General features: G+C 57.0%; 59 protein-coding genes (2 of these 59 only partly in view). 34 read left to right on the plus strand and 25 right to left on the minus strand.

The window, feature by feature from the left end; genetic code table 11:
• From trpS to AC2FIC_RS11390, 13 genes are all read left to right on the plus strand, one after another.
• Positions 1-1,000 carry the 3' portion of a tryptophan--tRNA ligase gene (gene trpS / locus AC2FIC_RS11330; RefSeq protein WP_142635552.1) on the plus strand. The gene continues 29 nt to the left of window position 1, outside the view, so 1,000 of the gene's 1,029 nt are visible here — the last part of the coding sequence; the start codon falls outside the window, past its left edge; its stop codon occupies positions 998-1,000.
• A 60-nt stretch (positions 1,001-1,060) separates the two neighbouring features.
• Positions 1,061-1,924 (plus strand): branched-chain amino acid aminotransferase, encoded by an 864-nt coding sequence (locus AC2FIC_RS11335; RefSeq protein ID WP_496691776.1) that lies wholly within the window; start codon positions 1,061-1,063, stop codon positions 1,922-1,924.
• 60 nt (positions 1,925-1,984) lie between these two features.
• Positions 1,985-2,440 (plus strand): universal stress protein, encoded by a 456-nt coding sequence (locus AC2FIC_RS11340; RefSeq protein ID WP_142635548.1) that lies wholly within the window; start codon positions 1,985-1,987, stop codon positions 2,438-2,440.
• Between the two features lie 10 nt (positions 2,441-2,450).
• Positions 2,451-3,038 carry a 2-hydroxychromene-2-carboxylate isomerase gene (locus tag AC2FIC_RS11345; protein WP_496691777.1) on the plus strand — a complete coding sequence of 196 codons (588 nt, stop codon included), beginning with the start codon at positions 2,451-2,453 and terminating at the stop codon, positions 3,036-3,038.
• A 75-nt stretch (positions 3,039-3,113) separates the two neighbouring features.
• Positions 3,114-3,677: a NifU family protein gene (locus AC2FIC_RS11350; protein WP_271948391.1), complete on the plus strand. Its 564-nt coding sequence runs from the start codon at positions 3,114-3,116 to the stop codon at positions 3,675-3,677.
• Positions 3,667-4,254, plus strand: a complete 588-nt coding sequence (tsaB, locus tag AC2FIC_RS11355; protein WP_282021629.1) for a tRNA (adenosine(37)-N6)-threonylcarbamoyltransferase complex dimerization subunit type 1 TsaB — start codon at positions 3,667-3,669, stop codon at positions 4,252-4,254. Before AC2FIC_RS11350 ends, tsaB begins: the two co-directional genes overlap by 11 nt.
• Positions 4,251-4,664: a GNAT family N-acetyltransferase gene (locus tag AC2FIC_RS11360; protein WP_496691778.1), complete on the plus strand. Its 414-nt coding sequence runs from the start codon at positions 4,251-4,253 to the stop codon at positions 4,662-4,664. The genes tsaB and AC2FIC_RS11360 overlap by 4 nt, the downstream gene beginning before the upstream one ends.
• Before the next feature lie 160 nt (positions 4,665-4,824).
• Positions 4,825-5,823: a BMP family lipoprotein gene (locus AC2FIC_RS11365; protein ID WP_142635539.1), complete on the plus strand. Its 999-nt coding sequence runs from the start codon at positions 4,825-4,827 to the stop codon at positions 5,821-5,823.
• Between the two features lie 92 nt (positions 5,824-5,915).
• The gene (locus AC2FIC_RS11370; protein ID WP_282021631.1) at positions 5,916-7,445 is read left to right on the plus strand and encodes an ABC transporter ATP-binding protein; all 1,530 of its coding nucleotides are present in this window, start codon (positions 5,916-5,918) and stop codon (positions 7,443-7,445) included.
• Between the two features lies 1 nt (position 7,446).
• Positions 7,447-8,538 (plus strand): ABC transporter permease, encoded by a 1,092-nt coding sequence (locus AC2FIC_RS11375; protein WP_142635535.1) that lies wholly within the window; start codon positions 7,447-7,449, stop codon positions 8,536-8,538.
• 3 nt (positions 8,539-8,541) lie between these two features.
• Positions 8,542-9,510, plus strand: a complete 969-nt coding sequence (locus AC2FIC_RS11380) for an ABC transporter permease (RefSeq protein ID WP_142635533.1) — start codon at positions 8,542-8,544, stop codon at positions 9,508-9,510.
• Positions 9,511-9,866: 356 nt separating this feature from the next.
• Entirely contained in the window at positions 9,867-10,787 is a 921-nt protein-coding gene (locus AC2FIC_RS11385) for a sulfite exporter TauE/SafE family protein (RefSeq protein ID WP_142635531.1), read from the plus strand.
• 2 nt (positions 10,788-10,789) lie between these two features.
• A complete protein-coding gene (locus tag AC2FIC_RS11390) occupies positions 10,790-11,557 on the plus strand; it encodes a TIGR02186 family protein (RefSeq protein ID WP_142635529.1) in 768 nt (255 codons plus the stop codon).
• Positions 11,558-11,561: 4 nt separating this feature from the next.
• Here the strand turns inward: AC2FIC_RS11390 and AC2FIC_RS11395 are convergent, their stop codons facing one another.
• The 6 genes from AC2FIC_RS11395 to AC2FIC_RS11420 form a co-directional block, all read right to left on the minus strand.
• Positions 11,562-12,290, minus strand: a complete 729-nt coding sequence (locus AC2FIC_RS11395; protein ID WP_282021633.1) for an SDR family oxidoreductase — start codon at positions 12,288-12,290, stop codon at positions 11,562-11,564.
• Positions 12,287-13,819 carry an ATP-dependent DNA helicase gene (locus AC2FIC_RS11400; protein ID WP_496691779.1) on the minus strand — a complete coding sequence of 511 codons (1,533 nt, stop codon included), beginning with the start codon at positions 13,817-13,819 and terminating at the stop codon, positions 12,287-12,289. The genes AC2FIC_RS11395 and AC2FIC_RS11400 overlap by 4 nt, the downstream gene beginning before the upstream one ends.
• Before the next feature lie 61 nt (positions 13,820-13,880).
• On the minus strand, positions 13,881-14,519 hold the full coding sequence (locus AC2FIC_RS11405) for an acyl-homoserine-lactone synthase (RefSeq protein ID WP_496691780.1): 639 nt from the start codon (positions 14,517-14,519) through the stop codon (positions 13,881-13,883).
• Between the two features lie 79 nt (positions 14,520-14,598).
• Positions 14,599-15,318 carry a helix-turn-helix transcriptional regulator gene (locus AC2FIC_RS11410; protein ID WP_496691781.1) on the minus strand — a complete coding sequence of 240 codons (720 nt, stop codon included), beginning with the start codon at positions 15,316-15,318 and terminating at the stop codon, positions 14,599-14,601.
• A 365-nt stretch (positions 15,319-15,683) separates the two neighbouring features.
• Positions 15,684-16,970, minus strand: coding sequence for a crotonyl-CoA carboxylase/reductase (gene ccrA, locus AC2FIC_RS11415; protein WP_142635517.1), 1,287 nt, complete (start codon positions 16,968-16,970; stop codon positions 15,684-15,686).
• 115 nt (positions 16,971-17,085) lie between these two features.
• On the minus strand, positions 17,086-18,471 hold the full coding sequence (locus tag AC2FIC_RS11420; protein WP_496691782.1) for a 1-acyl-sn-glycerol-3-phosphate acyltransferase: 1,386 nt from the start codon (positions 18,469-18,471) through the stop codon (positions 17,086-17,088).
• 129 nt (positions 18,472-18,600) lie between these two features.
• On the opposite strand from AC2FIC_RS11420, the gene AC2FIC_RS11425 reads away from it, so the two are divergent.
• The 3 genes from AC2FIC_RS11425 (at position 18,601) to deoD (ending at position 21,754) form a co-directional block, all read left to right on the plus strand.
• Positions 18,601-20,583 (plus strand): protein meaA, encoded by a 1,983-nt coding sequence (locus tag AC2FIC_RS11425; protein WP_496691892.1) that lies wholly within the window; start codon positions 18,601-18,603, stop codon positions 20,581-20,583.
• Positions 20,584-20,708: 125 nt separating this feature from the next.
• Positions 20,709-21,026: an H-NS histone family protein gene (locus AC2FIC_RS11430; RefSeq protein WP_281995213.1), complete on the plus strand. Its 318-nt coding sequence runs from the start codon at positions 20,709-20,711 to the stop codon at positions 21,024-21,026.
• 17 nt (positions 21,027-21,043) lie between these two features.
• A complete protein-coding gene (gene deoD, locus AC2FIC_RS11435; RefSeq protein ID WP_496691783.1) occupies positions 21,044-21,754 on the plus strand; it encodes a purine-nucleoside phosphorylase in 711 nt (236 codons plus the stop codon).
• 287 nt (positions 21,755-22,041) lie between these two features.
• Here the strand turns inward: deoD and AC2FIC_RS11440 are convergent, their stop codons facing one another.
• Both AC2FIC_RS11440 and AC2FIC_RS11445 read right to left on the minus strand, forming a co-directional pair.
• Positions 22,042-22,182, minus strand: coding sequence for a hypothetical protein (locus tag AC2FIC_RS11440; RefSeq protein WP_496691784.1), 141 nt, complete (start codon positions 22,180-22,182; stop codon positions 22,042-22,044).
• A gap of 136 nt (positions 22,183-22,318) precedes the next feature.
• Positions 22,319-23,098 carry a succinate dehydrogenase iron-sulfur subunit gene (locus tag AC2FIC_RS11445; RefSeq protein ID WP_496691785.1) on the minus strand — a complete coding sequence of 260 codons (780 nt, stop codon included), beginning with the start codon at positions 23,096-23,098 and terminating at the stop codon, positions 22,319-22,321.
• Positions 23,099-23,352: 254 nt separating this feature from the next.
• Between AC2FIC_RS11445 and AC2FIC_RS11450 the strand changes: the two genes are divergently transcribed.
• On the plus strand, positions 23,353-24,324 hold the full coding sequence (locus AC2FIC_RS11450) for a glycosyltransferase family 4 protein (protein ID WP_496691786.1): 972 nt from the start codon (positions 23,353-23,355) through the stop codon (positions 24,322-24,324).
• Positions 24,317-25,183: an FkbM family methyltransferase gene (locus AC2FIC_RS11455; RefSeq protein WP_496691787.1), complete on the plus strand. Its 867-nt coding sequence runs from the start codon at positions 24,317-24,319 to the stop codon at positions 25,181-25,183. The genes AC2FIC_RS11450 and AC2FIC_RS11455 overlap by 8 nt, the downstream gene beginning before the upstream one ends.
• Positions 25,184-25,261: 78 nt before the next feature.
• Here AC2FIC_RS11455 and sdhA read toward each other — a convergent pair whose 3' ends face one another.
• The 8 genes from sdhA to AC2FIC_RS11495 all read right to left on the minus strand — a co-directional run bounded on the left by sdhA (position 25,262) and on the right by AC2FIC_RS11495 (position 31,440).
• Positions 25,262-27,070: a succinate dehydrogenase flavoprotein subunit gene (gene sdhA / locus AC2FIC_RS11460; RefSeq protein WP_496691788.1), complete on the minus strand. Its 1,809-nt coding sequence runs from the start codon at positions 27,068-27,070 to the stop codon at positions 25,262-25,264.
• Between the two features lie 25 nt (positions 27,071-27,095).
• A complete protein-coding gene (locus AC2FIC_RS11465; protein ID WP_496691789.1) occupies positions 27,096-27,467 on the minus strand; it encodes a succinate dehydrogenase, hydrophobic membrane anchor protein in 372 nt (123 codons plus the stop codon).
• 11 nt (positions 27,468-27,478) lie between these two features.
• Complete coding sequence (sdhC, locus tag AC2FIC_RS11470) at positions 27,479-27,862, minus strand: succinate dehydrogenase, cytochrome b556 subunit (RefSeq protein ID WP_496691790.1); 384 nt, start codon at positions 27,860-27,862, stop codon at positions 27,479-27,481.
• Positions 27,863-28,061: 199 nt separating this feature from the next.
• Positions 28,062-28,724, minus strand: a complete 663-nt coding sequence (locus tag AC2FIC_RS11475; RefSeq protein WP_496691791.1) for a DUF1194 domain-containing protein — start codon at positions 28,722-28,724, stop codon at positions 28,062-28,064.
• 50 nt (positions 28,725-28,774) lie between these two features.
• Complete coding sequence (locus AC2FIC_RS11480) at positions 28,775-29,803, minus strand: MaoC family dehydratase (protein WP_496691792.1); 1,029 nt, start codon at positions 29,801-29,803, stop codon at positions 28,775-28,777.
• Positions 29,803-30,009, minus strand: a complete 207-nt coding sequence (locus AC2FIC_RS11485; protein WP_142635490.1) for a DUF1737 domain-containing protein — start codon at positions 30,007-30,009, stop codon at positions 29,803-29,805. The genes AC2FIC_RS11480 and AC2FIC_RS11485 overlap by 1 nt, the downstream gene beginning before the upstream one ends.
• Before the next feature lie 12 nt (positions 30,010-30,021).
• Complete coding sequence (locus AC2FIC_RS11490; RefSeq protein ID WP_496688977.1) at positions 30,022-30,576, minus strand: NnrU family protein; 555 nt, start codon at positions 30,574-30,576, stop codon at positions 30,022-30,024.
• 6 nt (positions 30,577-30,582) lie between these two features.
• The gene (locus AC2FIC_RS11495; RefSeq protein WP_496691793.1) at positions 30,583-31,440 is read right to left on the minus strand and encodes an HpcH/HpaI aldolase/citrate lyase family protein; all 858 of its coding nucleotides are present in this window, start codon (positions 31,438-31,440) and stop codon (positions 30,583-30,585) included.
• Between the two features lie 171 nt (positions 31,441-31,611).
• Between AC2FIC_RS11495 and AC2FIC_RS11500 the strand changes: the two genes are divergently transcribed.
• On the plus strand, positions 31,612-31,911 hold the full coding sequence (locus tag AC2FIC_RS11500) for a hypothetical protein (protein ID WP_496691794.1): 300 nt from the start codon (positions 31,612-31,614) through the stop codon (positions 31,909-31,911).
• On the opposite strand, the gene AC2FIC_RS11505 is transcribed toward AC2FIC_RS11500, so the two are convergent.
• Positions 31,908-32,663: a sulfite exporter TauE/SafE family protein gene (locus AC2FIC_RS11505; RefSeq protein ID WP_496691795.1), complete on the minus strand. Its 756-nt coding sequence runs from the start codon at positions 32,661-32,663 to the stop codon at positions 31,908-31,910. The genes AC2FIC_RS11500 and AC2FIC_RS11505 overlap by 4 nt on opposite strands.
• Positions 32,664-32,824: 161 nt before the next feature.
• Between AC2FIC_RS11505 and mdh the strand changes: the two genes are divergently transcribed.
• The 13 genes from mdh (at position 32,825) to lpdA (ending at position 46,054) form a co-directional block, all read left to right on the plus strand.
• Entirely contained in the window at positions 32,825-33,787 is a 963-nt protein-coding gene (gene mdh / locus AC2FIC_RS11510) for a malate dehydrogenase (protein ID WP_142635480.1), read from the plus strand.
• Positions 33,788-33,856: 69 nt separating this feature from the next.
• The gene (locus AC2FIC_RS11515; protein ID WP_496691796.1) at positions 33,857-34,705 is read left to right on the plus strand and encodes a putative nucleotide-diphospho-sugar transferase; all 849 of its coding nucleotides are present in this window, start codon (positions 33,857-33,859) and stop codon (positions 34,703-34,705) included.
• A 216-nt stretch (positions 34,706-34,921) separates the two neighbouring features.
• Positions 34,922-36,115 carry an ADP-forming succinate--CoA ligase subunit beta gene (gene sucC / locus AC2FIC_RS11520; RefSeq protein WP_496691797.1) on the plus strand — a complete coding sequence of 398 codons (1,194 nt, stop codon included), beginning with the start codon at positions 34,922-34,924 and terminating at the stop codon, positions 36,113-36,115.
• A gap of 81 nt (positions 36,116-36,196) precedes the next feature.
• A complete protein-coding gene (locus tag AC2FIC_RS11525) occupies positions 36,197-36,730 on the plus strand; it encodes a hypothetical protein (protein WP_496691798.1) in 534 nt (177 codons plus the stop codon).
• Between the two features lie 20 nt (positions 36,731-36,750).
• Positions 36,751-37,632: a succinate--CoA ligase subunit alpha gene (gene sucD, locus AC2FIC_RS11530; RefSeq protein WP_496691799.1), complete on the plus strand. Its 882-nt coding sequence runs from the start codon at positions 36,751-36,753 to the stop codon at positions 37,630-37,632.
• Positions 37,633-37,680: 48 nt separating this feature from the next.
• Positions 37,681-38,073 carry a hypothetical protein gene (locus tag AC2FIC_RS11535; RefSeq protein ID WP_282021640.1) on the plus strand — a complete coding sequence of 131 codons (393 nt, stop codon included), beginning with the start codon at positions 37,681-37,683 and terminating at the stop codon, positions 38,071-38,073.
• Between the two features lie 10 nt (positions 38,074-38,083).
• On the plus strand, positions 38,084-38,626 hold the full coding sequence (locus AC2FIC_RS11540; RefSeq protein ID WP_282021641.1) for a DUF805 domain-containing protein: 543 nt from the start codon (positions 38,084-38,086) through the stop codon (positions 38,624-38,626).
• Between the two features lie 57 nt (positions 38,627-38,683).
• A complete protein-coding gene (locus tag AC2FIC_RS11545) occupies positions 38,684-39,382 on the plus strand; it encodes a sulfotransferase family 2 domain-containing protein (protein WP_496691800.1) in 699 nt (232 codons plus the stop codon).
• 37 nt (positions 39,383-39,419) lie between these two features.
• On the plus strand, positions 39,420-42,377 hold the full coding sequence (locus AC2FIC_RS11550; protein WP_496691801.1) for a 2-oxoglutarate dehydrogenase E1 component: 2,958 nt from the start codon (positions 39,420-39,422) through the stop codon (positions 42,375-42,377).
• A 2-nt stretch (positions 42,378-42,379) separates the two neighbouring features.
• A complete protein-coding gene (gene odhB / locus AC2FIC_RS11555) occupies positions 42,380-43,876 on the plus strand; it encodes a 2-oxoglutarate dehydrogenase complex dihydrolipoyllysine-residue succinyltransferase (protein WP_496870170.1) in 1,497 nt (498 codons plus the stop codon).
• Positions 43,877-43,878: 2 nt separating this feature from the next.
• Complete coding sequence (locus AC2FIC_RS11560; protein ID WP_142635953.1) at positions 43,879-44,148, plus strand: hypothetical protein; 270 nt, start codon at positions 43,879-43,881, stop codon at positions 44,146-44,148.
• Positions 44,149-44,191: 43 nt separating this feature from the next.
• Positions 44,192-44,581, plus strand: a complete 390-nt coding sequence (locus AC2FIC_RS11565; protein WP_496691803.1) for an MAPEG family protein — start codon at positions 44,192-44,194, stop codon at positions 44,579-44,581.
• Between the two features lie 84 nt (positions 44,582-44,665).
• On the plus strand, positions 44,666-46,054 hold the full coding sequence (gene lpdA, locus AC2FIC_RS11570) for a dihydrolipoyl dehydrogenase (protein ID WP_496691804.1): 1,389 nt from the start codon (positions 44,666-44,668) through the stop codon (positions 46,052-46,054).
• 17 nt (positions 46,055-46,071) lie between these two features.
• Here lpdA and AC2FIC_RS11575 read toward each other — a convergent pair whose 3' ends face one another.
• Entirely contained in the window at positions 46,072-46,650 is a 579-nt protein-coding gene (locus AC2FIC_RS11575; RefSeq protein ID WP_142635458.1) for a TetR/AcrR family transcriptional regulator, read from the minus strand.
• 99 nt (positions 46,651-46,749) lie between these two features.
• Here AC2FIC_RS11575 and AC2FIC_RS11580 point away from each other — a divergent pair, with 99 nt between their 5' ends.
• Positions 46,750-47,343, plus strand: coding sequence for an NAD(P)H-dependent oxidoreductase (locus AC2FIC_RS11580; protein WP_142635456.1), 594 nt, complete (start codon positions 46,750-46,752; stop codon positions 47,341-47,343).
• 102 nt (positions 47,344-47,445) lie between these two features.
• Here the strand turns inward: AC2FIC_RS11580 and AC2FIC_RS11585 are convergent, their stop codons facing one another.
• From AC2FIC_RS11585 to AC2FIC_RS11605, 5 genes are all read right to left on the minus strand, one after another.
• Positions 47,446-48,498: a sterol desaturase family protein gene (locus AC2FIC_RS11585; protein ID WP_496691805.1), complete on the minus strand. Its 1,053-nt coding sequence runs from the start codon at positions 48,496-48,498 to the stop codon at positions 47,446-47,448.
• 91 nt (positions 48,499-48,589) lie between these two features.
• Positions 48,590-49,195 carry a pyridoxamine 5'-phosphate oxidase family protein gene (locus AC2FIC_RS11590; protein ID WP_496691806.1) on the minus strand — a complete coding sequence of 202 codons (606 nt, stop codon included), beginning with the start codon at positions 49,193-49,195 and terminating at the stop codon, positions 48,590-48,592.
• On the minus strand, positions 49,182-49,922 hold the full coding sequence (locus AC2FIC_RS11595) for a lysophospholipid acyltransferase family protein (protein WP_142635450.1): 741 nt from the start codon (positions 49,920-49,922) through the stop codon (positions 49,182-49,184). The genes AC2FIC_RS11590 and AC2FIC_RS11595 overlap by 14 nt, the downstream gene beginning before the upstream one ends.
• Positions 49,922-50,824 carry a cell division protein FtsX gene (locus AC2FIC_RS11600; protein ID WP_496691807.1) on the minus strand — a complete coding sequence of 301 codons (903 nt, stop codon included), beginning with the start codon at positions 50,822-50,824 and terminating at the stop codon, positions 49,922-49,924. Before AC2FIC_RS11600 ends, AC2FIC_RS11595 begins: the two co-directional genes overlap by 1 nt.
• Positions 50,821-51,498 carry a cell division ATP-binding protein FtsE gene (locus tag AC2FIC_RS11605; protein WP_142635446.1) on the minus strand — a complete coding sequence of 226 codons (678 nt, stop codon included), beginning with the start codon at positions 51,496-51,498 and terminating at the stop codon, positions 50,821-50,823. Before AC2FIC_RS11605 ends, AC2FIC_RS11600 begins: the two co-directional genes overlap by 4 nt.
• A gap of 182 nt (positions 51,499-51,680) precedes the next feature.
• Between AC2FIC_RS11605 and AC2FIC_RS11610 the strand changes: the two genes are divergently transcribed.
• A complete protein-coding gene (locus AC2FIC_RS11610) occupies positions 51,681-52,415 on the plus strand; it encodes a zinc-ribbon domain-containing protein (protein ID WP_496691808.1) in 735 nt (244 codons plus the stop codon).
• On the opposite strand, the gene AC2FIC_RS11615 is transcribed toward AC2FIC_RS11610, so the two are convergent.
• On the minus strand, positions 52,416-54,953 hold the full coding sequence (locus tag AC2FIC_RS11615) for a TIGR02302 family protein (protein WP_496691809.1): 2,538 nt from the start codon (positions 54,951-54,953) through the stop codon (positions 52,416-52,418).
• A 37-nt stretch (positions 54,954-54,990) separates the two neighbouring features.
• On the minus strand, positions 54,991-55,775 hold the 3' portion of the coding sequence (gene lysA / locus AC2FIC_RS11620; protein ID WP_496691810.1) for a diaminopimelate decarboxylase. It continues 481 nt past the right edge of the window; the window shows 785 of its 1,266 coding nt (coding positions 482-1,266); its start codon lies off the right edge, out of view; its stop codon occupies positions 54,991-54,993.

The following is a 55,775-nucleotide window of genomic DNA, read 5'->3' on the forward strand; positions in this document are numbered from 1 at the left end:
GTTTTCCGGTGCACAGCCATCCGGTAACCTGCACCTTGGCAACTATTTGGGCGCATTGCGGAACTGGGTCCGGATGCAAGGGTCCGACTATCAGACAATCTACTGTATGGTCGATTTGCACGCGATCACCGTTTGGCAGGACCCCAAAGAGTTGCAGCACGCAACGCGTGAGCTGTGCGCGGGGTATATCGCATCAGGATTAGATCCCGAAAAATCGATCCTGTTTAACCAAAGCCAGGTTCCAGAGCACGCGCAACTAGCATGGATTTTTAACTGCGTTGCCCGGCTTGGCTGGATGCAGCGCATGACACAGTTCAAAGATAAGGCTGGCAAGAACGCGCAGAATGCATCGTTGGGCCTATTCGCCTATCCGGCGCTCATGGCCGCAGATATCCTTGTATATCACGCGACACATGTTCCCGTCGGAGATGATCAAAAGCAACACCTGGAACTAACCCGAGACATCGCAACTAAGTTCAATCATGACTATGGCGTCGATTTTTTTCCGTTGACAGAACCCGTCATCAAAGGTGCGGCAACTCGGGTCATGAGCTTGCGTGATGGGTCAAAAAAGATGTCCAAATCCGACCCCTCTGACATGACCCGGATCAACATGACCGATGATGCCGACACGATCGCCAAGAAAATCCGAAAGGCCAAGACCGACCCGGACGCTCTGCCTTCGGAAGTCGATGGCTTGGACAACCGCCCCGAGGCCCGCAATCTGGTGAATATCTACGCTGCCCTCAGCGATCAGACGGCGGATCAGGTTCTGGCCGACGTTGGCGGCAAGCAATTTGGCGAGTTCAAACCGATGCTGGCCGATCTGGCGGTTGCCAAACTGTCTCCGATCTCGACCGAAATGGCCCGCCTGATGGGTGAAGAGGCCGAGATTGATCGCATTCTGGCCAATGGCGCAGAAAAGGCGCGGGCGATTGCAGCCCCGATCCTGCAGCAGACCTATGACATTGTCGGCATGGTTGGTGCGAAACGGGGCTGATTGGCTCTGGACGTTGCCTTAACGCCTTCCTAGGTTTGCCTCAAAGCTTGGGAGGGCGTCATGGCAGTCGGCAAGAACATCCGCACCTATTTCAACGGGCAATGGCATGATGGGGATGCACCGATCATGCGCGCTGCGGATCATGGCGCGTGGCTGGGATCATCCGTCTTTGACGGCGCGCGGTTCTTCAACGGGCTGACCCCGGATCTGGAGGCCCATTGCGCCCGCGTGAACCGCTCTGCCGAGGCGCTGATGCTGACCCCGACCGTCACCAAAGACCAGATGGTCGAGATCGTGCTGGAAGGGCTTGAAGCCTATGCGCCCGACGCGGCCGTGTATATCCGCCCGATGTATTGGGGCATCGACGGAGATGCGACAGCGATCGTACCGCAAGAAAACAGCACCGGGTTTGCTGTCTGCCTGGAAGAGATTCCGATGGCCCCTGAGACCGCCTCGGACACGCTGGGACTGACCCGATTCCGCCGTCCGGTACTGGAATCAGCAGTGGTGAATGCCAAGGCGGGGTGTCTGTATCCCAACAATGCACGGATGCTGAACGAGGTACGTGCAAACGGGTTTTCGAATGCTTTGGTGGCTGACGCATTGGGCAACGTAGCAGAAACCGCAACCGCCAATATCTTTATGGTCCGCGACGGCGAGGTCTTTACCCCCGTCCCCAACGGCACCTTCCTTGCCGGCATCACCCGTGCACGACATATCAAAAACCTGCGGGCCGACGGCGTGGCTGTGCATGAGGCGGTTCTGAGTTTCGAGGATTTCTACGGGGCCGACGAGGTATTCATGACTGGCAACATGAGCAAGATCACCCCGGTGACTGCGCTGGAGGACATCCGGTTTCAGGTCGGTCCCATCGCCCGGCGTGCACGCGACCTGTATTGGGACTGGGCCGCCAGTGGGCGTTAGGCTCTGGTTGCCAGCACGCACCTAGTCGGGCATGATCCCCGGAAATGAATGAGGACACCCATGCGCAAGTTCCTAGTGGTTCTGGATGACAGTCGCGAATGCCTGAATGCGATGCGATTCGCGGCTATGCGCGCGGCCCATACCGGCGGCGGCGTAACAATCCTGTCGGTAATCCCACCGGACGAATTCAACCATTGGATCGGCGTTGCCACCGTCATGCGTGAAGAAGCGCGCGAGCGTATCCATGCGCATTTTGAAGTTTTCGCAAAATGGATGCGCGACAAGCAAGACGTTGATCCTGAACTGGCCATCCGCGAAGGCGAGCCCGTTGCCCAGATCATCGAGCATGTGCAATCCGATCCTGATATCGGCGTTCTGGTTCTGGGTGCAGGCACCGACAAAAAGGGACCTGGCCCATTGGTGACTCAACTGACCAAAAACTCAGGCAGCCTGCCCATCCCAATCACTATTGTTCCCGGTGATCTAAGCAAAGAAAAACTCGAAGCGATTACCTGAGGTCACACCGATGCAACGCAGCATTCAATTCTGGTTCGAATTCGCCTCGACCTATTCTTATCTTAGCGCGATGCGTATCGAAGAGGTCGCCGCCCGCCATGGTGTATCGGTCGAATGGCAGCCCTTTTTGTTGGGCCCGATCTTTGCCGCCCAAGGGTGGGATAATTCTCCGTTCAATCTGTATCCGGCGAAAGGCCGGTACATGTGGCGCGATATGGAACGCCTAACCGCCCAGCGCGGCCTGCCCTTGATCCGGCCCAATCCTTTTCCGCAGAACGGCCTGAAAGCGGCAAGGTTAACGCTGGCGATTGACGACCGAGTGCAAAAAGCCGCCTTTGTGCGCGCCGTCTATTCCGCCGAATTTGCCCAGGTGCAGAATATCGCGGATGAGGCTGTTCTGGCCGGATGCCTGAACTCAGCCGGGCTTGCCCCAGATTTGCTGTCCCAGACCCAGAATCCGGCGATCAAAGCAGCGCTTATCGCGCAGACAGAAACCGCTCAGGCCAAAGGGCTTTTTGGCGCGCCCAGCTTTCTGGTCGGGGATGAGCTGTTCTGGGGCGATGATCGGTTGGACGACGCTATAAGCTTGGCTGCCTAAATTTAGAATCGTTCCAATTCTTGACTTCCAGCTCGCGGACCCGCATATCAGAGACAACAGATACGGAGCCGCGCCATGTTCATCCAGACCGAATCCACACCGAACCCTGCAACCCTGAAATTCCTGCCCGGCCAGACCGTGCTGGAAGCGGGCACTGCAGATTTCCCATCGGCTGAGGCTGCGGAAAAGTCGCCGCTGGCCAACCGCATTTTCGCTGTGAGTGGCGTGACCGGGGTATTTTTCGGCAATGACTTCGTGACCGTGACCAAAGCGGACGACGTCCAGTGGGATCACATCAAACCCGCCATTCTGGGCGCGGTGATGGAGCATTACCAGTCCGGCCAGCCGATCATGGGTGCGGATGCCAATGCGGGCTCGGGCCATGCTGAACACAGCGGCGAGGACGCCGAAGTGGTCAATCAGATTAAAGACCTGCTGGACAGCCGGGTGCGCCCTGCTGTTGCACAGGACGGCGGCGACATCACGTTCCACGGCTTTGACCGCGGCGTTGTCTACCTGCACATGCAAGGGGCCTGCGCAGGCTGCCCATCCTCGACCCTGACGTTGAAGATGGGGATCGAAAACCTGCTGCGTCACTACATTCCCGAAGTGACCGAGGTGCGCCCTGTTGCCGTCTGAACCACTCATTCTGGCGTTTGACACATCGGCCGCGCATTGCGCGGCCGCTTTGTTGCGCGGTGACCGGATTGTGGCGTCTTGTGTCGAGCCCATGTCGCGGGGACAAGCCGAACGTCTGATGCCGCTGCTCGAAGAGGTGCTGTCATCAGAACAATGCTCATGGCGCGACCTGTCAGCGATCGGCGTTGGAATAGGCCCCGGTAATTTCACCGGAATACGCATCTCGGTCTCGGCCGCGCGGGGTCTGGCCTTAGGTCTGGGGATACCGGCCATTGGCGTATCGGGCTTTGACGCGCTTGCTGTCCTGGACAGCGATGCGTTGCCAGCGATCCGAGCGCCCAGAGATCAGGTCTATGTTTCGCGGCCTGATATGGAACCGGCACTGATCCAGCTTGATCAGGCAAAATCGCTGGGCACACTGATGTTCAACGACAACCCCAGCGCTCAGGTCTGCGCTATTGCCCGAGTGGCTGCAAAAAGAAGGCTGACCAAGGCCGAGGCTCCCGCCCCTCTTTACATACGCCCCGCTGATGCGGCGCCCTCCAAGGACCAACCGCCGATGTTGCTGGACGGATGACACCCGAAGAACTGGCAAATACTCACGCCGCAGCATTCACACAATCGCGCCCCTGGACCGCCACAGAGTTTGCAGAGCTGCTGCAGAATCGCTTTACCCATATCGTGGGTGACACCCAGTCCTTTGCCCTTTTCCAGGCAATCGCAGACGAAGCCGAACTGCTGACGATTGCCACCCATCCCACAGTTCAGCGGCAGGGACTGGCTAGGGAACGTATGGTCGAATGGCACGCGGCTGCCAAAAAACTGGGCGCTATCCGGGCGATTCTGGATGTTTCCATCGCCAACCAGCCCGCGATTACACTTTACAAGCATTGCGGGTATCGTGTGTGCGGCACGCGCAAGAATTACTATACGGTTGAAAATAATCAGAAAATTGATGCCATCGTCATGGAATGCAATTTAACCTGAGACAGGCCGCGAATTTTCTTGGACCAAATGGTCAAAAATCTGTTGACCGCGGCGGTTGCAAACGGCCTTAATTCCCGCCATCACAACGGTTATGCTCGCTAACAGTGGGTAAACGGGGCTATCTTGGCTCCGACCGAAAAAAAACAAACGGGAGTAACAAATGACCCTGATGAAATCCTTGATGGGCGCCGCAGCGGCGGTTGCACTGACAGCGGGTGCCGCACTGGCCGAACCGGCACTGATCTTTGATCTGGGCGGCAAGTTCGACAAATCGTTCAACGAAGCCGCGCACAACGGCGCCTCACGCTGGGCGGAAGAAACGGGCGGAACCTACCGCGAGATCGAAATGCAGTCCGAAGCGCAGCGCGAACAGGCCCTGCGCCGCTTTGCCGAAGCAGGCTCGAACCCGATCATCACCATGGGTTTCGGTATGGCTGACCCGCTCAGCGCGGTTGTTGCCGACTATCCGGACACGAAATTCGTTGTTGTCGACGTAACCTGGCTGGACGCGCCCAACCTGCGTCAGGTTGGTTTCGCTGAACACGAAGGCTCGTATCTGGTTGGTATGATGGCTGCGATGGCGTCCGAATCCGGAACCGTTGGCTTCATCGGCGGCATGGATGTTCCGCTGATCCGTCACTTTGGCTGCGGCTATGCTCAGGGTGCCAAGGCGGTGAACCCCGATATCAACGTGGTTGCCAACATGACCGGCACAACGCCTGCGGCATGGAACGACCCGGTTAAGGGCTCGGAACTGACAAAGGCACAAATCAGCCAGGGTGCCGACGTGGTCTATGCCGCAGCTGGCGGCACCGGTGTTGGTGTTCTGCAAACCGCTGCTGACGAAGGCATCCTGTCAATCGGTGTCGACAGCAACCAGAACCACCTGCACCCGGGCAAAGTTCTGACCTCGATGCTAAAGCGCGTGGACGTCGCTGTTTATGAGGCGATGAGCGCAGGCGAGAACGTTGAGACCGGCGTATATATCATGGGTCTGGCCGAAGACGGCGTTGGCTATGCGATCGACGACAACAACGCTCCGCTGGTTTCGGATGATATGAAAGCAGCAGTCGACAAAGCCCGTCAGGACATCATCGACGGCAATGTTTCAGTTGTCAGCTATTACGAGAACGACAGCTGCCCAGCACTGCAGTTCTGATATCGCGCGGGTCGGGGGTGATGCTCCCGGCCCGATTCCACTTTGCTGCACCGGGATGACCGGGCAGTCCTTTCGGCAACTGAGGACAAGACATGACCGTCCCCGCCATTGAGCTCAAAGGGATATCCAAATCCTTTGGGCCGGTTCAGGCCAACAAAGACATTTCCATCAGCGTCGCCCCCGGTACGATCCATGGGATCATCGGTGAAAACGGTGCGGGCAAATCCACGCTGATGAGCATTCTCTACGGCTTTTACAAAGCCGACAAAGGTGAGATTTGGATCAACGGTCAAAAGACCGAAATCCCTGACAGCCAGGCCGCGATCGCCTCGGGCATCGGGATGGTGTTTCAGCATTTCAAACTGGTCGAGAATTTCACCGTTCTGGAAAACATCGTGCTGGGCGCCGAGGATGGCGGGCTATTGGCCCCGTCCCTGACCAAGGCCCGCAAAGAGTTGAAAGAGCTGGAAGAAGAATACGAGCTGTTCGTGGATCCCGACAAACGGATCGACGAGATCGGTGTGGGGATGCAGCAGCGGGTCGAGATCCTCAAGGCGCTGTATCGCAAGGCCGAGATCCTGATTCTGGACGAACCAACCGGCGTGCTGACCCCATCTGAGGCGGATCAGCTGTTCCGCATCCTCGACCGGCTGCGGGCTGAGGGGAAGACGATCATCGTGATCACCCACAAACTGCGCGAGATCATGGAAAACACCGACACCGTGTCGGTCATGCGCCGCGGGCAAATGACGGCCACCGTGAAAACCGCCGAGACCAGCCCCGAAGAACTGGCCGAGCTGATGGTGGGCCGCAAGGTTCTGCTGCAGGTCGACAAGGTTCCGGCGCAACCCGGTAAGCCCATCCTCGAGATTGAAAACCTGCGTGTTTTCGACAGCGCAGGCGTCGAGCGTGTCAAAGGCATCGACTTGAACGTGCGCGCTGGTGAGATCGTGGGCATCGCAGGCGTCGCCGGCAATGGCCAATCCGAACTGCTAGAGGTTCTGGGCGGGATGCGCCCGGGCCAGGGCCAGATCAAACTGAACGGTACGCCGCTTGCGCTCAGCGGGGCGGGGTCAGATGGCCAGGCGCGGCGCGCGCAGCACATTGCGCATGTGCCCGAAGACCGCCAGCGCGAAGGCCTGATCATGGATTTCCACGCCTGGGAGAACGTGGCCTTCGGATATCACCGTGACCCGGCCTATCAACGCGGCATCTTCATGGATAATGCGGCGCTGCGCGCTGATACCGAAGCCAAGATCGAAAAATTCGATGTGCGCCCGCCGAACCCCTGGCTGTCGGCTAAAAGCTTTTCGGGCGGCAATCAGCAGAAGATCGTCGTCGCGCGTGAAATCGAACGTAACCCAGACCTGCTGTTGGTCGGTCAGCCGACCCGAGGCGTGGATATCGGGGCGATCGAATTCATTCACAAACAGATCGTCGATCTGCGCGACCAGGGCAAGGCGATCCTGCTGGTCTCGGTCGAGCTGGAAGAGATATTCTCGCTGTCGGATCGAATCGCGGTCATGTTTGACGGACATATCATGGGCGAACGCCTGCCCCATGAAACTGATGAAAAAGAACTTGGCCTGTTGATGGCCGGTGTTGCGGGAGAGGCAGCGTAACATGGAAAAAATGCCCAAATGGGCCGATGTCGTTCTGATCCCGGTGATCAGTCTGCTTCTGGCCGCAATCCTGTCGGCGCTGGTCATCCTCGCCATTGGCGAAAACCCGATCGAAGCGGTGAACCTGATGGTCACCGGCGCGCTGGGATCGACCTATGGCTGGGGCTATACGCTGTATTACGCCACGAATTTCATGTTCACCGGACTCGCTGTGGCGGTCGCCTTTCATGCACGGCTGTTCAACATCGGTGGCGAAGGTCAGGCGATGCTGGGCGGGCTTGGCGTGGCCGTGGTGTGCCTTTACATCGACTGGCCGCATTGGAGCATCGCCTTGCTGGCCGCCTGTGCCGCATCGATGGTGTTCGGGGCCGCTTGGGCGGCCATTCCGGCCTATCTGCAGGCCAAACGCGGCAGCCATATCGTGATCACCACGATCATGTTCAACTTCATCGCTGCTGCCTTGCTGAACTATATGCTGGTCAACGTCATGCGCCCGCAGGGCTCGCAAGACCCGGCAACTGCACGCTTCCCCGAGGCGGTGCATCTGCCGACGTTCCAGTCGATGTTCTCGACCGCTGAAAATGTCGTGTTCCGTGGCGCGCCTGCCAATATCTCATTCTTTGTTGCGGTCCTGGCCTGCGTGATCGTCTGGGCGCTGATCTGGCGTACCCGTCTGGGTTATGAGATCCGCGCCTATGGGCATTCGGAAACCGGTGCCGTCTATGCCGGTATTTCTCCGGTTCGGATCACCATCATCGCCATGCTGATCTCGGGCGCGCTGGCTGGTCTGATGGCCACCAACAACGTGATGGGTGAGGCAGAGCGGCTGGTTCTGAACTCGACAGAGGGCGCGGGCTTTATCGGTATCGCCGTGGCGCTGATGGGCCGGTCCCATCCGTTTGGCGTGTTCCTTGCGGCGCTGCTGTTTGGTTTCCTCTATCAGGGCGGGGCCGAGCTGGCGCTATGGACGTCTATCCCCCGAGAGCTGATCGTAGTCATACAGGCCCTGGTGATCCTGTTCACCGGCGCCTTGGACAACATGGTCCGCATGCCGCTGGAAAAGCTGTTCCTTGCCATGCGGAAGGAGGGCTAAACGATGGATACTTTCGTTACCCTCATCCAGGTCCTCGATTCGACTGTCCGCCTGGCCACGCCGCTGTTGCTGGCCTGCCTGGCCGGTCTGTATTCCGAACGCGCCGGTATTTTCGACATCGGGCTTGAGGGCAAGATGCTGATCGCGGCGTTCTTTTCTGCTGCCGTTGCCGCCGTGACTGGATCGGTCTGGCTGGGATTGCTGGCCGGGATCGCGGCCTCGCTTGTTCTGTCCGCCCTGCATGGGGTGGCCTCGATCACCTTTCGGGGCAACCAGCTGATTTCAGGCGTCGCCATCAACTTTCTGGCCTCTGGGCTGACGGTCCTGATCGCGCAAAGCTGGTTCAAACAGGGCGGGCGTACCCCCTCGCTGTTCGGCGGAGGGCGCTTTGAACCGATCACCTTCCCTTTTGCGGATGCGGTGAGTGATGTCCCATTTCTTGGGCCAATCTATTCCGAGCTGCTGTCCGGCCATTCGATCCTGGTCTATGTGTCTTTCCTTCTGGTCCCGACAACCTGGTGGGTTTTGTACCGCACCCGCTTTGGCCTGCGCCTGCGCGCGGTGGGTGAAAACCCAGCCGCTGTGGATACGGCCGGGGTTTCTGTCGTTGGGCTGCGTTTTGCGGCTGTAGCGATCTGTGGCGTGCTGTGCGGCATTGCCGGTGCCTATCTGGCCACGGCCCTGCAAGCTGGATTCGTCAAGGAAATGACTGCCGGTCGCGGGTTCATCGCGCTGGCGGCGCTGATCTTTGCAAAATGGCGGCCATGGCACGCGATGTGGGCTTGCCTGCTGTTCGGACTGTTGCAAGCCGTTGCGTTGCGGTTCCAAAATATTGACCTGGGTGGCGTGGTGATTCCTGTGCAGGTCATGGATGCGCTGCCATATATCCTGACCGTCGTCATTTTGGCCGGCTTTGTCGGCAAGGCCGTTCCACCGAAAGCCGGTGGCGAACCCTATGTAAAAGAGCGGTAATAGGTCCAGTTTGAAACACACGTCAGTCCTGTTCGCTGCATGGCGGCATGTAGAGTTGATTTTACATGCCGCAACGGCTCTAAAGGGGCATGGATGTGTTTCCAGTGACAGCTGATTTGAGAGAGTTTCTCGCCGGGGTGCCGGATGCTAGGTCTTGCGCTTGGTCTAAGGGGATACTCCCTGTCAAAACGCCTTCTGCGGATGCACAGTTTCAGACTGGTCCAAGCCGCCAGCCCTGCTCTACCCTGCCTCGCCAAGGGCGTGATTCTGCGCGTCAGATACGAACCCTTTCACAAATTCCAGAAGTCGAATGTGTCACATTGCGCGACGCAGCTGGCCCTAATTACTAGTACCTCATGCAAATTTACCTTCCTATCGCTGAAGTTTCCGTAAACGCCTTTCTGCTGCTTGGGTTGGGCGGCATGGTCGGCATCCTGTCAGGGATGTTCGGGGTCGGCGGCGGGTTTCTGATGACCCCGCTGTTGTTTTTCATTGGCATCCCACCAGCAGTTGCCGTAGCCACCGAAGCGAACCAGATTGTCGCCTCGTCCTTTTCTGGGGTTCTGGCCCATTTCCGCCGAAAGACGGTCGACCTGAAGATGGGCACGGTATTGCTGGTCGGGGGACTGATCGGTGCTGCGTTCGGGGTGGTGATCTTCAACTATCTCAAAAGCCTCGGACAAGTCGATTTGCTCGTAACCCTGTGTTACGTGGTCTTTCTGGGCGTCGTCGGCAGCTTGATGTTCATCGAAAGCCTGAACGCGCTGCGTAAATCCAAAAAGGGCACCGCCGCCCCTGTTGCACGTCGTCAGCGCGGCTGGATTCACGCGATGCCGTTCAAAATGCGGTTCCGTACATCGGGCCTCTATATCTCGGTCATCCCCCCCGTCCTGGTCGGGCTTAGCGTAGGTATCCTTTCTGCGATCATGGGTGTCGGAGGCGGCTTTATCATGGTTCCTGCCATGATTTACCTGCTGGGAATGCCCACCAAAGTCGTTGTCGGCACCTCCCTGTTCCAGATTATTTTCGTAACAGCGTTCACCACGATGCTGCACGCGACAACCAACTACACAGTCGACATTGTTCTGGCTGTGTTGTTGCTGGTCGGCGGCGTGATCGGGGCGCAGATCGGAACGGTGATCGGCGCACGAATGCCTGCCGAGCAGCTGCGCGTATTGCTGGCTGCACTGGTCTTGGTGGTTTGTGGCAAGCTGGCGCTGGATCTGCTTCTGGAACCCTCCGAGCTCTACTCGCTCGGCGTTGCAGGGGGGCACTGATCATGCTGAGACGGTTGATCCTGCTACTCGCCCTTTGTGTCACCCCGGCCATCGCCGAGGAGGAACAGGTCGTGCTTGGCCTAAGTCAGGACCGGGTTGCCATCACGGCGAATTTCGATGGCTCGGAAATTCTTATTTTCGGTGCCGTGAAACGTGAAACGCCGATCCCTTCCGGCCCACCGCTTCAAGTTATCGTGGCCGTTGCAGGCCCCTCGAGCCCAGTGACGGTCCGGCGAAAAGAACGCAGGCTGGGTATCTGGGTCAACACCGACAGCGTCCTGGTCGACCTTGCGCCCAGTTTTTATGCGGTTGCCACCAGCGCTCCGCTTACAGAAATCCTGTCAGATACAGAAGACTTGCGGTACAGGATCTCGATTGAACGGGCCATTCGGTCAGTGGGTGCCGCGATGAATATCCGGGGCGCGCAGAATTTTGCCGAGGCCGTCGTTCGCATCCGTGAGGATGAGGGCCTGTATTCTATCCGCGAAAACACGGTTGCGGTGGACGAGCAGACATTGTTCCGAACCTCAATCGACATGCCAGCCGATTTGACCGAAGGCGCCTATTTCGCGCGCATATACCTGACCCGCGGCCGAGAGGTTGTTTCCCAGTTCGAGACCACAATCGACGTGCGGAAGGTCGGGCTGGAACGGTTCCTCTACAACATGTCCCGTCAGCAGCCGGTCTGGTATGGCCTGATGTCTTTGGTCATTGCCATCGCGGCGGGTTGGGGAGCGTCCACAGCCTTCCGACTATTGCGCGAGAACTAAAGCCCTATCCACGCCCGATATAGGGCATCGTAGTGGCCATGACGGTCATGAACTGGACGTTTGCCTCTGCAGGCAAAGACGCCATGTGCAGTACAGAACGTGCGGCATCGTCAACAGCCATCGTCGGGTCGGGCTGCTGCCCTCCCGCGATGGCGTTTTCAACCAGGTTTTGCACCATCTGTGTTCGCGCGTTGCCAATATCGATTTGACCACATGCGATACCAAAGGCGCGCCCGTCCAGTGATAGGCTGCGTGTCAGGCCTGTTATCGCGTGTTTCGTAGCGGTGTAATGGACCGAATTCGGACGCGGTACATGCGCGGCGATCGAACCGTTATTGATGATCCTTCCCCCTTGAGGGGCCTGATGCCGCATAATGCGAAAGGCTTCGCGCGCGCTTAGGAACATCCCGTTCAGGTTCACGCTAACGCTCTGGTACCAATCCTCCAACTGGATTTCGTCTATCGTGCCGCCGGGGGCAAAGATTCCGGCATTATTGAATAATACGTCAAGACGTCCCGCCTCATTCTGGAATGTCTCGAAAGCACCCGAAACAGCGGTGGGGTCGGTAACATCGGTCACCAGGGGGATCGCATTCTTGTGCCTTTCAGCCAATTCGTTCAGCACATCCGCGCTGCGCGCCAGCAGCCCAACCGCCCAGCCCTCGGCCAAAAACAGCTCGGCAGTTGCCCGTCCGATGCCTGAACTGGCGCCTGTGATGATGATGGATTTCATATCTCTTCCGCCTCCAGGGTCAGCGTCGCCGCCGGAGCCGCGCGCAAATCATCCACGCGCAACGAATAGGTAGGCTTGGCCAGCCGGTTGCGCACCACCCAGATCAGCCGTTCCTGCGCACGGGTGATCGCGACATAGGCCAGACGTTTCCACAGGGGTTGCCCAGCCTCGGTCCGCCCCATCCGGGCAGCCGCGTAGATGTCCGGGGCAAACACCTGCACCGTGTCCCATTGTGACCCCTGTGCCTTGTGGATCGTCACTGCCGCGCCATGCAAAAAGGTTGCCCCCATGCGCGCGGCAAATGGAATAAACGGTTCTTCCTCATCAGGCATTTCGATTTTGACAATCGAAGCCGCACTGACCTGAGGATCCTCGGCCCCCATCACATGCAGGCGCGAAAACCCCGGTTTTCGTCCTGGCCCCAGATAGATGACCTGAGCACCCTTGATTAGCCCGCGCGCCTCAAGATCCAGCCTTTTCTTGCGGTGCTTCAGCGGCAGTTCGATTCCATCGCAAATCAGCGGCTCTCCCGCCAGAAGCTCGGTGTCGGGTGCCGCGTGAACATTGCGGAAGGCCTGAATCAAGCGAATTCGGGTGGCATTTCGCCAGACCAGAACCGGGCTGCGGGCCATCAGGTCAACTTCAACACGCTGCCCCCAAACAACACGGTGATCCTGTCGGGCGGTCTGTTCGACGAGCCGTTCAAAATCCTCAAACCCCATCTGAGGGTCGGCCAGCGCATGCGCGAGGTCCAGGATCGGGTTGTCTGCCGTCTGCCTGTGGACCCTGTGCAATACCTGCTTTCGCGGCTCGGGCAGCGTCTCAAATACCATGCTGCCGGACTGATTGACCGGGGCGAGCTGCGCCGGATCGCCAAAAAGCAACAGGGTCGGAAAGATCTCTTTCAGGTCTTCGAACTGCCGGTCATCCAGCATCGAGGCCTCATCTACAAAGCCTATGTCCAGCGGTTCCTCCCGACGCTTCCAGCCGGTGATAAAGTCGGACCCACGCAGGCCCGCAGCGGCCAGCGCGCCGGGGATCGACTTGTTGTTCTGATAAAAAGCGGCCGCCCGGTCCAGCGCTTCGTCAGTCAACCCTTCAACCTCGGGGCGTTCATCGTTGCCCGCCAGCCACTCGGCAATGCGTTCATATTCCGGGTCATATACCGGCGTATAGAGGATGCGGTGGATCGTGGTCGCAGGCACACCCCGCAGGCGCAAAACACTGGCGGCCTTGTTCGTTGGCGCAAGAATGGCCAAGCTGCGTTTCTCGCGCGCTTTGCGGCTTTCGAAATCACCGGAAACAATCTGAAGACCCGCGTCAGCCAATGCTTTGTAAAGCTCTGCCAGCAGTAGCGTTTTCCCTGAACCCGCCTTACCGATCACGGCCATCACCCCGGATTCGCCATTGCCGGGCATTTTCAGCAGGGCGTCATCATCCAAGTCCACACCAGCAGATTTCAGCATCTCGGAAATGCTGTCATAGGCGGCGGCTTGATCGTCAGAAAAGGTTACTGTGGGTATAGACATGGCGCGACCCTACAGGGCCACGCCAGCTATCGCCAGATACGGAATTGGCTTTCACACCCCGTCAGGCGGACATGGCAAACCGGTGTTGCCGGGCGGTGCCAAACGCGGTTCTGAACCACATCCTGGACAGCTCACGCGGGATGCCCGCCCGTTCAGCCACGCGATAGCAATCTTGGGCCGAATAGGGCCACAGCCCGACGGAAATCTTGTCACGACCCGTCCCCTCGGACCCCAAAACGACCGGAGACGATCCGATCAGCCGGTAAATCCGAATCATCCGCGCATCAAAGACGCCCGCAATATGGGTCAGCCCGAAGCCTTCCATGATTTCGCCCCCGCTCAGCATGATGGCACCAGCGGTATGGGCGCTGGCCGTTCGGGACAGGCAAAACCGCGTCACCTCCCAGATCAGCGGGCTGTGGACGGGCTTACCCCCTGTCAGGTGCCCGAACACTTCATTCACCATGACAGGTCCTGTCGTCGGCAAAACCCGCATCGACCCCCCATGGCTGCCATCCTCTTCTTCCCAGATGACATAGAGCGGATTCAGATCATCATATTGATCCCGCTCTTCCCCATTTTCATCAACGTGGACATCCCAGCCCAGCCGGGTTTTGAACTGATCGGCGCGATCCCGGAACATCCCCTCGGCCAGATTCGGAAATTTATGTAGTTCGTCCGCAAACAAATAGCGCAACATGACTTTTCCCCTCGTCTTGTGCAAGAACGAAGGGAGTACAAAGTCGTGGTTAATTTCCCGTTTTTAGAGCGTGCGCTTGTTAAACCACTATTAATCCACGGCTGAGTGCTGTTGCGATGGCATGGGTTGTGTTTTGCGCCCCAAGCTTGGCACGCGCACTTTCAATATAGACACGCAGCGTATGTTCCGAGATTGACAATGAGTGCGCGACTTGTGCCCGGCTGTATCCAAGCGCCAGCAAGGTCATGGCATCCGTCTCACGAGGCGACAGGCCCCGGGTCGTATCCGGCTGCCTGTCGGTTTCGAACTCCAGAGCCTTTCGGTTAAAGTAATGCGCGATCAAAATCAGCTCGCGGCCATGGGCCTCGATGAAGGACTTCCATTTCTCATCATCACATGAGTGATTCACTGTGAATAAGGCAAACTGGCCGTTCGGCCCCCGGATGGGGATCGAATAACCCTGATTGCCAACTCCATGTTCAAGGGCATCTTGCAAAAAGGCTTTCGCCACTTTTCCAGACCAGTCCAGCAATTTCCAGTCAACCGGGTGGAACCGTTGGAAACACCCCAGGATCACCGGATCTATGCGGTGATAATTCCGCTCACGGTATCGCTCGGCCCAAGCGTCCGGGTAAGTTGTATAGCCGTATTGATCCCCGGCACCATCAACCCAATGATAGATAAGATGTTCAACCTGCAGCCGGTCGCGCAATCGAACGGCTACATCGCCCAACTCGTCAAGCGTGTTGGTGCTTTCCAAGTCCTCTAGGACCTGACTCATGTCGAGTTGTGTTCCCATTCGCGGGCGCCTGTGCCTTATCCTGCATGGACGCAATCTCGGCCGCTGCGATCAACTTGGTATCATCAAGCTGCTCGGCAAGTACGGTCAAACCGTTTTCAACAGCGAAGGCGTTGAGGTCCGACAAAACGTCCAGTATCCACTCATTATGCGCCATCTAAAGTCTCTCCGAAACGGTTAACGAAGGGTTAACACAACCATAACATGTGAGATGCTTTTAAGCCTATTCACTGGTTTCTACTCCCCAAAACTAGCGGGTCACGATTTCGCAACCCACTGTAATTATTGCCTAATGCCTAGAAATAGATACACCCGCGCTCGCTCGATGCGATTCGCGGGTGCTAATATTCTTTTTTTTTGGGGGCTCAGCCTTTTGCGTCTAGAACCTCTTCAAGCGTGCGCAAGCCCGTCTGCGGCGCCTGAACCAGAACCGACATGTTGCCTGGTTTATGCTCATTCCGCATCATCTTCATATGCGCGTCGGGCAATTCACCCCAGGCGAACACTTCGGACATGCAGGGATCCAGACGGCGTTCGACCATCAGTTGGTTCGCGGCAGCAGCCTGCTTGAGATGCGCAAAATGCGAACCTTGCAGGCGTTTCTGATGCATCCACATATAGCGAACGTCGAAAGTCAGGTTATAGCCGGTGGTACCGGCGCAGATCACAACCATACCACCTTTTTTCACGACAAAGGTCGACACCGGAAATGTGCTTTCGCCGGGATGTTCAAACACCATGTCGACATTTTTGCCTTTCCCGGTGATTTCCCAGATCGCCTTGCCGAATTTGCGCGCCTCTTTGAACCAGTCCGCATATTCCGGTGTGTTTACTGTGGGCAACTGACCCCAGCAGTTAAAGTCTTTGCGATTCAGCACGCCCTTGGCGCCCAGCCCCATAACAAAGTCACGCTTGCTTTCGTCCGAGATCACGCCGATTGCGTTGGCGCCTGCGGTATTGATCAGCTGGATCGCATAAGAGCCCAGGCCGCCCGAGGCACCCCAGACCAGAACGTTCTGGCCCGGCTTCAGATCATGCGGCTCGTGCCCGAACAGCATCCGATACGCGGTCGCCAGCGTCAGAGTATAGCAAGCGCTTTCTTCCCAGGTCAGGTGCTTGGGGCGCGGCATCAACTGCTGGGCTTGAACATTGGTGAACTGTGCAAAAGACCCATCCGGCGTTTCATAACCCCAGATCCGCTGGCTGTCCGAATACATCGGATCGCCACCATTACAATGTTCGTCGTCGCCATCGTCCTGGTTGCAGTGAATGACAACCTCGTCGCCCACTTTCCAGCGCGTTACTTTCGAACCCACGGCCCATACGATCCCCGAAGCGTCAGAACCGGCGATATGATACGGGGCCTTGTGGCCGTCAAAGGGCGAGATCGGCTTGCCCAGGGATGCCCAGACGCCGTTATAGTTAACGCCCGCCGCCATCACCAGAACCAACACCTCGTGGCTGTCCAGCTCTGGTACGTCCACGACTTCCTGGACCATCGCAGTATCCGGTTCCCCGTGGCGTTCCTTACGGATTGCCCATGCATACATTTTCTTAGGCACAAACCCCATCGGAGGGATTTCACCCATTTCATAGAGGTCTTTTTCCGGCGCGTCGTAAGTTGCGATACCGCTGTCGGTGTCCAGAGCCATGTTGGCCTCCTTATTTCTCATTCCTGTTTGCCGCGATGCAGAAGCGCTTGCGTTGGATGATGAGATATTGGCCTGAAGGAAATAATGCAATAGATTTTGCATCATTTTTGTAATTTTATGACCCAGCGCCTGCAGAAACTTCTTTCGCTGCCGCAGCATCAGGCCAGCCGTCGCCAATCGGGGCTGAGGCTGCATAGTAATCGAGCAGATCAACCCTTTGCCCGGATTGAGATATTTTCCCACCTTCTCGTTTCAGAATTTTGCGTTCGACCAGCTGATCCAAGGCAGCTGAAACCGCAGACTCATCCTGATCACCCAAAGTTCCGTCACGTTGCAAAAACCCGGTGATCAAGCTTTTAAGCTCGTCTTCGGGCATTTCTCCTTTGGTGCGAACCAGCCAGCACGCTGCCGGAACAGGCGCCTGCGGAATCGCTTCTTTGATCCGTTGCATGAGTTCGCGCGCGAGATCAGTCATCACATCGTCATGGGCGGTGCGAAATTCCTTCAATGAGATAGGGTGACCATATCGCACCCCAGCAAATCCAAACCGCTGGTAGCGACCGGTCAGACGCCTACCTATCTGTTTCAATATCCACCCAGTTATGACCCCGATCCGGGCACGAAATTGCCTTTGATTGCCAAGTGCGGCCTTGGTCAGGATCGTATCTTCAAGAACCCGGTCATAGTTTAGCGCAACGGGAACAAACACCACATCCGCCCCATCCACCCTGGCACCATCGATTATGTATTTCAAAAGCCCCAGCTTGGGGCGTGCCATGGCCCCCGTCAGGCTCAGCCCGCCTTCAGGGAACATGGCCTGTGTAACACCGGCATCGGTGGCATGCCGGACATAGCAGGCCAATACCTGACGATAGAGTTCGCTGCCGGACTTGCGACGAATAAAATAGGCCCCCATCGCACGAATCAACCGACTGAGCGGCCAAACACGCGCCCATTCGCCAACAGCATAAGACAAAGCCGATTGCTGGGCCGCCAGATAGGTGACCAGCACATAATCCATGTTGCTGCGGTGGTTCATCACAAAAACAACTGTCGCATTTGGATCAATATCTTTCAGGGCATCTTCATCCTGATAACTAAGCCGTACATCATAAAAGGCGTTGCTCAGAATCCGCGCCAACCGGATGGCGATACTGAAATAGGCAACGGCGGAAAAAGAAGGCACGATCTCGCGCGCATACCGCTGGGCCTGTTCAAAGGCGACCGCTTCGGGGATGCCTTCTTCACGTGCGTGCTGCTGCACGGCCTGCCCTACTTGAGGATCATAGATCAGGCGTTGAATCATATCGTGGCGTCGGGCCAGCTTGAACGGCTGTATCGGGCGCTGCAGGCGGGTGTTCAGGCGTTTGACCGCACGCTCCAACCTACGGCGAAAAAACCACCGCACTGACGGAAACAGAAAATGCGAGGCCAGTGTGACCGCGGCGAATACCAGGATCAACAAAAACAGCCAAAGCGGAAGTTCCACGGTCTGTGTCATAAATGCACCCTGCCACCAATCGCTGCATCCCACAATCGGCACAACCGGAAATGCCGCGACGCAGCGAATTGACATGTCCCGAAAATTGCGCTTTAGAACCCATGAACGTAATTTTCTTGCCCACCCGCAATACGAGGCCCAGTTATGACGCAGACGCAGAAAGATCGCCCCTGGCTCATCCGAACCTATGCCGGTCATTCCACCGCCAAAGCGTCCAACGCGCTGTATCGCGGGAATCTGGCCAAGGGTCAGACGGGTCTGTCAGTGGCCTTCGATCTGCCGACGCAAACCGGCTATGACAGCGATCACACGCTGGCACGCGGCGAGGTTGGTAAAGTGGGTGTACCGATCAGCCATCTGGGCGACATGCGGGTTTTGTTCGACCAGATCCCGTTGGAACAGATGAACACGTCGATGACGATAAACGCCACGGCTCCTTGGTTGCTGGCGCTCTATATAGCGGTTGCCGAGGAACAGGGCGCCGATGTCTCTAAACTGCAGGGCACGGTTCAGAACGATCTGATCAAGGAATACCTGAGCCGCGGCACTTATGTCTGTCCGCCGAAACCGTCGCTCAAGATGATCGCGGATGTGGCCGAGTATTGCTATTCCAATGTGCCGAAATGGAACCCGATGAACGTCTGTTCCTATCACCTGCAAGAGGCCGGCGCGACGCCGGAACAAGAGCTGGCCTATGCGCTGGCCACAGCCATCGCCGTGTTGGATGAGCTGCGCCCGCGCGTCCCAGCCGAGGATTTCCCAGCATTGTGCGGACGGATTTCGTTCTTTGTGAATGCCGGCATCCGCTTTGTCACCGAGATGTGCAAAATGCGCGCCTTTGTGGATCTTTGGGATGAAATCTTGCAACAACGTTATGACGTAGAAAACCCGAAATTCCGCCGCTTCCGTTATGGGGTGCAGGTGAACTCACTGGGACTGACCGAGCAGCAGCCGGAAAACAACGTCTACCGTATCCTGATCGAAATGCTGGCGGTTACTTTGTCGAAAAAGGCCCGTGCCCGTGCGGTACAACTGCCAGCATGGAACGAGGCCCTTGGCCTGCCCCGCCCGTGGGATCAGCAGTGGTCGATGCGGATGCAACAGATTCTGGCCTATGAAACCGACCTGCTGGAATATGGCGATCTGTTCGACGGCAACCCGGCCGTAGACGCCAAAGTCGAAGAATTGAAACAGGGCGCGCGGGCCGAACTGGCGAACCTGGATTCGATGGGGGGTGCTGTCGCTTCGATCGAATACATGAAGTCCCGTTTAGTCGATTCCAACGCAGAGCGCCTCAACCGGATCGAGCGCAACGAGACCATTGTGGTCGGCGTGAACAAATGGGTCGAGGGCGAGCCCTCACCCCTGGAAACCGAAGACGGCGGCATCATGGTCGTTGATCCGGCAGTAGAGCAGGAACAGATCAACCGCCTGAACGAATGGCGCACCGAACGGGATGGCGCGGCAGTTGCAGCAGCGCTGGCCGCTTTGCGTGAGGCCGCACAATCCGGTGCGAATGTAATGGAGCCGTCAATCGTCGCCGCCAAGGCTGGCGTCACCACCGGCGAATGGGCCGAAGAGATGCGCAAAGTCTATGGCACATATCGCGGCCCGACCGGCGTTTCCGGCTCGGTCTCAAACAAAACCGAAGGGCTGGAGGACTTGCGCTCGGCCGTTGACGCGGTCAGCGACAAGCTTGGACGTCGCCTGAAATTCCTGGTCGGTAAGCCCGGCCTGGACGGTCATTCAAACGGCGCCGAACAGATCGCCTTCCGCGCCCGCGATTGCGGCATGGACATCAGCTATGACGGCATCCGTCTGACACCCGAGGAAATTGTGGCCGCCGCAATCGAGGACAAAGCCCATGTGATCGGCCTGTCGATTCTGTCCGGCAGTCACATACCGTTGGTTCAGGACGTTCTGAACCGTCTGCGCGAGGCGGGCCTGAACGATGTTCCTGTTGTTGTCGGTGGCATTATCCCTGATGACGATGCTGAAAAGCTCAAAGCGATGGGTGTGGCCAAAATCTACACGCCAAAAAACTTCGAGTTGAATGCAATCATGGGCGACATAGTTTCCTTGGTTGATCCGCAAAACCTGGCCGCTGAATAACCGCCGATTTGCCACCCATTTTCCCCGTATCTATCGCCTTCGCGAAAGGGATAGATAATGGATGCTTTTAGAACTACGGTGACTCTTCGGGGACATTGTAATTCGGTAACATCAGGGGAATGTAAATGGGAATGAATCTCGAAAAGATGACGCGCAATGAACTGTTGGAATTGCGTGCCAATGTAGATGTGGCGCTGAAAGCAGCCGAAAGACGTGATAGGAAAGAGGCTTTGAAAGCTGCTCAGAAAGCCGCAGCGGAATTTGGGTTTTCCCTTTCCGAACTTTCTGATGGGTCCTCGAAATCTCTTAAGATTTCGAAAACAAAAGCAAAATACCGAAATCCATCCAACCACGATCAAACCTGGTCGGGACGCGGTCGCAAGCCGCATTGGGTACACGAAGCTTTGAAAGCCGGAGCGGATATTTCGGATATGGAAATCTGAATGGAATTGATAACGAAATGACGATTCATATAGGCGCCGAAAAAGGCGAAATCGCTGAAACAGTTCTTTTACCCGGTGATCCTTACCGGGCAAAATGGGCGGCAGAAACTTTTCTGGATAACGCCAAACTGGTGAATGACGTGCGTGGCATGTTGGGCTTCACCGGAACTTGGAAAGGTAATCCGGTCACGATTCAAGGCAGCGGTATGGGAATGCCCTCGCTGTCAATTTACGTGAATGAATTGATCCGCGATTTTGGCGCCAGAACTTTGATCCGTATAGGGTCATGTGGCGGGATGCAGGACAGTGTGAACATTCGTGATGTCATTTTGGCTATGACTTCGACCACGCTCAGCACTCCATCTCGGGGGATCATGAAAGAGCTCAACTTTGCACCTTGCGCGGATTGGAGCCTGTTGCAGGCCGCCTTTCAGGCTGCGGCAAACAAAGGAACACCAACTCATGTTGGCGGGATTTATTCCTCGGATGTATTCTACGATGAACGTCCCGATCTGAACGAACAGATGGTGCGTCACGGCATTCTGGGCGTCGAAATGGAAGCCGCCGAACTTTACATCCTGGCCGCGCGCCACAAGTGCCGGGCCCTTGCCGTGCTGACCGTTTCCGACCACTTGCTGACAGGAGAAGCTCTGCCATCGTCCGAACGTGAAAGCAGCTTTGGCGACATGGTTGAGATCGCACTTCAGGCGGCGTTTCCAAAAGCTTAGCAAACGGGTTGGGGCAGGGTCGACCCTGTCCCGCATCGGCTATCTACCGGTCGATCCCTTTAAACACTGCTTGGGGCTTTCCGCCCCATCGGTCTGAGCACCGCAAAACGAACAGACCCATTGCCCTTCTTTTCGGTGCTGGCGCCAGCGGCATTCACGCGTCAGTGACGAAGTGCGGGCGCGCCACAGAAAATAGGCGAATACGGCGGCAGCAAGAAGCAGAAGAATAACAGGCATTCTCCTGCTTTGCTGATCAGTCGGTTGTTTTCAAGCCCTGCAATCGCAGGTCAGGCAGCATTTGCGTATTCGAACAGCTCTGGCATCCGCTCTGAAGTGGGGATTACCGTTTCTGGCGTATAATAGGCCCATGCCAGTTCCAGCAATTCCAGGGCTTCGGCGGCATCAGCGGAGTTGGTTTTGGTTCTCATCGGAGTGATCCCATTGTGACATAATCACTCCTCCCTGAGCCAAACATAGGACAGGCTGCAGGCGTTCACACCACATATTCTTGCAAATGGGAATTGCACCTGCCGCAACACAGCAGACACATGGATCAAGTCCGCCTCACACCGTGCGTTCGACCATCAACTTTTTGATCTCGGCGATTGCCTTTGCAGGGTTCAGACCCTTCGGGCAGGTTTTGGCGCAGTTCATGATCGTGTGGCAACGATACAGCTTGAACGGATCTTCCAACTCATCCAGGCGCTCACCAGTTGCCTCATCTCGGCTGTCAATGATCCAACGATATGCATGCAGTAGAGCCGCCGGGCCAAGATAGCGGTCGCCATTCCACCAATAACTTGGGCACGAAGTCGAGCAGCTGGCGCACATCACACATTCATAAAGACCATCCAGCTTTTTGCGGTCTTCAATGGATTGCTTCCACTCTTTCGCAGGCCGGTTAGTCTTGGTTTCTAGCCAGGGCATGATGCTGGCGTGCTGGGCATAGAAATGGGTCAGGTCCGGAATCAGGTCCTTGACCACAGGCATATGGGGCAAAGGATAGATTTTCACATCGCCCTTGATCTCATCCATGCCATAGATACAGGCCAGCGTGTTGATCCCGTCGATATTCATCGCACAGGACCCACAAATGCCCTCGCGACAAGACCGGCGGAAGGTCAAGGTTGGGTCGACCTCATTCTTGATCTTGATCAGCGCATCCAAAATCATCGGACCGCAGCTGTCCATATCGACGAAATAGGTATCCACCCGGGGATTTTGACCGTCGTCAGGATTCCAGCGATAGATCTGGAACTTGCGCACATTCGTCGCGCTCTCTGGCTTGGGCCATGTCTTTCCGGTGGTAATCCGAGAATTTTTTGGCAGGGTGAGTTGTACCATTTCCGACCTCGCTAAATTCCCGTGTATAGATACACGCTGCAAGTGCGAAAGCCAACCATTTAGCCTTGAAAACAGTCAATAAAGATGGGTGATTTCACCTTTACATTGAGCTTATGTGCATGGAGTCTGCACCCGAGAAAGCAAAAGCTGAGTGCCGTATGCAGACACGAGTATTGAATATTCCCTACGGCACCAAAAACCCCTATCAAAACATGATGTACAGCGCATGCGAGCCAGAGTTTTCTCTAGCTGCAATGAAACAGCTGAACTTTGCAGAGATTGCGAAACCAGAGTTTCAGACCGAACACGGAATCCTGCATATCCAATGGGATGACAGGCTGTTTCCGATCAAGGATGGTGAAGATCCCGCGAACAACGCTCTGTTTCAAGATGCCGTGTCGGGACTTGAGCTGTATAAATCAAACGGTGGTCGCGTCATCTGGACCATTCACAATCGCGCCGCGCATTCAGCGCGTGAGGGCAACGATGGATTTCACGCGGCGCGACGCAAGTTGGCAGAGCTGGTCGATATGATCCATGTCCATACCCCAAATGCGCGACAACATATGATCGCCCAATATGACGCGGAGCCGAATAAGATTTGCCTGATCCCTCACCCAAGCTATCTAGGCGTTTATGAAAGCGCTGAAATCACGCTTGCGCGCCTGATGCAACCACGCGATCAGACCCATTTTTTGACCTTTGGCGCGATGCGCGGAAACCGCGAGTTGGACCGGCTTCATTTCGCCATCCGGAAGCTAACCAACAGGGGTTTCGACTTTCATATGTCAGTGGTAGGCCGAGTCTTTCGGCCCAGTCGGCGATTGGTACGACGGCTGGACGCCATTTCAAACGTAACCGTGATAGGCGAACGCGTAGAAGATGAGGCTATTCCGAGTGTTTTTTCCCAAGCTCACGCCTATGTTTTGCCATCTACACAAACCTTCACCTCTGGAACCGCAATGCTTGCCATGACCTTCGGCTTGCCAGTTGTCGCCCCGGACATTGAACCCCACCGGCAGACAACCCCGGAAACCTGTCACGATCTACTATATCCGGCACAAAACCCACGAGGCCTGATCCGCATGATGATGAAGGTGATGGAAATGTCCGATTCAGAACTGGCTGAAAAACGTAGGGCTTGCTTCGAGTTCGCTCAGGAACGCGCGCCAGAGCGGATCAGCGGCATGCTGGCCGAAGCGCTTACGGAGCTCAGAAATGGATAAGCCCTTCCACGCCCGCATTTCCGCTTTGTACGATCTTCTGGACTTGACCAGTTTTGCGCGCATTGCGGATATTGGCGCCAATCCAATGCGCCATGACGCCCCTTACCGTGATTTGCTAAAGAACGACCTCTGCAATGTCGTCGGTTTTGAACCTCAGGAAGACACGATGAAAGAGGTCATCCGTAACAAGGGGGCAAATGAAGAGTATTTCAACTTTGCAGTCGGAGACGGCAAACCGGCCTTGTTGAATATCTACAAGGGCTCGGGTTTGACATCCTTGCTGAAAATAAGGGAAAAAACACTTTTTTACCTGCGCGGCCTACGCAAAGCTGCAAGGCAAATTGGCAGTATGGAGATGCAAACCCAGCGGCTGGATGATATCGCAGGTTTGGGTCCAGTGGATTTTCTGAAAATTGACATTCAGGGCGCCGAACTTTCGGTGTTTACCTCGGCGGAAAACACGCTGAAAAATGTCGCCGCCATACAGACCGAAGTATCGTTTTTTCCATTGTACGAGAATCAGCCAGGTTTTGGCGAGGTTGACACATTTCTCAGAAAGTTGGGGTTTTTGCCCCATAGTTTTGCGCATATCGAGAACAGGCTGGTCATATCGAAATGGTCGGGAGTTCTTTCGGACTTTGAATCGACACAAATGCTGGACGGGGACATTATCTATCTCAGGGACTTGTCTGATCCTGCAGAGCTGAACAGCCAGATGCTAAAGCGACTGGCAATTCTAACCGAAGGTGTTTTTGGGTTCACAGATGTCAGCCTGAAAATTCTCGATATATTGGCACAGCGTCAGGAAATCTCTGAAGCCGATGTGAATGAGTACATTGAAACATTCATCTCGCCATAGCCGGTTGGCTAAGTACAGATATTACTTACCCATAGAATTTGAGCAGTCCGGTGGTTGGTCGCGGACTGCCCAATCACATCAGAAAGTCCGCGCCTTGGGCGCGATTTTCTTCAGGCTGATTCCGCCTTCTGCTTCGGTGCTCAGCGGATCGACGATCACCGGGCGATAGCTGAGGTTCACCTTATTACCGTCTACGCGGGACACCGTGTGAACGCGCCAGTTTTTGTCGTCGCGTTCGCTGAAATCCTCATGCGCATGGGCACCACGGCTTTCCTTGCGCGCTTCGGCACCGACGATGGTGGCCAGCGCACTTGGCATCAGGTTGGTCAGTTCCAGCGTTTCCATCAGATCGCTGTTCCAGACCAGCGAGCGGTCGGTGACTTTCAGGTCGTCCATTTTGGCGGCAATCGCCGTCATCTTTTCAACGCCTTCGGCCATGGTTTTGGCGGTGCGGAATACGGCCGCGTCAGCCTGCATGGTCTTTTGCATCTCAAGCCGCAGATCGGCGGTCGGAATCGCTCCGCTGGCGTTACGGACGTCGTCAAAACGATCAAAGGCGCCATCGACAGAGGCCTGATTCAGAACCGGATTGGCGCTATCTGCATCCACAACCTTACCAGCCCGGATCGCCGCCGCGCGGCCAAAGACCACAAGGTCGATCAGCGAGTTCGAGCCCAGACGGTTCGCGCCGTGGACCGAGGCACAACCCGCCTCACCTACAGCCATCAGGCCGGGCACGACAGCGGTTGGATCATCGGCGGTGGGGTTCAGAACTTCACCCCAATAGTTGGTCGGGATACCGCCCATGTTGTAATGCACGGTCGGCAGAACCGGGATCGGTTCTTTGGTCACGTCCACACCGGCAAAGATCTTGGCGCTTTCGGAAATACCCGGCAGACGCTCGGCCAAAGCCTCGGCAGGCAAGTGGCTAAGGTTCAGGTGGATGTGGTCGCCCTCTGCACCCACACCGCGCCCTTCGCGGATTTCCATAGTCATTGAGCGCGAGACATAGTCGCGCGGTGCCAGGTCTTTGTACTGAGGCGCATAGCGCTCCATGAACCGTTCGCCTTCGGAATTGGTCAGGTACCCGCCCTCACCCCGCGCACCTTCGGTGATCAGACAGCCCGAGCCGTAGATGCCGGTCGGGTGAAATTGAACGAACTCCATATCCTGCAGCGCCAGACCCGCGCGGGCCACCATACCGCCACCGTCACCGGTGCAGGTATGGGCCGAAGTGGCGCTGAAATACGCCCGGCCATAGCCGCCGGTCGCCAGCACCACCATCTTGGCGTTGAAGACATGCATGGTGCCATCGTCCAGCTTCCAGCAGACGACACCCTGACACTGTCCGTCGTCGGACATGATCAGGTCGATGGCGAAATATTCGATGTAGAACTCAGCATTGTTTTTCAACGACTGACCATAGAGCGTGTGCAGGATTGCGTGGCCGGTCCGGTCAGCAGCGGCACAGGTCCGCTGAACCGCGGGGCCTTCACCAAATTCGGTGGTGTGGCCGCCAAAGGGACGCTGATAAATCTTGCCTTCCTCGGTCCGGCTGAAGGGCACACCGTAATGCTCTAGCTCATAGACCGCCTTGGGTGCCTCACGTGCGAGGTATTCCATCGCGTCGGTGTCGCCCAGCCAGTCCGAGCCCTTGACCGTGTCGTACATATGCCACTGCCAGTGGTCAGGACCCATATTCGACAGCGACGCCGCGATGCCGCCCTGCGCGGCAACCGTGTGCGAGCGGGTCGGGAACACCTTGGTCACGCATGCCGTACGCAGACCCTGTTCCGCCATACCCAGCGTTGCGCGAAGACCTGCACCACCTGCGCCTACGACAACAACGTCGTATTCGTGGGTTTCATATTCATATGCTGCTGTCATTGTTCTTATTCCTTACCGCGCATCATCACAGGGCGAGTTTCACCAGGGCGAACAGCCCCGCGACCATCAGCGTGTAGCCAAAGGCCCACATCGCAACCAGCGTCACTTTCTCGGCAACGCCATGGATATAGTCCTCGATGGCCTCTTGCGCTTCGTACATCAGCTGCAACAGGCCAACGATCAGCGCCAGCGCGCATACGATCGCCGGGAATGGCCGGCTGAAATAGGCCAGAACCTCTTCGTAGGTTCCACCCAGACCGGCCCCAAATGTGAAGATGAAGAGAGGCACCAGAACGGTCAGGATCATCGCCCGAACCATTGTGTTCCAATGTGCTTGGGTTCCGGATTTGCCCGCTCCCAGACCCTCGGCGCGTTTACGGTCAGTCAGGTATCGCATCGAACGTCTCCTTAAACCATAAGAACGGTGATGATGGTCAGGATCGTGGCACCAACGAACATGCCCCATCCCAGCTTTTCAGAGAGATCAACATCCAGGCAGTAGCCGAAATCCCAAAAGACATGACGCAACCGGCCCAATGTGTGGTACCACAAACCCCAGGCCGCTCCGGTCATGACAAGATCACCGAACCAGCTGCGCAGAAACCCGTCTATGCCTGCAAAGGCCGCCTCAGAGGTTGCCGCCGCCAACAGCCACCACACCACAAGTGCTGCGATTGCGAACACGGCCAATCCAGTCATCCGAACCATGATCGACGACAGAGACGTCATCTGTGGGCGGTAGATGCGGATATGCGGTGAGAGCGGGCGGTTGCCCCGATTTACATCGCTCATGGCGGCTCCTTTTCGGTTGGCTTCCGAAGGTTTTACTGGTTTTTGCGACACTGTCACGTGCTGCAGCTGCAAAAAAGCTCAGAATTCGCGCAAAATGACAGATTAAGCGATAAAGTGATCACACAAAATATTCTTGTGATCACAAATCAAATAAGACGAAACAGATGTTAGCGCCTGCAGCTCCGAATCCCTGCCACACTTATTTCAGACCGGCCGTTTGCTGGGTCACCTCCCGCAACAGTTTCTTTCGGATGCGGGCCGGATAATCCTCGAACCCGGCCGCCGAAACGACAAACGCTCCCTCACCTACAATGACGTTCTCGAAGAAATAGGCCGTCAAGTCGGGTTCGCTTTCCTCGATGGCGATGGCATTTACCGTGACACCTTTCCCACGCAACACATCGTGAATCTCGGACGGTTCAACCCCTTCGTTGGAAACCCCATCACCCGAGATATCAATCAGGTGCCGTTTGCATTCGGTTACCTCGCTGAAACTGGACATTGTGGTCTCAAGCGCCTCACCGATTGCAGTCGAAAAATTGCGCCAGACTCTAGCATCCGCAGCCACCTGTCTGGCGAAACTATCTATGGCTTCAAAGCTATCCATATGTGTCCAGGGGATCGTCACCTTCTGACGAGAGGTTCCGGTCCATTGGACCAGCATTAACCGCGCATTCCCGCGCACCAGCGCCTCAGAGACGATGGGGTCACGCAATCCAGCGGCCAGGCCGTCCATTTGTATGCGGTATTCGTTCGAATCCACCGATCCCGAGACATCAACGGCCAGAGCCAAAGCAAGATCACACGCCTCGGCGGTCGGGGCCAGAAAGAAACAGGCGACGAAAGAGCGAAGCAGAGACATGGTCGCAGCCTAGCACGAATATTGCAGGCTGCGTTCAAATGAATGTGGGGTCAGACTGGCATCAAAGCCCAGTAGTCGAGGTCCAACAGAACGTTGGGCAGATATCGACCATCGTCATTTTTCAACTCGAATGGCTCTCCACCCTTCGTGGCGACCAGCCGCAACCGGACCGCCCCAACGCCGGGGATGCCGGTTTCGGCTTTGTCCAGCACCTCAGACCAGGCCTTAATGGTATCGCCTGAGAAGCAAGGGTTAGCATGGGCGCCACCGTTCAACCCGACGATCATCTGCGCATTTGCCAATCCATTGAACGACAGGGTCCGCGCCATCGAGATCACGTGCCCGCCATAGATAAGACGGCCTTCGGGACGGAAGGTCAGATCGAAATGAACCTTGGCGGTGTTCTGCCAAAGCCGCGTGGCCAGCATATGCTCGGCTTCTTCCACGGTGACGCCGTCCACATGGTCAATCTTTTCACCAATCGCGTATTCGCCCCACCGATGCGCCTCACCGGCCTGAACAAATTCATAGGAGGAAAAGTTCAGCCCTTGTGGCACAACCAGATCCTGAGGCTCCAGCGCCTGTTTCAACTCGGGCACCACCGTGTCCGGGGCGGGCGCGTCAGGGTTCGATTTGCGCACCATCACCCAGCGGACATACTCAATAACCACCTCATCGCGCTGGTTCAGGCCACGGGTTCGCACCCACACCACACCGGTTTTTCCGTTCGAGTTCTGCTTGACCCCAATCACTTCGGATTCCGACCGCAGCGTATCGCCGGGATAAACCGGCTTCAACCAACGCCCCTCAGCATAGCCCAGATTGGCCACTGCATTCAGCGATACATCAGGGACAGTCTTGCCAAACACCACGTGAAACGCCGCCAGATCATCGATCGGGCTTTGCGGCAGGCCACACTTCCGGGCGAACTCATCCGAGGAATACAGAGCATGACGCGCCGGATAGAGCGCATGATACAACGCCCGTTCGCCATCGGTCACGGTGCGAGGCACCGCGTGGTGCAGCACTTGCCCTACAGAATAATCCTCGAAGAAACGGCCCGGATTGGTCTTTGCCATTATTGCTGTCCCAGTTTCATTTCAGGGGAATAGTCGGTCGCAACCTCTTTGGTCACGGCCTGCGCACAACGCATCACGTTGTTTGCAGTGTCAAAGGCATAGGACGGGTCGCCATACAGCTCCCACCCTTTTGCCAGCGCGTCCGACACTTTGTGACAGAAGGCTGCGGTGTCTTCCTCGGTCAGCAGACGATAGAGTGTTGCCATGTTGTCAAACCTTTATGAACCAAACGGCGACGGGCCGACCAACCCGTGAATATAGCCGATAATGCCCAGCAGAACGATCGACGCGACAAAGAACATCGCATCCTTGCCGTAAGTGCCCGGCTCGCCCGGTGTCCAGTCCGGCTCGGATTTGTTGATCACGATCACTTCGACCACCGCCCAGGCCAGCAAGCCGCCGAACAGGACGATTGAGGCCAGATCACCATTGACCAGCAAATGCGCAAAGGCCCAGAGCTTCATGCCGCCCAGCATCGGGTGACGCAGCTTGTTCAGCAGACGACCCTTTTGGCCTGCGGGGCTCATCATATAGATGGCGATCAGCACCAACAGGTTGTTGACGTGGATCAGAAAGGTCGGCGGCGACCAGATTGGGATGAAATCGGTCATGCGATAACCGAAGATCATCAACAGGATTGACGCCAGCAGTGCCAGCGCCACCGCGCCGGCACCGCCTTTGCCCATCGCCGCGCGCTGGTCCGGCATCACGCGTTTGAACAGATGTGCGGCCCACCAGAGCGCCACACCAAGAATCAGAAGAACAAAGCCCATGCTGGCTTACCCCGCTTGCAAAGCTGAAATCGCCTCTGCTTTTGCCAGAATTTCACGGGCGGTTGCAACGTGCAGGTTTTCCACGATCTTGCCATCGACGACCGCGACGCCCTGCCCTTGTGCTTCGGTCTCTTCAAACGCGGTGATCTGGCGGCGGGCCAGATCGATTTCCTCATCCGATGGGGCGAAGGCGTCGTTAGTGACATCGACCTGTGCGGGATGGATCAGGGTCTTGCCGTCAAAGCCCATATCGCGGCCCTGCGCGCATTCGGCCGCCAGGCCTTCGCTGTCCTTGAAGGCGTTATAGACGCCATCTACGATGATCAGCCCCTCGGCCTTGGCGGCTAACAGGCACAGGCCCAGCGACGTCTGCAACGGCAGGCGGTCTGGGCGGAACCGTGTTTGCAATTCCTTAGCCAGATCGTTGGTGCCCATGACGAAGCCCGCCATCTGCGGATGCGCGGCAATTTCGGCGGCGTTCAGCATCCCGCGCGGCGTCTCCATCATGGCCCAAATCGGCAGATTACCGGTTATTGCGGCCAACGCATCCACATCTGCGGCAGAATTCACTTTGGGCAGCAGAACCACATCCACGTCCATGTCCCGCACGGCTTGGGCATCGGCCCGGCCCCATTCGGTATCTAGGCCATTGATTCGTACGATCTTGACCCGCGCCCCATAACCGCCAGCAGCCAAGGCAGCCCCGAGCGTTTCACGCGCGTTGTTTTTTTCGTCCGCCGTGACCGCATCTTCGAGGTCAAAAATAACCGCATCAACAGGCAGGTTGCGGGCCTTGTCCAACGCCCGGTCTTTGGAACCAGGAATGTACAATACGGAACGGTAGGGTCGCTGACGGGGGTCCATTGGCTTCGGCCTCTTGAAATAATGTTGCGCAGAATGGGGCATTTTCTGCAGGAAAGTTCAAGCGCAAACTTGCCGCACCGCAGCATTAACGACGCAACGTGCGTTCCTTTAACCGTATTTCGGTCTGCACCGGTCACCGTCTTGGCAGATCGCAATCAAAAGGGTTCACCGATGAGCAAGACGCTGTTCAATATGACAATGGGGCTGGGTATCATGGTTCTGGCCGCCCAGCAGATGCAGGCTCGAAGCTATGCCCCCCGCGACGAGGTCATAACTCGACTGGCCGAGACTTATGGCGAAACGCGTAAGAGCATTGGCATCGCCCGACAAGGTGCGGTGATGGAAGTCTTTGCCTCTGATCAAAGCGGAAGCTGGACTATTACTGTGACATTACCGGATGGAATGACCTGCCTTGTGGCTTCGGGCCAGTCCTACGAAGATATGGCCGAAGCACTGCCGCCCAATGTCTAGCTCAGGGCCTCCCAGATCAGTTTTGTTCCGGTCAGCATCAGCAAAACGTAGGCAATACCGAAGAACAGGCGTTCGGATATCATGAAATGCGCGCGCACACCCAGCCATGCACCAAGCACGGCAAATGGAGCCAGCAACAAGTCGGCCAGCGCAGTGTGCCATGTGAACAGACCCAGATAGGCATACGGAATGAATTTAGCGACATTGATGACCCAGAAGACCAGCACAGTGCTCGCCTGAAACTCGGTTTTCGACAGACGCTGCGAGATCAGATAGACGGCGGCGGGTGGACCGCCCGCATGACTGACAAAGCTGGTGAATCCGGCGACCAACCCCGCAAAAATTCCCGCATATGGCGGCAGACGATTGGCAAAGCCGCGGATCCAGCCCTTTCTCTGGGCCACATGCCAGATCACGAACCCCACTGAAATTCCTCCGATCAGCAGGCGCAGAAGGTCGTCATTCGTGGCGCGATACAGCCAGGCGCCCACTGCCACACCCGGCACTGCCCCCACGATCAGCAGGCGTGAATCCGGCCAGCTCCAGCGTTTCCAATAGGGGCCCAGCGTAGCGACGTCGATTACCATCAGAATTGGCAACATCAGTGCAAGCGCCTGTCCCGGTGTCAGGATCAGTGCCAGAATCGATGATGCGGCAAACGCCACCCCCGAGCCAAACCCACCCTTCGAGATGCCGGCGAAGATCACAGCAGGGATCGCCACGGCAAAAAACATCAGGTCCATCTCGAACATGCGGTGTCCCGTAAATATGCATGAGTCACAGGCGGTTTAGCGCAATCGGTAGGAGACATGCAAACGGTATGCGGTGGCATGCCGCGCCGCAGAAGGCTTGCGCAGCGCCGGTTTTAGGACTAGCAAAACCGCGATTTCAATACCGACCGGAGATTTTCCAAATGGCCAGACCCAAGATCGCGCTGATCGGCGCAGGTCAGATCGGCGGCACGCTCGCCCACCTCGCAGCAATGAAGGAACTCGGTGACGTCGTGCTGTTCGACATCGCCGAAGGCACTCCGGAAGGCAAGGCGCTGGATATCGCAGAATCCGGCCCTTCCGAAGGGTTCGACGCCAAGCTGAAAGGCACCCAGTCCTATGAGGACATCGCAGGCGCCGACGTTTGCATCGTCACCGCCGGTGTCCCGCGCAAGCCAGGCATGAGCCGTGATGACCTGCTGGGCATCAACCTGAAAGTCATGAAGTCGGTCGGTGAAGGCATCGCCGCCAACGCGCCCGATGCTTTTGTCATCTGCATCACCAACCCGCTGGACGCGATGGTCTGGGCTCTGCGTGAATTCTCGGGCATGCCGCACAACAAGGTCTGCGGCATGGCGGGCGTTCTGGACTCGGGCCGTTTTGCCCATTTCCTGTCAGAAGAGTTCAACGTGTCCATGCGCGACGTCACTGCCTTTGTTCTAGGTGGCCACGGCGACACCATGGTTCCTTCGGTTCGTTATTCTACGGTTGCGGGCATCCCGCTTCCCGATCTGGTCGAGATGGGCTGGACCACACAAGAGAAACTGGACGCAATCGTGCAGCGTACCCGAGACGGCGGGGCTGAAATCGTTGGCCTGCTGAAAACAGGTTCGGCTTTCTATGCGCCTGCCACATCGGCAATCGAAATGGCCGAAGCCTATCTGAAAGACCAGAAACGCGTCCTGCCCTGCGCCGCTTATTGCGACGGAGAGCTGGGTGTCGAAGGCATGTATGTCGGCGTACCCACCGTGATCGGCGCAGGCGGTATCGAGCGTATCGTCAACATCAAGCTCAACGAAGAAGAGCAGGCCGGTTTCGACAACTCGGTCAACGCCGTGAAGGGTTTGATCGAAGCGTGTAAAGGCATTGACAGCTCTCTGGCCTGATCCGCCTAATACCGTTAAACAGTGCCCGGCTCACCTTTGGTGGGCCGGGTCATTTTTTGGAAGATTGCCATGTCGCCCCAGGGATTTGTGATTGCCGCAAGCGGTAAGGATTACATCGAAACAGCAGTGGCAGCGGCTCGGTCGTTAAAGGTCGCCATGCCGGATGTACCGGTCGACCTGTTCACCGACCTCGAAAACATCCCGGGAACAGAAGTGTTTGACCAAATCCACATGCTGGACAAAAGCTGGTTCCGACCCAAGTTCGAAAGCCTTGTGCGGTCCCGGTTCGAAAAGACGGTCTATTTGGATGCCGATGTGCGCTGTCTGGCAGATATGTCGGATATCTTCACCGTCCTGGAGCAGTTTGATATCGCGATGGTCCATGACCCTTTGCGCAACTCGGCCCATGCGCAACGTATTTGGAAAACTCCCCTGCCCAACGCATTTCCCCATCTCAATGGTGGGCTGGTTGGCATTCGCACTTCGGACGCAGTGCTGGATTTCCTGCGAGATGTACAAGAGACTATCATCTCGGAAAACCTGACCTCAGATCAGGCGCTGATCCGCGAAAAGCTGTTTGCCAGCGCGTTGCGACTGGCAGTTCTGCCACCCGAGTACAACTTCCTCGATTATCGTCAGGCCGAGATGTTTGGTTTTCTGCACAGCGCCCCGCGCCTGCTGCATCACTACAAATTTCACAGCCGTCATGACAAGCGGCTGGACAGCGCTAGAACTGTCGCCGGTTTGGTAGGGCCCGATCTCGAACGTCATATCAACAGCCTTATCGAAGCCGACGCACAGCTCACGCCCGGCGCGTCGAAAAAAGTCCGACCACTGGTTGACAAAGGCTTGTTGGGCAAACTGCGCAAACTGGTGATGTCTGTGAAAAAGGGTATCGTCCGCCTCAGACGCGGATAGGTTAGCGCTAGCTTGAAAACGTCATATTCTATTGGGTGAATTTCCCGACGAATCAACGCTCAATACCGACTCAAGTTTTGTGATCACACCCTGAAATGCTGTGATCACAAATAATGAAAATCTTCGTGAAAAACCTACTCAACATCAAAAAAGCCTTTAAACTTACCTCTTAGACACGCCTATATCGGTCAATCGTAGTCAGACGGGACAGTTTCGATGAACATTCACGAATATCAGGCCAAAGCGCTTCTTCGCAGCTATGGCGCCCCGGTTTCCGACGGTCGCGCGGTCCTGCGCGCCGAGGAAGCTAAAACCGCAGCCGGTGAGTTGGACGGACCTCTTTGGGTCGTCAAAGCGCAGATCCACGCGGGCGGCCGCGGCAAGGGGTCTTTCAAGGAATCCGATGCCGGGGAAAAAGGCGGCGTCCGTCTGACCAAATCGGTTGAAGAGGCCGCCGAGGAAGCCAAGAAGATGCTGGGGCGCACGTTGGTCACCCATCAAACCGGCCCCGCAGGCAAACAGGTCAACCGCATCTATATCGAAGCAGGGTCCGGCATCGAAACGGAATTGTACCTGGCCCTGTTGGTAGACCGCCAGACCAGCCGCATCTCATTCGTCTGCTCGACCGAAGGCGGCATGGATATCGAAGAGGTGGCCGCAGCCACGCCTGAGAAAATCTTGTCCTTCTCGGTTGACCCAGCCACCGGTTATCAGGCCTATCACGGCCGCCGCATCGCATTCTCACTGGGTCTGCAGGGCGCACAGGTCAAACAATGCGTCAAACTGATGAGCCAGCTCTATGCCGCCTTCGTCGAGAAGGACATGGAGATGCTCGAGATCAACCCGCTGATCGTCTCCGACAGCGGCGACCTCAAGGTGCTGGACGCCAAGGTCGGCTTTGACGGCAACGCGGTCTACCGCCACCCCGATATCGCCGAGTTGCGCGACACCACCGAGGAAGACCCCAAGGAACTGGAAGCCTCGAAATACGACCTGAACTACATCGCACTGGATGGTGAGATTGGGTGCATGGTCAACGGTGCCGGTCTGGCCATGGCGACGATGGACATCATCAAGCTGTATGGGGCCGAACCTGCCAACTTCCTCGACGTCGGCGGCGGCGCCACCAAAGAGAAAGTCACCGAAGCGTTCAAGATCATCACCTCGGACCCGCAAGTCAAAGGCATTCTGGTCAACATCTTCGGCGGTATCATGCGCTGTGACGTCATCGCCGAGGGCGTTGTCGCCGCGGTGAAAGAGGTCGGTCTGCAGGTTCCGCTAGTCGTGCGTCTGGAAGGTACGAACGTTGAGAAGGGCAAAGAGATCATCAACACCTCTGGCCTGGACGTGATCGCAGCGGACAACCTGAAAGACGGTGCCGAGAAGATCGTGAAGGCGGTTAAGGGTTGAGGCTTAGTTTGAAGGGTGCGCACGAACTTTATGCTCCCCTTCAGTCCGCGAAGAATACACGATTTCTCTAAGGCCAAATGAATGAAACTTGTTACTTACTCTGTAATAGCTCTTGGATGTTTAGCAGGTTGTACCACCTCTTCTGCTACGCAACCCAACGCGTTCGAAGAAGTCAGTATGCTGTTCGAAACAGTTTGCATGGCTGGTTTGGGAAACCCCGGAAAATCAGCCAGCATACTGCAAAGCTCTGACCTCGAGCGAATCTCGGATACTTCCGAGGGCGGAACGCGGTACTTCAGTGAACCAAACTGGATATATGCTGTTACTGGTATCCGAACATCCGAGTTTAATTCACGAGGCAAGGCCACCTATGACTACTGCTACGTAACTTCGGCAAATGTCTCAGTTGCTGAAGTCGAAGAAATTCAAAACCAGATGGCTGCAAAGTACATCAAAAAGAGTTCTGAATACCAAGTAAGCAGAACGTCTTCGAGAAATACGTTGCGTGTAGAGAAACCAATCGCGGGACGGCAAGTTTACGTTGTCTCCGGGCAACCTCCCAAACAACCCGCTGGGCAAAAATACTCGTCCATCGAACTCCAACAGATTAGATAGCTAACGAAGGAGCCACGAAAATGGCAGTCCTCATCGACGAAAATACCAAAGTGATCTGTCAGGGCTTTACCGGCTCGCAGGGCACATTCCACTCTGAACAGGCCATCGCCTATGGCACCAAGATGGTTGGCGGCGTGACCCCCGGCAAAGGCGGGATGACCCACCTTGACCTGCCCGTGTTCAACTCGGTCCACGAGGCCAAGCACGTGACCGAAGCCAACGCATCGGTGATCTATGTGCCGCCGCCGTTTGCGGCGGACTCGATCCTCGAAGCGATTGATGCCGAGATGGAAGTGATCGTCTGCATCACCGAAGGCATCCCGGTTCTGGACATGATGAAGGTCAAGCGCGCTCTGGAAGGCTCAAGCTCGCGCCTGATCGGTCCGAACTGCCCCGGTGTGATCACGCCTGACGCCTGCAAGATCGGCATCATGCCCGGCCACATCCACAAGCGCGGCTCGGTCGGCGTTGTGTCGCGGTCTGGCACCCTGACCTATGAGGCCGTCAAGCAGACCACCGATGTGGGTCTGGGCCAGTCCACCTGTGTGGGCATCGGCGGCGACCCGATCAAAGGGACCGAGCATATCGACGTGCTGGAATGGTTCCTGGCCGATGACGAAACCGAATCGATCATCATGATCGGTGAGATCGGTGGCTCGGCCGAGGAAGAAGCCGCGCAGTTCCTGGCGGATGAGGCCAAGAAGGGCCGCAAGAAGCCCACGGCGGGTTTCATCGCAGGCCGCACGGCCCCTCCGGGCCGCCGCATGGGCCACGCGGGCGCGATTGTCGCCGGCGGCAAAGGCGGTGCTGAGGACAAGATCGAAGCCATGCGCGCCGCCGGTATCGTCGTGGCCGAAAGCCCGGCGCAGCTGGGTGAGGCTGTGCTGGAAGCGATTGGGTAAGTGATTGCTCTCCGGGCATACGCTCTGAGGGCTACGCCCGAAAAGAGGGTGGGCGAAAAACGCCCGCCCTTCTCGCCTTTGGCGTATTTTTGGTCTCTGCTTTTAGCAGTAACTTTAGCATTCTCTGCATCAGAGCAAGCCGAAGCAAAAGTTTGTAGCGTTCTTATCGGCTGGACAAGCGAGGGACAATTCATCCGGGACGAGGCTTGCGAGACTCACTACATCGCCAAAGAAAGAGGGTTTTCCGAACTCAAATTGTCCGGAAGCCAGAAGTACCAGTTTCGCTTTCGAGCAAGTAAAGACTCCACCAAGGATGTGATCGTGAAACGCGTTGGTTATGTTTGCGGATTGGTTGGCAGCGACAGCGCTGTTTTCACTGCCAATCGAGGTACGCGGAACGCTCTTATCGTATCTTTTTCCTGTAATGGAATAGTTGGGTGATTGACCAGATATGACCTTCTCCGACGCCATCCGCACCTGCTTCGCCAAGTTCTTCACCTTCTCGGGTCGCGCCTCGCGGTCTGAATATTGGTTCTTTTTCCTGTTCATCATGATCTGGAGCATCATCGCCGGGATTATCGACGCGCAGTTCTTCACGCAAGTCGCTGTGACTGAAACCGAGACGTCCAGATCCGTGTCCGTCACGTCTTCGCAGCCTGTGCAGGGTATTGTTGGTCTAATCGTGTTCTTCCCGCATCTGGCCGTCGCATGGCGGCGGATGCATGATACCGGGCGCAGCGGGCTGTATGCGCTGCTGCCAATCCTGCTGTTCTTTGGCGCCGGGGCCGTACTGGTCTTTGGCATCGGTCTCGCCTCGCATTTCCAGCATGGTGGCAATCTGGACATCCTGTTCACCCGCGCCACACTGCTGATCGTCGTTCCTACATTTATAGTCCTGTTTGTTTCTCCCCTTCTGGTGCTGTGGTGGCTGGCCCGACCCAGCCAGCCTGGCACCAACCAATACGGTCCCAATCCTTCAGAGGTCCCTCAATGAACCTGCTGAGCGTAAACTCTCTACAAGCGGCCCCTGTAGCCAGAGGGGCCATCTGACATGGTTTTGGTTTGCCATGAGCATAAGTTTGTCTACCTCAAGACGACAAAGACAGCGGGAACCTCTACCGAGATAGCGCTTCAGCCTTTATGCGAAGAACCCGGTCTTCCGCGGCTTGAAAATGGGCAAATCCGCGTATCGAAATACGGTATTGTCGGTGCTCGTGGGAAAACTGCAAGTTTGGTCCGGCCAAAATGGCAGTTCTGGCGCAAATACGCATGGCGCAACCATATGCCTGCGAAACAGGTTCGAGCCAATCTTGGGGCAAAGACCTTTGATTCCTATACAAAGATCGCCAACGTACGAAATCCATTCGATCGTGCTGTATCCGACTACCACTTTCGGAAACATCAGCAAGGATTGCCCTCGGAAGACCCGCAGACCGAAATTGCTCAGTTCAAAGAGTTCATTCGGTCAAAGGCCTGGGGCAATAACTGGGACATAGTCTCGATCAACAACAAGCTGATCGTGGACAAGTTCGTCCGCAAGGAAAACCTGCAGTCAGATCTGAATGAGATTTATCGATCCTTTGGGCTGCCGGAAGACAGCTTTGAATTGCCGCACGAAAAGTCGATGGCCGAACGACGAAAAGGCATTCCGGTGCCCGATTATTTCGACGCAGATACGATAGACATCGTTCGACGAAGAATGACCTGGGTATTCGAGGCCGGAAACTACCCCGAAGATCCACAAAACTAAATCCTACCAAATCCGAAATCGCATTTGAGGTCCTACAATGACCGAACATTCGCCCAACTCTGCCTTCCACGCCTCAAGCTTTATGCAGGGGCATAATGCCGAATATCTGGAGCAGCTCTACGCCCAGTATTCCAAGAACCCCGGCGCGGTGGATGCCGCCTGGGCCGAGTTCTTCAAGGCCATGGGCGACGCCTCGCCTGATGTCCAGCGCGAGGCCGAAGGGCCTTCGTGGGCGCGGTCCGACTGGCCGCCGATGCCGACGGATGATCTGACCGGTGCGTTGACTGGCGAATGGGCCGAGATCGACGCCAAGGCGGCGGGCAAGAAGATCAAGGAAAAAGCCGCCGACAAAGGTGTTGCCGTCAGCGAAGACCAGATTAAGCGCGCAGTTCTGGACAGTCTGCGGGCGCTGATGCTGATCCGGGCCTATCGTATTCGGGGTCATCTGGCCGCCGATCTGGACCCGTTGGGCATGCGGGCTGCCAGCACGCATCCGGAATTGGACCCCAAGACTTATGGGTTTACCGATGCCGATATGGATCGCCCGATCTTTATCGACAACGTGCTGGGCTTGCAGATGGCCAGCATGCGCCAGATCGTCGAGATCGTGAAACGCACCTATTGCGGCACCTTCGCGCTGCAATACATGCATATTTCGAACCCGGAAGAGGCTGCCTGGCTGAAGGAACGGATCGAAGGCTATGGCAAGGAAATCGCGTTCACCAAAGAGGGCCGCAAGGCCATCCTGAACAAGATGGTCGAGGCCGAAGGGTTCGAAAAGTTCCTGCACGTGAAATACATGGGCACCAAGCGCTTTGGTCTGGACGGCGGCGAAGCACTGATCCCCGCGATGGAACAGATCATCAAACGCGGCGGGGCCCTAGGCCTGAGCGATATTGTCATCGGCATGCCACACCGCGGACGTCTGAACATTCTAGCGAATGTAATGGCCAAGCCATACCGCGCCATCTTTAACGAATTCCAGGGGGGCAGCTTCAAGCCTGAGGACGTGGATGGCTCGGGCGATGTAAAATACCACCTGGGCGCCTCAAGCGACCGCGAATTTGACGGCAACAGCGTACACCTGTCATTGACCGCTAACCCAAGCCACCTTGAGGCGGTGAACCCTGTTGTTCTGGGCAAGGTCCGCGCCAAGCAGGATCAGTTGAACGACACCGACCGGACCAGAGTCATGGCCATTCTACTGCATGGCGATGCGGCCTTTGCCGGTCAGGGTGTCGTTGCCGAAGGATTCGGCCTGTCCGGCCTGCGCGGTCACAGGACCGGCGGCACCATGCATATCGTGGTGAACAACCAGATCGGCTTTACCACTGCACCGCATTTCTCGCGCTCCAGCCCTTATCCCACGGATATCGCACTGATGGTTGAAGCCCCGATCTTCCACGTGAATGGCGACGACCCCGAGGCGGTGGTACACGCAGCCAAGGTTGCGACCGAGTTTCGCCAGAAGTTCCACAAGGACGTGGTTCTGGATATATTCTGCTATCGCCGGTTCGGGCATAACGAGGGCGACGAGCCCATGTTCACCAACCCGATCATGTACAAGAAGATCAAGACCCATAAGACCACGCTGTCACTGTACACGGAGCGGCTGGTCAAGGACGGGTTGATCCCCGAAGGCGAGATCGAAGATATGAAAGCCGCCTTTCAGGCCCATCTGAATGATGAGTTCGAAGCCGGCAAAGACTATAAGCCCAACAAGGCCGACTGGCTGGACGGGCGTTGGGCGCATCTGGATAAGAACAAAGACGAATATGTTCGCGGCGATACTGCGATTGCACCAGAAACCCTGGCCGAGGTTGGCGCATCGCTAACCCGGGCCCCCGAGGGATTTGCACTCCATAAAACTGTCGGCCGCCTGCTGGACCACAAAAAGCAAATGTTCGAAACCGGCAAAGGCTTTGACTGGGCCACGGGTGAGGCGCTTGCCTTTGGATCATTGCTGACCGAAGGCTATCCAGTTCGCCTGTCGGGACAGGACGCGACGCGCGGTACGTTCAGCCAGCGCCATTCCGGCTTTATCAATCAGGAAACTGAAGAGCGGTACTATCCACTGAACAACATCCGGGCTGGTCAATCACAATATGAGGTGATCGACTCGATGCTGTCGGAATACGCGGTTCTGGGCTTTGAATACGGCTTTTCTCTGGCTGAACCCAACGCTCTGACCCTGTGGGAGGCGCAGTTCGGCGATTTCGCCAACGGTGCGCAGATCATGTTCGATCAGTTCATCAGCTCGGGCGAAAGCAAATGGCTGCGCATGTCCGGTCTGGTGACCCTGCTGCCGCACGGGTTCGAAGGGCAAGGGCCTGAACACTCGTCCTCGCGTCTGGAACGCTTTCTGCAGATGTGTGGTCAGGACAACTGGATCGTAGCCAACTGCACGACGCCTGCGAACTACTTCCACATCCTGCGCCGTCAGCTGCACAGAACCTTCCGCAAGCCTCTGATCCTGGTGACACCGAAATCTCTGCTGCGCCACAAGCTGGCGATCAGCACGGCCGAGGATTTCACCACCGGCTCCAGCTTCCACCGGGTGCTGTGGGACGACGCGCAAAAGGGTAACTCGGACACAACCCTGGTCAAGGATGACAAAATCAAACGGGTCGTGATGTGTTCCGGCAAGGTCTATTTCGACCTGCTGGAAGAGCGTGACGCGCGCGGCATCGACGATGTCTATCTGATGCGGATCGAACAGTACTATCCGTTCCCCGCGCATTCGCTGATCAATGAACTGGAACGGTTCAAGGGAGCCGAAATCATCTGGTGTCAGGAAGAGCCCAAGAACCAGGGTGCATGGTCTTTTATCGAACCCAATATCGAATGGGTCCTGACCCGGATCGGCGCCAAACATACCCGCCCGGTCTATGTCGGCCGCGCCACCTCGGCCTCACCTGCGACAGGTCTGGCCAGCCAACATAAAGCCCAACAAGAAGCGCTGGTGAACGAAGCGCTGAGCATTGAAGGAAAGTAATGATGTCCATTGAAGTTCGTGTTCCCACGCTGGGCGAATCCGTTACCGAAGCCACCGTTGCCACCTGGTTCAAGAAACCCGGTGATGCAGTCGCGGTCGATGAAATGCTGTGCGAGCTTGAAACCGACAAGGTCACGGTCGAGGTCCCCTCGCCCGCCGCTGGCGTGATGGGTGAGGTTGTCGCCGCCGAAGGCGAAACCGTTGGTGTTGATGCCCTGCTGGCGACAATCGTCGCCGGAGAAGGTGCCGCCCCGGCCCCAGCCGCCGCACCTGCGCCTGCCGCAGCACCGGCAGCCTCGGGCGGCAGCATTGATGTGATGGTGCCCACGCTGGGCGAATCCGTGACCGAAGCGACGGTCTCGACCTGGTTCAAACAGGTCGGCGACAGCGTCGCTCAGGACGAGATGCTGTGTGAGCTGGAGACCGACAAGGTCTCGGTTGAGGTTCCCGCCCCTGTGGCGGGTGTTCTGGCAGAAATCGTTGCCCCTGAAGGCGCAACTGTAGACGCCGCAGCCAAGCTGGCGGTGATCTCGGGTTCAGCAGCAGGGGCAGTAGCCGCTCCGGCAGCACCCGCTGCGGGCAGCAGCGATGGTGGTGGCAAAGACATAGCCAACGCGCCTTCGGCTGAGAAAGCCATGGCCCAGGCTGGCCTGTCCGCCGATCAGGTCACGGGAACCGGACGCGACGGACGTATCATGAAGGAAGATGTGGCCAAGGCAGTCGCGGCCCCAGCGCCCGCTGTCGCGGCACCCGCACCTGCGACCCAGGCACCACGCGCACCCGTTGCTGCACAGGATGCCAGCCGCGAGGAACGTGTGCGCATGACACGCCTGCGCCAGACCATCGCCAAACGCCTGAAAGACAGCCAGAACACCGCCGCCATGCTGACCACCTATAACGAGGTGGACATGACAGAGGTGATGGCCCTGCGCAACCAGTACAAGGACCAGTTCGAGAAGAAACACGGCGTCCGTCTGGGCTTTATGTCCTTCTTCACCAAGGCCTGCTGTCATGCACTGAAAGAAGTGCCCGAAGTGAATGCCGAGATTGATGGCACCGACATTGTCTATAAGAACTTTGTGCATATGGGTGTCGCCGCAGGCACGCCGACCGGTCTTGTTGTTCCGGTCATCCGTGATGCAGATTCGATGTCATTTGCCGCGATCGAAAAGGCAATCGCCGAAAAGGGCAGGCGCGCCCGTGACGGCAAGCTGAGCATGGAAGAGATGCAGGGCGGCACCTTCACCATTTCGAACGGCGGCGTCTATGGCTCGCTGATGTCCTCGCCGATTCTGAACCCGCCGCAGTCGGGTATTCTTGGTATGCACAAGATTCAGGACCGTCCGATGGCCATCAACGGTGAGGTCAAGATCCGCCCGATGATGTATCTGGCTCTGTCCTATGACCACCGGATCGTGGACGGCAAAGGTGCTGTGACCTTCCTAGTGCGCGTGAAAGAGGCACTGGAAGACCCACGCCGCCTGCTGATGGATCTATGACCATGGCAACTCATGTACTCTGGCAGGCTGACGTTGCTGATTTTGATGTCTGGCTGAAAGTGTTTCGCGAAGACAAGCCAATGCGGGAGGCCGCGGGTATCCGCGACCTCCACATCTGGAAAGACCCCGATCAGCGTGATCATGCGGTTGCAATGTTTGAGGTGGTTGATCTTGAAAAGGCCCTGAGTTTCTTTGATTCTGAGGAATTGGCCATGCATCACGAACGCGGCGGGATCGCGCATATTCAGGTGAAGCTTCTGACGCCAGTTTAAACCGATTTATCGCATCCGTTCCTAGTGCGAGGAAACAAGCTGAATGACCACGGAATTGACCGTCTTGTCGCTGGCAGCCCTTCTTTGGGTCGCTCAATTTGTCGCCTATTTGATCTCTGGCCACGGCAAGGTCGATGTGCTGCACGCGTTGGGACCTCGTGATACCCCGTTTGACAAACCTGCTGCAATGGGACGTCTGCACCGGGCGCTTAGCAACCATTCCGAAGGGTTGGTTTTGTTCGCTATCGCATCTTTGGTCATTACGACCTCGGGGCAATCCAGCGCTTTTACTGCCGCATGTAGTTGGGTCTACCTGATCGCACGCGCTTCCTATGTTCCGGCCTATGCATTTGGCTGGACACCATGGCGTACGGTGATCTGGATGATCGGGCTGCTGGCGACCACTGCAATGCTGTTGGCAGCTGTGTTTTGATTCGAGCTGCCGCATAGATTATTCAATGGGGGTGCATTGCGCAGACAAGCGTATCCGACCCCACCAAATACAAGGACCGGACAAATGGCAAACTATGACGTCATCGTAATCGGAGCAGGCCCCGGCGGCTATGTCTGCGCCATCCGCTGCGCGCAGCTGGGGTTGAAAACCGCCGTGGTCGAAGGGCGTGAGACGCTGGGCGGCACCTGCCTGAACGTGGGCTGCATCCCGTCTAAGGCGTTGCTGCATGCCAGCCATCAGCTGCACGAGGCCGAGCATAACTTTGCCAAGATGGGCCTCAAGGGCAAAAGCCCTTCAGTCGATTGGAAGCAGATGCAGGCCTATAAGGACGAAGTCATTGACGGCAACACCAAGGGCATCGAATTCCTGTTCAAGAAGAACAAGATCGACTGGCTGAAAGGCTGGGGTTCGATCCCGGCCGCTGGGCAGGTCAAGGTCGGTGATGAGGTTCACGAGGCCAAGAACATCATCATCGCGTCCGGGTCCGAGCCATCCGCACTGCCTGGTGTCGAAGTGGACGAAAAGGTTGTCGTGACCTCGACCGGTGCGTTGGCGCTGGGAAAAATCCCGAAAAAGATGGTCGTCATCGGCGCAGGTGTGATCGGGCTTGAACTGGGCTCGGTCTACAGCCGTCTGGGTTCCGAAGTCACGGTGATCGAATTCCTCAAGGAAATCACCCCGGGCATGGACCCTGAGGTTCAGAAAACCTTCCAGCGCATCCTCAAGAAACAGGGCCTGAACTTTGTCATGGGTGCTGCGGTGCAAAAGACCGAAGCCACCAAGACCAAGGCCAAGGTGACTTATAAGCTGCTGAAGGATGACAGCGAGCATGTGATTGACGCCGATACCGTCCTTGTCGCTACTGGGCGCAAACCGTTCTCGGATGGTTTGGGGCTGGACGCTTTGGGTGTTGAAATGACACCCCGCGGTCAGATCAAGGTAGGCGCCGATTGGCAGACTAACGTGCCGGGCGTCTATGCCATCGGCGACGTGACTGAAGGCCCGATGCTGGCGCATAAGGCCGAAGACGAGGGCATGGCCGCCGCCGAACAGGTTGCGGGCAAGCATGGGCATGTGAACTATGGCGTCATTCCGGGCGTGATCTACACCTGGCCCGAGGTCGCCAATGTCGGCGAGACCGAGGCGACACTCAAAGAACAGGGCCGTGCCTATAAGGTCGGAAAGTTCATGTTCATGGGCAATGGCCGCGCCAAGGCGAACTTTGCCTCGGATGGATTCGTCAAGATTCTGGCAGACAAGGAAACCGACCGCATTCTGGGCGCGCATATCATTGGCCCGGCTGCGGGTGATTTGATTCACGAAGTCTGCGTGGCGATGGAATTCGGCGCCTCGGCCGAAGATCTGGCGCTGACCTGTCACGCGCATCCGACATATTCCGAAGCGGTGCGTGAGGCGGCCCTGGCCTGCGGTGACGGGCCAATTCACAGCTAACAAAAGGACCCCGGTGACTAGGTCGCCGGGGTCAACCATGCATCCAGATAGACCCTCAACCGGTCGGTAAAACCGGTCGAGGCGTGCAAGGCGCAGAACTTCAGGGACATGGCCTGAATGGCAAAGGCCTGAACACCTTCGGCCAACAGCTCGGTCGGAATGTCCTGTCGGACATCCGCAGCGTCAAGCCACATCATCACCACACGAAAGTAGCGCTCAAAGCAATATGCGATCGGTCCGATATCGGCGATAGCCGTCGCCCCCGAATATCTTATCAACAAGTCAAAGACATACCGTTCGGATGTCATGAAGCTGTGAACCGGCTGCAGGGCGGTCATGATATCATTCACCGATTTGGGCGCGGTCCCAGCCTCGGCCTGATCGAGGCAGGCATTCAGCCGATCTGCGATCAGAAGCTCCATCAAGGCATCCTTGTCGCGAAAATGCGCGAAGAACGTCCCTTTGGCGACGCCAGCGCTCTGGACGACCTCTTCTACCCTCAGCGCTTCGTATCCGCTGTTTTCAATGAGCGCCTCGGCAGCCGCCAAAAGCCGGGCCCGAGTTTTGAGAGTTCGTTTCTGGGGTGGTTTTTGCATATGGTTAGCTCGCATGTTTTTTGACCATGGTCAAATTTTTATTGACCGTGGTCACTTTCCGATTCTATAAGTGACCACGGTCATTTTCAGGAGAGCCCCATGCAACCGAAGAAAATACTTGTCCTCGACGGACACCCCGCCGATAGTAGCCTGTCGCGGACCTTTGCCGAAACTTATGCCGACGCCGCCCGAGGCAAGGGACATGACGTGCGTCTGGTCCATCTAAGCGAGATGCAGTTCGACTTTGATTTTGGCCAGGGCAATTATCACGATTTCAAACCGCTAGAACCGGTTCTTGAGCAGGTATTGCAAGATTTCGAATGGAGCGAGCACCTGGTCTTGACCACGCCAATGTGGTGGGGCGGATTGCCCGCAAAGCTCAAAGGTCTGATCGACCGGATGTTCATCCCCGGACGCACCTTTGACACGCGAAACACCACTAAGATTGGATTGCCCGCCCCAATGCTGAGCGGACGCACCGCGCGCGTCATTCTGACATCAGATACGCCGGGTTGGTTCATGCGCCTGATCTATCGCCAAGCCTTGATCCGCCAGGTACGCGATCAGATATTGGGATTTGTTGGCTTCAAGCCGACCCGGTTCACCTATTTTGCCGGGGCAAGTTATCCCAAACCGGGTCACGTGGACCGCTGGGTCAGCAAGATCGCCAAGATCGGAGCCGCCGCGGCTTGAGGGCGTTTGCGTCACTATGCCCAGCCGAAACCACCGCCAAGGCGTTGCCGGGCACAGGCGATCAGCGGATCACGTCAGGCCGGCAACCACCGCAGATGCTCGCTATTTGACCGAATGGCGACTGGCGGCATCTGCATCGGGCGCTTGGTAAGACGATGGCCGCCGTTTCTTGTTCAGAATACGCCACGCATCTCTGAACGGCAGGAAATAGAGCTTCATGCAGGTGTCCATCTCGTGCCCCTTGTCCTTCTCGGTCACGCCGAATTTCACGTCCCTGTTATCCTCGGGCATGATGTAGGTGCCGAACAACACATCCCAGAACGGAAACATGAAGGCGAAGTTTTTGTCCAGATGGTCCGGGTGGCAACTGTGATGCACGTGGTGATGCGCAGGCGAGGGAAAAACTTTCGACCACACACCCGGCCAACGCAACCAGATATGGGAATGTCGCAGATTATAGCCTCCGACATTGAACAAGAACATCAGCACCGGAACGCCCAGCAATGCCGGCATGTTCGGCTGGTACCCTAACAGTCGAAACGCAAACCCGGTTACTGCGCCGGCACCAAACCCAATCGCAACATTGTAGAGGATATTGTCTATGGGATGTTCGCGAAAATTCGACAACGGGTGCATCACCTCGGCGCTGTGATGAACTTTGTGAAATTGCCACAACAGCGGGACCTTGTGCTGCAGGTAATGGGCTGCGTAGCCGATGAAATCCATAATCAGGAATAGAATGAGCATGTAGGTGAAGGTAGCCAAAGCCCCCAACCAGCCAACCAAGGGCTCTGCCCGGGGTGAGTTATTGGGGTCAAGCCCACCGCTTGCCCATTGATAGGACAAGGCGGCTGATCCGGCCAGCAGACCCAATATCAGGAAATGCCCGATCAGTTTGTGGAAAAAGAAATAGCGGATATCGAGCCATGCCGAAGGGTGGTCCCAGACCTTGCGGGGAAACAGAAACCCGAGAAAGCTACTCTCTCCGTCTACATGTGACGCGTTTCTGCGCTTCACGGCATAGATGGTGAAGGCAATCAGCAGAGAACTGCCAACATAGACATAGAAAATCCGGTTCGTGGGATCCAAAGGAGACGTAAACACATAGCGGGCGTGGTTCAGGAAAGAATCCCAAACTGAACTAAGCTGCTCCATTGACGGCTCCTGTATTCTGTATTTGCCTCACGGTTATCTACTTACTTACCCGTGTGACGATTCTTTGACCAAACCTTGATAAGTAAACAGGCTACCACATCGTTTTTGCGGCGCGTTGCCCCCAGGCCTCATCATATTGCGTGCCACCTTCCTCGCCGTCTGACGCTTCGGCCAGGATTTCACCCATTGTCGGCAATATGGCGGCTTCATCCCCGCTGCTCCAAGTCCGCGCACGCATCAGCGCACGGGCACACTGAGTGTAGACCTCGGTAATGTCGATGACGATCACGGTGGCCGGAAGCCTGCCTTGTTTTTCGAACCGGGTTCGAAGGTCTTGGTCCGCCGTCAGTCGGGCCGACCCGTTGACGCGCACAACATTGTTCGACCCGGGGACCATGAACATCAAGGACACACGCGGATCGCGCACGATATTGCGCAAGCTGTCCAGCCGGTTGTTTCCGCGCCAGTCGGGCATCGCCAATGTCTTTGGATCCAGTTCCAGAACCACCGGACCATCATCGCCACGTGGGCTGCCATCGACCCCTTCGGGCCCTACCGTACTGAGGACGCATAGCCGCGAAGCCATGACCCATTGCCGGTACAGAGGCGTCAACCGGTGCGCTACTTTACGCAATGATGGGGCGCCCGGTGCGCCGTAATGTCCCTCAAGCGTTTCGATATCGTCAATGAACTGCATCAGGATCAAACCCCACTTCTGTCATCAAAGCGTTCGAGCGCGTCTCGATCACATCTTCCAATCGGTCCAGAAAGCGCGCACGTTCGACGCCGGGTTCGATCGGATCAAGGAAGTCGACGATCGCAAGGCCGGGTTTGCGCATCACGCCGCTGCGGGGCCAGAACACTCCGGCATTTGTTGCAACAGGTACGCAAGGGATTCCCAAGCCTTCGTACAGGACGGCAGTTCCAACCTTATACGGTTTGTGAACGCCGGGCGCGACACGGGTGCCCTGCGGATAGATCACCAACTGGCCAGGTTCTGTAAATTCCTTTGCCACATCCTGGACCATCTTGGCCACAGCAGCGCCCTTCTTGCCGCGATTGACCGGGATGCACCCCAGGCGGCTGGCGTAAAGCCCAATGACTGGCGTCCACAGTAATTCGCGCTTCATAATGAACTTGCCATGAGGAATCGCGCTAAAGATCATGATGATATCGAGGAAAGACTGGTGTTTGGCCCCGATGACCACCTCGTCCACTGGCACAGTCCCGCGAACTTCGCATCGAATACCAACCATCCAACGCGCCAACCACATGGTTGTGCGCGCATAGGTCTTGCATGCATGTAACGCTCCGCGCTTTGCAAACATGGCGTAAGGAGCAAACACGAGGCCAAGGACCAGCATCCACATGTAGATCACGATCATGAAGACCAGTGAGCGGATCCATTGAATTGGAGTGGCCATTACGAAAGCTCCTTCAATTTGCGGTTTGCCGCAGTCCATGTGGCTAGAAAGGCCACCGCAGCACCCAGTACCGGGATGAGGGCTGGCAACAGCCACCCTGCCCCCTGAAAGCCCAGGCCCGTCAGAAAGCCGCCCTCGTCCGACGATGCCTCGGGCAGCAACAACACACCTGTCATTCCGAACAGCACACCAACCATCGCGCCAAAAAATGCGCGGTAGGTGAAGCGGCGAACAAACGCATTGGCAATAAATCGATCCCGGGCCCCGACAAGACGCAGCACTTCGATAATCTGCGCGTTGGCTGCCAGCGACGCATTGGCCGCCAATGTGATCATGGCGGCGGTCGCTCCGCCAATCAGAAGGATTGAGACCCAGCCAAGCCTCCAGAGCGAGCGGGCCGCATCAACCAAAGGTTCGCGCCAGCGCGAGTGGTCGTCCAGTACGGCTCCGGGCACCTCGGCCCCAAGACGCAGGCGCAATCCTGCTGCATCCAGACCTGGCTCACCTTCGAAAATTTCGATCAACTGCGGCACGGGCAGCGTGTCCAGTGGCAAATCCGGGCCAAACCAAGGCGACAACAGCGCAATCTGCTCCTCGATGGTCAACGCCCGGGCAGAGGCGACACCGGGTGTTTGCGACAACACCGTCAGCGCGGTTTCAGTCTGGGCGGCCATCTGGTCGGCCGGGGCATTGATCCGCACCGTGGCAGCGCCGGCAAGTTCGCTTGCCCAGCGGTCTGCCACTCGCCCCGACGCCAATGACAGAGCCAGCGCGAACACCGCAAGAAAGCCCATCGCACCGGACACGAACAGTGTGAGATGTGCAGTATAGCCAGTGGGCGGAACAACTCGGTCGGCACGACCATCACGTTTCAACAGGTTGCGGAAAGTTTCCACGTTCATAGATCCGCCCCCGCCAGTTGAATTTGGCGCTGCGAGATGCGCAAAACACGCGCCTGCACCTGGCTTTTCGCCGCACGGATCAGGCTAAGATCATGGGTCGCAATCAAGACTGTCTTGCCCATCTTGTTCAACTCGACCAGCAGGCGCAAAAGTCGCTGAGACATTTCCCAATCCACATTGCCCGTCGGCTCATCGGCCAGCACGACATCCGGCGACAGCATCACCGCACGGGCCAGCGCCGCACGCTGGCGTTCACCGCCTGACAGCTCTGGTGGCAGCGCGTCAAGACGCGCACCCAGCCCGACCCAGTTTAACAGATCTGACAGATCTGTTTGCTCGGCAATTTCCGCCTTACCGGATACCATCAACGGCAAAGCGACATTCTCGGCCAAAGTCATGTGATCCAGAAACCGGCAATCCTGATGCACCACACCTATCCGGCGGCGCATCAGGGCCATCTGATCGCGGTTAAGGCGGGCGATATCCTGATCGAACACGCTCAGCCTTCCCGATGTGGGCAGCAATGCGCCATAGCAGAGCTTTAACAGGGTTGTTTTGCCAGCACCGGACGGCCCGGTCAGGAAATGAAACGACCCCGGTTGAAGCTTAAGCGATACGTCGCTCAGCAATTCACCTCCACCATAGGTGTAGCTGACATGGTCCAGCTCGATCACGGGGGCCCCCAATTTTTGTGCCGCTCTTCTTGCCCCAGCGCGGTTCAGGTTTCAATGCCCGTACCGGGTCCAAATGGTGACACTTGGCCCGCGAAACCGAAAACGCGCTTTGCTGTTTGGTTCTAACGGAATATCATTCTTAAAAAAACTATTATCAGGCCAACCCCCGGCCCGGAGGCAGCATGCGTCTTACTTGTCCCAACTGCAGTGCCCAATACGAGGTGCCAGACGAGGTCATTCCAGAGGAAGGCCGCGATGTTCAGTGTTCGAATTGCGAGAAAACGTGGTTCCAGGCCAAACATCCGGCGGATCCAACCGTTGAGCAACCTGCAGATGAAACGACTGCCGAGGATAAGGCTGTTCCACCGGCGGAGCCAGAAACCGCCGACCAGACCGAGCCCGAGCCCGAAGCCACACCAAAGGATGGTGCGCCGGTCAGCAATGTGGATCCTTCGGTCGCCGATATACTGAAGGAAGAAGCCGCACGCGAAGCCGAATTGCGGGCCCAGGAAGGCAGCAGTCTTGAAAGCCAGCCTGATCTTGCTCTTGATCCACCTTCCGAGCCGGAACCAGACCCCGAACAGGCGGTCAAGGAACTGACAGCTACAGAAACCGCTAAAGATTCCGGGCAAGGTGACGCCCTGCCCGATGTCGAAACGATCAATTCCGGATTCCGCGGCGACGCCTCTGCAGATGCGCCTGAGGCATCAGCGCCTGCGCCCCCCAAATCCGGCGGCTTTCTGCGTGGGTTCGCTCTGATCTTGATACTTGGTGTGATCCTGTTCCTGATCTACGGCAATGCTCCGCAAATCAGTGAGGCTGTTCCTCAGGCGGATGCAGTTCTCAAACCTTATGTGTCTTTGGTGGATCAAGCCCGGCTTTGGCTGGATACCCAGGCTGGCGCTTCTCAGAACTGATCAGAACCGTTCAAGCAGGCGCTTGAGATATTCCAATTCAATCTCGGGGCGTTCGGATTCACCGGTCCGGCGGCGAATTTCGTCCAGCAACTCGCGCGCACGGCGATAAACGTCCTCACCCTGCAGCAGGCTCTCATCGGTTGACATCGACCCGTTTGCCCCAGGGTTGCGGCCCAGTGGATCGCGGTTGTTGGCCTGCATGTCGCCTTCCTGGCTGCCTTGACCTGGTTGATTCTGCTGGTTCTGGGCCAAGGCCTCACCTAACGAGCGCATCCCTTCCCGCAGCGCATCCATCGCTTCGGACTGGTTGTCGATAGCATCGGCCAGCTCGTCATTCCGCAGAGCCTGCTCAGCCTCATCCATGGCGCGGCCAGCGCGCCCAAGCGCATCACGGGCGGCTTCGCCTTCCGGAGTACCGGCACCGGGCAGGTTTTGTTGCTGGCGGCCCAGCTCATCGCGCAGGGCCTGTTGACGATCGGCCAGCGAACCCTGACCCTGCTGACCTTCATCAGCCTGGTCCGAACCCTGCCCCTGTCCGCCCTGGCCTTCGTGGCTCTGACCACGGCCCTGACCGCCATTGCGGCCCTGATTGCCCTGGTTTTCACCAGTCTGCGCACCGGGATTGAACTGCTCTTGCAGATCGCGGAAAGCCTGATCGCTCAGCCCCTGTTGATCGCGCAATGTCTCTGCCAAACCCTCCATCGCCTGTTGGCCTTCGGATTGCTGACCTTGACCCTGACCTTGCGTGACGCGCATGTTCTCCATCATCTGCTGGAATTCTTCCAGCGCCTGCTGCGCCTCGGCCATACGGCCCTGCTCCATCAGATCCTGAATTCGATCCATCATCCGTTGCAGATCATCCTGCGTCATCTGCAAGGATTCTCCGTCTTGCCCCTGCTGACCTTCTTCACCGTTCTGCTCTGCCAACCGCTGTAACTGTTGCAGGTAGTCCTGGGTGGCCTCGCGCAGCTCTTGCATCAGCTCAGCGATCTCTTCGTCGCTTGCCCCGTTCTGCATCGCCTCCGTCAGGCGCTCCTGCGCCCGGCGCATCCGCTCAAGAGCGTCGGCAAGCGTACCGTCCTCGATCAATACGGCCAGCTTCCATAGTGAGGCCGCGATTTCTTCCTGCTGCGTCGGCTTCAACCCGTATTCGGTAAATGTCTCAAGCCGCCGAAGTGTCACCCGCAGGCGTAAATAGGCCGTATCCGAGCGGAACAGGTCCTCGGGCAGATACGATACCGCCCGCAGAATCTGAGATACCCGTTTCGCGTTGTCCCGTGACCACAGCAGATCGCGCCGCTGTTCAACGATCGCAGCCGCCAGCGGATCAAAGAACCGACGCGCCGGAAGTGCTGTTGTATAGGGTTCAGACTGCCCTTGCTGATCGGCAGCATCACGCGCCATCAAAGTGATCTTTACTGGCAGATGCGCCCAGGGATGTTGTGAGAAATCCTCGATCAGATTCTCGGTGAAATCGGCCCGGTCGCCTGTAATGGGCATCGGTAACTCAACCTCGATCACCTCACGCGGTTCTGGAATCGCCATCAGACCATAGCGGCGATCAATTGCATCCAGATCTAGTTCGATCAGGGCAGAGCCTGCTATCACACCGTAATCATCTTTGGCCGCAAAGGGCAGTTTCATCTGGCCGCCTGCTTCGGATTTGGCAACGTCCGACACGGTGATCAGTGGAGACGTATCTGCGATCACTTCCAACGCCCAATCGCGCCCGGAAGGCCCGTCTATCGTCATTTGGCCCGAACGTTCGACGACAAATTCCTGTTCAGGGTCGGTGACCGCTTCCGTGCCCAGCGGTGTCGAGGTTTCGGTCAAGCTGTGCGCACCGACCTCGCCGTAGAATCGCAATGTGATGCGGCTGCCTTGCGGGACCGAAAGTGTCGGGTCGGATTGATCCGCCAGATAGAGCGTTGGCAAGCCGGTATAGCGTGGCGGCTCGACCCAGCCTTCCCAACTTGGTCCCTGCCCGGCAACAGCTGCACCCGGTGTCATCTCTGTCACGGATCCTATGCGCCAAAATGAGCCGAAAAGCACGGCAATCACCAGCGCCAGCAAAGCTATGAACCGCAGAGCATAGGGGTCGCGGTCGGCCAGTCGGAGATCGGGCTTTGCCGGCGCAGCCTGTGCGGCACGTTCCGCCATACGCGCCTGATGAGCCCGCCACAGGGCCACAGAATCAGCATCCATCGCGCCGATGGCCTGTTCATCCATCAGAGCCTGGATAGGACGCCCTGGCAGGGTCTCATCCATCCGGATCAACGCTTCGTTTCGTGTCGGGATACGGAACCGCCGCGCGCCGAGGATCAGTGCAACCAACAGCCCAATCAACGCCGCCGACCCCGCGACCCAAACGGTTTCCACCCCGACATGGTCCTGCAGTCCGAGCATCAGCGCAGCCAACAGCGCCATGGAAATTGAGAAAAACGGCCAGAAAGACCGCCAAACCTGCTCGCTTAGCATCCCCACCTGCGTTAGCAGCAAAGACAATCTGGGGATCGGCAAGGTTTCTCTTGCGGTCAAGTCGGGCCTCCGTTCACCGGCCCGCGCGTCTATTGCGTCAGAGCCACTCGGGTATGGTATCGCGGTTTATGATTTCGTCAAAGCTCGGACGTTCACGAATTACGGCAAATTGATCTCCGTGCACCAGAACTTCGGGTATCAGGGGCCGCGTGTTGTATTCGCTGGACATGACCGCGCCATAGGCCCCTGCGCTGCGAAAGGCGACCAGATCACCAGCACCCAGTGGCGGCATCTGCCGTTGCTTGGCAAATGTATCGCCGCTTTCGCAAACCGGACCGACGATATCATAAGGTTGCTGTTCCGTGCCCGGCACGGGTTCGATCACCGGTACGATATCGTGATAGGCTTCGTACATGGCCGGGCGGATCAGGTCGTTCATGGCACCGTCGAGGATCAGGAAATCCCGGCCCTCGCCGGATTTCACATAAATCACTTTGCTGACCATCAAACCAGCATTACCGGCAATTAGGCGGCCCGGCTCTATTTCGATTTCGCATCCCAGATGACCCAGAGTGTCTTTGATCAGCGCACCGTATTCCAAAGGCAGCGGCGGCGCGTCGTTCGAACGCGCATAAGGAATGCCCAACCCCCCACCCAGATCAAGGCGGCGAATATTGTGACCCTCATTGCGCAGCGTCTCGGTCAGCTCGGCCACCTTCTGATAGGCCAGTGCAAAAGGCTCCAGCTCGGTCAGTTGCGAGCCGATATGGACGTCGATGCCAATGACCTCCAGCCCGGGCAGGCTGGCAGCGTGGGCATAAACTTCTGACGCACGGGCGATCGGAATGCCGAATTTATTCTCGGATTTTCCGGTGGCGATTT

This window comes from Ruegeria sp. CDSC079, assembly GCF_059610505.1.

What these genes read in the sequence shown, in the direction of transcription:
- AC2FIC_RS11335 (WP_496691776.1), top strand. Translation starts at nt 1,061, where the DNA reads ATGGCAGTCGGCAAGAACATCCGCACCTATTTCAACGGGCAATGGCAT.
- AC2FIC_RS11340 (WP_142635548.1), top strand. Translation starts at nt 1,985, where the DNA reads ATGCGCAAGTTCCTAGTGGTTCTGGATGACAGTCGCGAATGCCTGAAT.
- AC2FIC_RS11345 (WP_496691777.1), top strand. Translation starts at nt 2,451, where the DNA reads ATGCAACGCAGCATTCAATTCTGGTTCGAATTCGCCTCGACCTATTCT.
- AC2FIC_RS11350 (WP_271948391.1), top strand. Translation starts at nt 3,114, where the DNA reads ATGTTCATCCAGACCGAATCCACACCGAACCCTGCAACCCTGAAATTC.
- AC2FIC_RS11360 (WP_496691778.1), top strand. Translation starts at nt 4,251, where the DNA reads ATGACACCCGAAGAACTGGCAAATACTCACGCCGCAGCATTCACACAA.
- AC2FIC_RS11365 (WP_142635539.1), top strand. Translation starts at nt 4,825, where the DNA reads ATGACCCTGATGAAATCCTTGATGGGCGCCGCAGCGGCGGTTGCACTG.
- AC2FIC_RS11370 (WP_282021631.1), top strand. Translation starts at nt 5,916, where the DNA reads ATGACCGTCCCCGCCATTGAGCTCAAAGGGATATCCAAATCCTTTGGG.
- AC2FIC_RS11375 (WP_142635535.1), top strand. Translation starts at nt 7,447, where the DNA reads ATGGAAAAAATGCCCAAATGGGCCGATGTCGTTCTGATCCCGGTGATC.
- AC2FIC_RS11380 (WP_142635533.1), top strand. Translation starts at nt 8,542, where the DNA reads ATGGATACTTTCGTTACCCTCATCCAGGTCCTCGATTCGACTGTCCGC.
- AC2FIC_RS11385 (WP_142635531.1), top strand. Translation starts at nt 9,867, where the DNA reads ATGCAAATTTACCTTCCTATCGCTGAAGTTTCCGTAAACGCCTTTCTG.
- AC2FIC_RS11390 (WP_142635529.1), top strand. Translation starts at nt 10,790, where the DNA reads ATGCTGAGACGGTTGATCCTGCTACTCGCCCTTTGTGTCACCCCGGCC.
- AC2FIC_RS11395 (WP_282021633.1), bottom strand. Translation starts at nt 12,290, where the DNA reads ATGAAATCCATCATCATCACAGGCGCCAGTTCAGGCATCGGACGGGCA.
- AC2FIC_RS11400 (WP_496691779.1), bottom strand. Translation starts at nt 13,819, where the DNA reads ATGTCTATACCCACAGTAACCTTTTCTGACGATCAAGCCGCCGCCTAT.
- AC2FIC_RS11405 (WP_496691780.1), bottom strand. Translation starts at nt 14,519, where the DNA reads ATGTTGCGCTATTTGTTTGCGGACGAACTACATAAATTTCCGAATCTG.
- AC2FIC_RS11410 (WP_496691781.1), bottom strand. Translation starts at nt 15,318, where the DNA reads ATGGGAACACAACTCGACATGAGTCAGGTCCTAGAGGACTTGGAAAGC.
- ccrA (WP_142635517.1), bottom strand. Translation starts at nt 16,970, where the DNA reads ATGGCTCTGGACACCGACAGCGGTATCGCAACTTACGACGCGCCGGAA.
- AC2FIC_RS11420 (WP_496691782.1), bottom strand. Translation starts at nt 18,471, where the DNA reads ATGACACAGACCGTGGAACTTCCGCTTTGGCTGTTTTTGTTGATCCTG.
- AC2FIC_RS11430 (WP_281995213.1), top strand. Translation starts at nt 20,709, where the DNA reads ATGGGAATGAATCTCGAAAAGATGACGCGCAATGAACTGTTGGAATTG.
- deoD (WP_496691783.1), top strand. Translation starts at nt 21,044, where the DNA reads ATGACGATTCATATAGGCGCCGAAAAAGGCGAAATCGCTGAAACAGTT.
- AC2FIC_RS11440 (WP_496691784.1), bottom strand. Translation starts at nt 22,182, where the DNA reads ATGAGAACCAAAACCAACTCCGCTGATGCCGCCGAAGCCCTGGAATTG.
- AC2FIC_RS11445 (WP_496691785.1), bottom strand. Translation starts at nt 23,098, where the DNA reads ATGGTACAACTCACCCTGCCAAAAAATTCTCGGATTACCACCGGAAAG.
- AC2FIC_RS11450 (WP_496691786.1), top strand. Translation starts at nt 23,353, where the DNA reads ATGAAACAGCTGAACTTTGCAGAGATTGCGAAACCAGAGTTTCAGACC.
- AC2FIC_RS11455 (WP_496691787.1), top strand. Translation starts at nt 24,317, where the DNA reads ATGGATAAGCCCTTCCACGCCCGCATTTCCGCTTTGTACGATCTTCTG.
- sdhA (WP_496691788.1), bottom strand. Translation starts at nt 27,070, where the DNA reads ATGACAGCAGCATATGAATATGAAACCCACGAATACGACGTTGTTGTC.
- AC2FIC_RS11465 (WP_496691789.1), bottom strand. Translation starts at nt 27,467, where the DNA reads ATGCGATACCTGACTGACCGTAAACGCGCCGAGGGTCTGGGAGCGGGC.
- sdhC (WP_496691790.1), bottom strand. Translation starts at nt 27,862, where the DNA reads ATGAGCGATGTAAATCGGGGCAACCGCCCGCTCTCACCGCATATCCGC.
- AC2FIC_RS11475 (WP_496691791.1), bottom strand. Translation starts at nt 28,724, where the DNA reads ATGTCTCTGCTTCGCTCTTTCGTCGCCTGTTTCTTTCTGGCCCCGACC.
- AC2FIC_RS11480 (WP_496691792.1), bottom strand. Translation starts at nt 29,803, where the DNA reads ATGGCAAAGACCAATCCGGGCCGTTTCTTCGAGGATTATTCTGTAGGG.
- AC2FIC_RS11485 (WP_142635490.1), bottom strand. Translation starts at nt 30,009, where the DNA reads ATGGCAACACTCTATCGTCTGCTGACCGAGGAAGACACCGCAGCCTTC.
- AC2FIC_RS11490 (WP_496688977.1), bottom strand. Translation starts at nt 30,576, where the DNA reads ATGGGCTTTGTTCTTCTGATTCTTGGTGTGGCGCTCTGGTGGGCCGCA.
- AC2FIC_RS11495 (WP_496691793.1), bottom strand. Translation starts at nt 31,440, where the DNA reads ATGGACCCCCGTCAGCGACCCTACCGTTCCGTATTGTACATTCCTGGT.
- AC2FIC_RS11500 (WP_496691794.1), top strand. Translation starts at nt 31,612, where the DNA reads ATGAGCAAGACGCTGTTCAATATGACAATGGGGCTGGGTATCATGGTT.
- AC2FIC_RS11505 (WP_496691795.1), bottom strand. Translation starts at nt 32,663, where the DNA reads ATGTTCGAGATGGACCTGATGTTTTTTGCCGTGGCGATCCCTGCTGTG.
- mdh (WP_142635480.1), top strand. Translation starts at nt 32,825, where the DNA reads ATGGCCAGACCCAAGATCGCGCTGATCGGCGCAGGTCAGATCGGCGGC.
- AC2FIC_RS11515 (WP_496691796.1), top strand. Translation starts at nt 33,857, where the DNA reads ATGTCGCCCCAGGGATTTGTGATTGCCGCAAGCGGTAAGGATTACATC.
- sucC (WP_496691797.1), top strand. Translation starts at nt 34,922, where the DNA reads ATGAACATTCACGAATATCAGGCCAAAGCGCTTCTTCGCAGCTATGGC.
- AC2FIC_RS11525 (WP_496691798.1), top strand. Translation starts at nt 36,197, where the DNA reads ATGAAACTTGTTACTTACTCTGTAATAGCTCTTGGATGTTTAGCAGGT.
- sucD (WP_496691799.1), top strand. Translation starts at nt 36,751, where the DNA reads ATGGCAGTCCTCATCGACGAAAATACCAAAGTGATCTGTCAGGGCTTT.
- AC2FIC_RS11540 (WP_282021641.1), top strand. Translation starts at nt 38,084, where the DNA reads ATGACCTTCTCCGACGCCATCCGCACCTGCTTCGCCAAGTTCTTCACC.
- AC2FIC_RS11545 (WP_496691800.1), top strand. Translation starts at nt 38,684, where the DNA reads ATGGTTTTGGTTTGCCATGAGCATAAGTTTGTCTACCTCAAGACGACA.
- AC2FIC_RS11550 (WP_496691801.1), top strand. Translation starts at nt 39,420, where the DNA reads ATGACCGAACATTCGCCCAACTCTGCCTTCCACGCCTCAAGCTTTATG.
- odhB (WP_496870170.1), top strand. Translation starts at nt 42,380, where the DNA reads ATGTCCATTGAAGTTCGTGTTCCCACGCTGGGCGAATCCGTTACCGAA.
- AC2FIC_RS11560 (WP_142635953.1), top strand. Translation starts at nt 43,879, where the DNA reads ATGGCAACTCATGTACTCTGGCAGGCTGACGTTGCTGATTTTGATGTC.
- AC2FIC_RS11565 (WP_496691803.1), top strand. Translation starts at nt 44,192, where the DNA reads ATGACCACGGAATTGACCGTCTTGTCGCTGGCAGCCCTTCTTTGGGTC.
- lpdA (WP_496691804.1), top strand. Translation starts at nt 44,666, where the DNA reads ATGGCAAACTATGACGTCATCGTAATCGGAGCAGGCCCCGGCGGCTAT.
- AC2FIC_RS11575 (WP_142635458.1), bottom strand. Translation starts at nt 46,650, where the DNA reads ATGCAAAAACCACCCCAGAAACGAACTCTCAAAACTCGGGCCCGGCTT.
- AC2FIC_RS11580 (WP_142635456.1), top strand. Translation starts at nt 46,750, where the DNA reads ATGCAACCGAAGAAAATACTTGTCCTCGACGGACACCCCGCCGATAGT.
- AC2FIC_RS11585 (WP_496691805.1), bottom strand. Translation starts at nt 48,498, where the DNA reads ATGGAGCAGCTTAGTTCAGTTTGGGATTCTTTCCTGAACCACGCCCGC.
- AC2FIC_RS11590 (WP_496691806.1), bottom strand. Translation starts at nt 49,195, where the DNA reads ATGCAGTTCATTGACGATATCGAAACGCTTGAGGGACATTACGGCGCA.
- AC2FIC_RS11595 (WP_142635450.1), bottom strand. Translation starts at nt 49,922, where the DNA reads ATGGCCACTCCAATTCAATGGATCCGCTCACTGGTCTTCATGATCGTG.
- AC2FIC_RS11600 (WP_496691807.1), bottom strand. Translation starts at nt 50,824, where the DNA reads ATGAACGTGGAAACTTTCCGCAACCTGTTGAAACGTGATGGTCGTGCC.
- AC2FIC_RS11610 (WP_496691808.1), top strand. Translation starts at nt 51,681, where the DNA reads ATGCGTCTTACTTGTCCCAACTGCAGTGCCCAATACGAGGTGCCAGAC.